General features: G+C 39.7%; 54 protein-coding genes and 5 pseudogenes (2 of these 59 only partly in view). 10 read left to right on the plus strand and 49 right to left on the minus strand.

Going from position 1 to position 57671, the window contains the following annotated elements; translation table 11 throughout:
* The 6 genes from H1230_RS16975 to H1230_RS16995 all read right to left on the minus strand — a co-directional run.
* Window positions 1–1080: the 5' portion of a hypothetical protein gene (locus H1230_RS16975; protein WP_239710928.1), read on the minus strand. The gene continues 2718 nt to the left of window position 1, outside the view; 1080 of the gene's 3798 nt are visible here — the first part of the coding sequence; the start codon lies at window positions 1078–1080; its stop codon lies beyond the left edge, outside the window.
* Window positions 1081–1303: 223 nt separating this feature from the next.
* Window positions 1304–1717: a hypothetical protein gene (locus tag H1230_RS16980; RefSeq protein WP_239710929.1), complete on the minus strand. Its 414-nt coding sequence runs from the start codon at window positions 1715–1717 to the stop codon at window positions 1304–1306.
* The gene (locus tag H1230_RS16985) at window positions 1707–1868 is read right to left on the minus strand and encodes a hypothetical protein (protein ID WP_239710931.1); all 162 of its coding nucleotides are present in this window, start codon (window positions 1866–1868) and stop codon (window positions 1707–1709) included. Before H1230_RS16985 ends, H1230_RS16980 begins: the two co-directional genes overlap by 11 nt.
* 215 nt (window positions 1869–2083) lie before the next feature.
* A complete protein-coding gene (locus H1230_RS16990; RefSeq protein ID WP_239710932.1) occupies window positions 2084–2821 on the minus strand; it encodes a hypothetical protein in 738 nt (245 codons plus the stop codon).
* Window positions 2818–3114, minus strand: a complete 297-nt coding sequence (locus H1230_RS31710) for a tyrosine-type recombinase/integrase (protein ID WP_481857078.1) — start codon at window positions 3112–3114, stop codon at window positions 2818–2820. Before H1230_RS31710 ends, H1230_RS16990 begins: the two co-directional genes overlap by 4 nt.
* A gap of 338 nt (window positions 3115–3452) precedes the next feature.
* Complete coding sequence (locus H1230_RS16995; RefSeq protein ID WP_239710934.1) at window positions 3453–4181, minus strand: hypothetical protein; 729 nt, start codon at window positions 4179–4181, stop codon at window positions 3453–3455.
* 276 nt (window positions 4182–4457) lie between these two features.
* Here H1230_RS16995 and H1230_RS17000 point away from each other — a divergent pair, with 276 nt between their 5' ends.
* Complete coding sequence (locus H1230_RS17000) at window positions 4458–4910, plus strand: HNH endonuclease (protein WP_239710936.1); 453 nt, start codon at window positions 4458–4460, stop codon at window positions 4908–4910.
* Between the two features lie 280 nt (window positions 4911–5190).
* Here the strand turns inward: H1230_RS17000 and H1230_RS31715 are convergent.
* From H1230_RS31715 to H1230_RS17010, 3 genes and pseudogenes are all read right to left on the minus strand, one after another.
* Window positions 5191–5469: pseudogene (locus tag H1230_RS31715) on the minus strand (tyrosine-type recombinase/integrase); the annotation flags it as partial.
* Window positions 5470–5487: 18 nt separating this feature from the next.
* The gene (locus H1230_RS17005) at window positions 5488–5664 is read right to left on the minus strand and encodes a hypothetical protein (RefSeq protein WP_239710938.1); all 177 of its coding nucleotides are present in this window, start codon (window positions 5662–5664) and stop codon (window positions 5488–5490) included.
* Window positions 5665–5849: 185 nt separating this feature from the next.
* Window positions 5850–5987 (minus strand): hypothetical protein, encoded by a 138-nt coding sequence (locus H1230_RS17010; RefSeq protein WP_239710939.1) that lies wholly within the window; start codon window positions 5985–5987, stop codon window positions 5850–5852.
* A 548-nt stretch (window positions 5988–6535) separates the two neighbouring features.
* On the opposite strand from H1230_RS17010, the gene H1230_RS17015 reads away from it, so the two are divergent.
* Window positions 6536–6808, plus strand: coding sequence for a hypothetical protein (locus H1230_RS17015; protein WP_239710941.1), 273 nt, complete (start codon window positions 6536–6538; stop codon window positions 6806–6808).
* A 288-nt stretch (window positions 6809–7096) separates the two neighbouring features.
* Here H1230_RS17015 and H1230_RS17020 read toward each other — a convergent pair whose 3' ends face one another.
* Genes H1230_RS17020 through H1230_RS17030 form a run of 3 tightly spaced genes read right to left on the minus strand, consistent with a single transcriptional unit; the run spans window position 7097 to window position 9019 of the window.
* Window positions 7097–7570 carry a YhjD family protein gene (locus H1230_RS17020; RefSeq protein WP_239710943.1) on the minus strand — a complete coding sequence of 158 codons (474 nt, stop codon included), beginning with the start codon at window positions 7568–7570 and terminating at the stop codon, window positions 7097–7099.
* Complete coding sequence (locus H1230_RS17025) at window positions 7567–8829, minus strand: DNA polymerase IV (RefSeq protein ID WP_239710945.1); 1263 nt, start codon at window positions 8827–8829, stop codon at window positions 7567–7569. The genes H1230_RS17020 and H1230_RS17025 overlap by 4 nt, the downstream gene beginning before the upstream one ends.
* Window positions 8822–9019 (minus strand): hypothetical protein, encoded by a 198-nt coding sequence (locus H1230_RS17030; RefSeq protein WP_239710947.1) that lies wholly within the window; start codon window positions 9017–9019, stop codon window positions 8822–8824. Before H1230_RS17030 ends, H1230_RS17025 begins: the two co-directional genes overlap by 8 nt.
* 155 nt (window positions 9020–9174) lie before the next feature.
* On the opposite strand from H1230_RS17030, the pseudogene H1230_RS17035 reads away from it, so the two are divergent.
* Both H1230_RS17035 and H1230_RS17040 read left to right on the plus strand, forming a co-directional pair.
* Window positions 9175–10034 (plus strand): annotated as a pseudogene (locus H1230_RS17035) (ATP-dependent DNA ligase).
* A 36-nt stretch (window positions 10035–10070) separates the two neighbouring features.
* Window positions 10071–10742: an SOS response-associated peptidase gene (locus tag H1230_RS17040; RefSeq protein WP_239710948.1), complete on the plus strand. Its 672-nt coding sequence runs from the start codon at window positions 10071–10073 to the stop codon at window positions 10740–10742.
* Window positions 10743–10912: 170 nt separating this feature from the next.
* Here the strand turns inward: H1230_RS17040 and H1230_RS17045 are convergent, their stop codons facing one another.
* From H1230_RS17045 to H1230_RS17085, 10 genes and pseudogenes are all read right to left on the minus strand, one after another.
* The gene (locus tag H1230_RS17045) at window positions 10913–11245 is read right to left on the minus strand and encodes a hypothetical protein (RefSeq protein WP_239710949.1); all 333 of its coding nucleotides are present in this window, start codon (window positions 11243–11245) and stop codon (window positions 10913–10915) included.
* 92 nt (window positions 11246–11337) lie between these two features.
* Window positions 11338–11904, minus strand: a complete 567-nt coding sequence (locus H1230_RS17050; RefSeq protein WP_239710950.1) for a hypothetical protein — start codon at window positions 11902–11904, stop codon at window positions 11338–11340.
* Window positions 11905–12758: 854 nt separating this feature from the next.
* Window positions 12759–13010 (minus strand): annotated as a pseudogene (locus H1230_RS31720) (tyrosine-type recombinase/integrase); the annotation flags it as partial.
* Window positions 13011–13438: 428 nt separating this feature from the next.
* Window positions 13439–13657 carry a DUF4062 domain-containing protein gene (locus H1230_RS17055; protein ID WP_345773439.1) on the minus strand — a complete coding sequence of 73 codons (219 nt, stop codon included), beginning with the start codon at window positions 13655–13657 and terminating at the stop codon, window positions 13439–13441.
* Between the two features lie 64 nt (window positions 13658–13721).
* Complete coding sequence (locus H1230_RS17060; RefSeq protein WP_239710952.1) at window positions 13722–16706, minus strand: UvrD-helicase domain-containing protein; 2985 nt, start codon at window positions 16704–16706, stop codon at window positions 13722–13724.
* A 384-nt stretch (window positions 16707–17090) separates the two neighbouring features.
* On the minus strand, window positions 17091–17309 hold the full coding sequence (locus tag H1230_RS17065) for a hypothetical protein (protein WP_239710954.1): 219 nt from the start codon (window positions 17307–17309) through the stop codon (window positions 17091–17093).
* 4 nt (window positions 17310–17313) lie between these two features.
* Window positions 17314–17805 (minus strand): hypothetical protein, encoded by a 492-nt coding sequence (locus H1230_RS17070; RefSeq protein WP_239710956.1) that lies wholly within the window; start codon window positions 17803–17805, stop codon window positions 17314–17316.
* Between the two features lie 182 nt (window positions 17806–17987).
* Window positions 17988–18305, minus strand: a complete 318-nt coding sequence (locus tag H1230_RS17075) for a hypothetical protein (RefSeq protein WP_239710957.1) — start codon at window positions 18303–18305, stop codon at window positions 17988–17990.
* A gap of 50 nt (window positions 18306–18355) precedes the next feature.
* Window positions 18356–20215 (minus strand): ATP-dependent helicase, encoded by a 1860-nt coding sequence (locus tag H1230_RS17080; protein ID WP_239710959.1) that lies wholly within the window; start codon window positions 20213–20215, stop codon window positions 18356–18358.
* 2 nt (window positions 20216–20217) lie between these two features.
* Window positions 20218–22143, minus strand: a complete 1926-nt coding sequence (locus H1230_RS17085; RefSeq protein WP_239710962.1) for an ATP-dependent nuclease — start codon at window positions 22141–22143, stop codon at window positions 20218–20220.
* A 205-nt stretch (window positions 22144–22348) separates the two neighbouring features.
* On the opposite strand from H1230_RS17085, the gene H1230_RS17090 reads away from it, so the two are divergent.
* The gene (locus H1230_RS17090; RefSeq protein ID WP_239710964.1) at window positions 22349–22699 is read left to right on the plus strand and encodes a restriction endonuclease; all 351 of its coding nucleotides are present in this window, start codon (window positions 22349–22351) and stop codon (window positions 22697–22699) included.
* A gap of 368 nt (window positions 22700–23067) precedes the next feature.
* On the opposite strand, the gene H1230_RS17095 is transcribed toward H1230_RS17090, so the two are convergent.
* From H1230_RS17095 to H1230_RS17140, 10 genes are all read right to left on the minus strand, one after another.
* Window positions 23068–23778: an SMEK domain-containing protein gene (locus tag H1230_RS17095; protein WP_239710967.1), complete on the minus strand. Its 711-nt coding sequence runs from the start codon at window positions 23776–23778 to the stop codon at window positions 23068–23070.
* Window positions 23779–24569: 791 nt separating this feature from the next.
* Window positions 24570–25553: a restriction endonuclease gene (locus H1230_RS17100; RefSeq protein WP_239710969.1), complete on the minus strand. Its 984-nt coding sequence runs from the start codon at window positions 25551–25553 to the stop codon at window positions 24570–24572.
* 1022 nt (window positions 25554–26575) lie between these two features.
* Window positions 26576–27370: a hypothetical protein gene (locus H1230_RS17105; RefSeq protein WP_239710971.1), complete on the minus strand. Its 795-nt coding sequence runs from the start codon at window positions 27368–27370 to the stop codon at window positions 26576–26578.
* Between the two features lie 669 nt (window positions 27371–28039).
* Entirely contained in the window at window positions 28040–29710 is a 1671-nt protein-coding gene (locus tag H1230_RS17110; RefSeq protein WP_239710974.1) for a hypothetical protein, read from the minus strand.
* A complete protein-coding gene (locus tag H1230_RS17115) occupies window positions 29707–30012 on the minus strand; it encodes a hypothetical protein (RefSeq protein WP_239710977.1) in 306 nt (101 codons plus the stop codon). Before H1230_RS17115 ends, H1230_RS17110 begins: the two co-directional genes overlap by 4 nt.
* Before the next feature lie 1115 nt (window positions 30013–31127).
* On the minus strand, window positions 31128–31370 hold the full coding sequence (locus H1230_RS17120) for a hypothetical protein (RefSeq protein ID WP_239710980.1): 243 nt from the start codon (window positions 31368–31370) through the stop codon (window positions 31128–31130).
* Between the two features lie 57 nt (window positions 31371–31427).
* On the minus strand, window positions 31428–32003 hold the full coding sequence (locus H1230_RS17125; protein WP_239710982.1) for a hypothetical protein: 576 nt from the start codon (window positions 32001–32003) through the stop codon (window positions 31428–31430).
* Between the two features lie 782 nt (window positions 32004–32785).
* Window positions 32786–32923 (minus strand): hypothetical protein, encoded by a 138-nt coding sequence (locus tag H1230_RS17130; RefSeq protein WP_239710984.1) that lies wholly within the window; start codon window positions 32921–32923, stop codon window positions 32786–32788.
* Complete coding sequence (locus H1230_RS17135) at window positions 32920–33414, minus strand: Mov34/MPN/PAD-1 family protein (RefSeq protein ID WP_239710987.1); 495 nt, start codon at window positions 33412–33414, stop codon at window positions 32920–32922. The genes H1230_RS17130 and H1230_RS17135 overlap by 4 nt, the downstream gene beginning before the upstream one ends.
* Window positions 33415–34960: 1546 nt before the next feature.
* The gene (locus tag H1230_RS17140; RefSeq protein WP_239710988.1) at window positions 34961–35956 is read right to left on the minus strand and encodes a DGQHR domain-containing protein; all 996 of its coding nucleotides are present in this window, start codon (window positions 35954–35956) and stop codon (window positions 34961–34963) included.
* A gap of 132 nt (window positions 35957–36088) precedes the next feature.
* On the opposite strand from H1230_RS17140, the gene H1230_RS17145 reads away from it, so the two are divergent.
* Window positions 36089–36430 carry a helix-turn-helix domain-containing protein gene (locus H1230_RS17145; RefSeq protein WP_239710991.1) on the plus strand — a complete coding sequence of 114 codons (342 nt, stop codon included), beginning with the start codon at window positions 36089–36091 and terminating at the stop codon, window positions 36428–36430.
* A 168-nt stretch (window positions 36431–36598) separates the two neighbouring features.
* Here the strand turns inward: H1230_RS17145 and H1230_RS17150 are convergent, their stop codons facing one another.
* The 6 genes from H1230_RS17150 to H1230_RS17175 form a co-directional block, all read right to left on the minus strand.
* A complete protein-coding gene (locus H1230_RS17150; protein ID WP_239710994.1) occupies window positions 36599–37075 on the minus strand; it encodes a hypothetical protein in 477 nt (158 codons plus the stop codon).
* Entirely contained in the window at window positions 37041–39104 is a 2064-nt protein-coding gene (locus H1230_RS17155) for a site-specific integrase (protein ID WP_239710996.1), read from the minus strand. The genes H1230_RS17150 and H1230_RS17155 overlap by 35 nt, the downstream gene beginning before the upstream one ends.
* A gap of 3 nt (window positions 39105–39107) precedes the next feature.
* Window positions 39108–40253, minus strand: a complete 1146-nt coding sequence (locus H1230_RS17160; protein WP_239711000.1) for a tyrosine-type recombinase/integrase — start codon at window positions 40251–40253, stop codon at window positions 39108–39110.
* A 719-nt stretch (window positions 40254–40972) separates the two neighbouring features.
* Window positions 40973–42013, minus strand: coding sequence for an NADH:flavin oxidoreductase (locus tag H1230_RS17165; RefSeq protein ID WP_239711008.1), 1041 nt, complete (start codon window positions 42011–42013; stop codon window positions 40973–40975).
* Window positions 42014–42218: 205 nt separating this feature from the next.
* Window positions 42219–42794: a TetR/AcrR family transcriptional regulator gene (locus H1230_RS17170; protein ID WP_239711011.1), complete on the minus strand. Its 576-nt coding sequence runs from the start codon at window positions 42792–42794 to the stop codon at window positions 42219–42221.
* 668 nt (window positions 42795–43462) lie between these two features.
* Entirely contained in the window at window positions 43463–43753 is a 291-nt protein-coding gene (locus H1230_RS17175; protein ID WP_239711012.1) for a hypothetical protein, read from the minus strand.
* 229 nt (window positions 43754–43982) lie between these two features.
* On the opposite strand from H1230_RS17175, the pseudogene H1230_RS17180 reads away from it, so the two are divergent.
* Window positions 43983–45248 (plus strand): annotated as a pseudogene (locus H1230_RS17180) (IS110 family RNA-guided transposase).
* Window positions 45249–45665: 417 nt separating this feature from the next.
* Window positions 45666–45794 (plus strand): hypothetical protein, encoded by a 129-nt coding sequence (locus H1230_RS31415; RefSeq protein WP_275590891.1) that lies wholly within the window; start codon window positions 45666–45668, stop codon window positions 45792–45794.
* A 660-nt stretch (window positions 45795–46454) separates the two neighbouring features.
* On the opposite strand, the gene H1230_RS17185 is transcribed toward H1230_RS31415, so the two are convergent.
* The 4 genes from H1230_RS17185 to H1230_RS17200 form a co-directional block, all read right to left on the minus strand.
* Entirely contained in the window at window positions 46455–46631 is a 177-nt protein-coding gene (locus tag H1230_RS17185; protein WP_239711014.1) for a hypothetical protein, read from the minus strand.
* A 144-nt stretch (window positions 46632–46775) separates the two neighbouring features.
* Complete coding sequence (locus tag H1230_RS17190; protein ID WP_239711016.1) at window positions 46776–47423, minus strand: ATP-binding cassette domain-containing protein; 648 nt, start codon at window positions 47421–47423, stop codon at window positions 46776–46778.
* Between the two features lie 34 nt (window positions 47424–47457).
* Window positions 47458–48192 (minus strand): RHS repeat-associated core domain-containing protein, encoded by a 735-nt coding sequence (locus tag H1230_RS17195; protein WP_239711018.1) that lies wholly within the window; start codon window positions 48190–48192, stop codon window positions 47458–47460.
* Window positions 48193–48534: 342 nt separating this feature from the next.
* Window positions 48535–49476 carry a metallophosphoesterase family protein gene (locus H1230_RS17200; protein ID WP_239711020.1) on the minus strand — a complete coding sequence of 314 codons (942 nt, stop codon included), beginning with the start codon at window positions 49474–49476 and terminating at the stop codon, window positions 48535–48537.
* A 174-nt stretch (window positions 49477–49650) separates the two neighbouring features.
* On the opposite strand from H1230_RS17200, the gene H1230_RS17205 reads away from it, so the two are divergent.
* Entirely contained in the window at window positions 49651–50214 is a 564-nt protein-coding gene (locus H1230_RS17205) for a hypothetical protein (RefSeq protein ID WP_239711022.1), read from the plus strand.
* Window positions 50215–50364: 150 nt separating this feature from the next.
* Here the strand turns inward: H1230_RS17205 and H1230_RS31725 are convergent.
* The 4 genes and pseudogenes from H1230_RS31725 to H1230_RS17225 all read right to left on the minus strand — a co-directional run.
* Window positions 50365–50820: pseudogene (locus H1230_RS31725) on the minus strand (transposase); the annotation flags it as partial.
* Between the two features lie 300 nt (window positions 50821–51120).
* Window positions 51121–51747 carry a hypothetical protein gene (locus H1230_RS17215; RefSeq protein ID WP_239711025.1) on the minus strand — a complete coding sequence of 209 codons (627 nt, stop codon included), beginning with the start codon at window positions 51745–51747 and terminating at the stop codon, window positions 51121–51123.
* A gap of 79 nt (window positions 51748–51826) precedes the next feature.
* On the minus strand, window positions 51827–52099 hold the full coding sequence (locus tag H1230_RS17220) for a hypothetical protein (RefSeq protein WP_239711028.1): 273 nt from the start codon (window positions 52097–52099) through the stop codon (window positions 51827–51829).
* Between the two features lie 370 nt (window positions 52100–52469).
* Window positions 52470–52862: a winged helix-turn-helix transcriptional regulator gene (locus tag H1230_RS17225; RefSeq protein WP_239711029.1), complete on the minus strand. Its 393-nt coding sequence runs from the start codon at window positions 52860–52862 to the stop codon at window positions 52470–52472.
* A gap of 143 nt (window positions 52863–53005) precedes the next feature.
* Here H1230_RS17225 and H1230_RS17230 point away from each other — a divergent pair, with 143 nt between their 5' ends.
* The gene (locus H1230_RS17230; RefSeq protein ID WP_239711031.1) at window positions 53006–53794 is read left to right on the plus strand and encodes an NAD(P)H-dependent oxidoreductase; all 789 of its coding nucleotides are present in this window, start codon (window positions 53006–53008) and stop codon (window positions 53792–53794) included.
* Window positions 53795–53863: 69 nt separating this feature from the next.
* Here H1230_RS17230 and H1230_RS17235 read toward each other — a convergent pair whose 3' ends face one another.
* The 3 genes from H1230_RS17235 to H1230_RS17245 all read right to left on the minus strand — a co-directional run.
* Complete coding sequence (locus H1230_RS17235) at window positions 53864–54136, minus strand: hypothetical protein (protein ID WP_239711033.1); 273 nt, start codon at window positions 54134–54136, stop codon at window positions 53864–53866.
* Between the two features lie 787 nt (window positions 54137–54923).
* On the minus strand, window positions 54924–56948 hold the full coding sequence (locus H1230_RS17240) for a right-handed parallel beta-helix repeat-containing protein (RefSeq protein ID WP_239711035.1): 2025 nt from the start codon (window positions 56946–56948) through the stop codon (window positions 54924–54926).
* A 674-nt stretch (window positions 56949–57622) separates the two neighbouring features.
* On the minus strand, window positions 57623–57671 hold the 3' portion of the coding sequence (locus H1230_RS17245; RefSeq protein ID WP_239711037.1) for an NAD(P)-dependent oxidoreductase. The gene runs 659 nt beyond the window's last position; the window shows 49 of its 708 coding nt (coding positions 660–708); the start codon falls outside the window, past its right edge; its stop codon occupies window positions 57623–57625.

Here is a 57671-nt window from a genome sequence, read left to right on the forward strand (position 1 = left end):
TCTAAGTAAAGAGCTTATATTACCGTCACTTTTCTGAGCTAGAGTACGTGCTCGTTCCTCGTTATATCCGGCCATAACTAAGGCTTCTTTCAATTGATAACTTTTTGGGTTTGGTATAGTAACTCTGTTCGGATGCGGTATCCCGCCTGGTCTTCCGCTAAAGATGACCAAATGCCTACCCCTACGTGCTCTTTCTAGGAGTTTTGTGCCTGTTTCTGTCTCATCAAGGTCAAAATTTGCAACTAGAAAATGAGGTGAGTTCAGAGTAACCATTGCATTCCATGCTTCCACATTCGAAATGATAAGACAGCGCCCGGTGATATCCACTTTCAATTCTTCGTCTAAAGATGCAACGTGAGCAGCAACAAAATCTGCTACCTGTTCAGGAAAGAGGGTGTCAACTTTAAGTTGAACCAATGTGCCCGAAAATAGTTCATTCAATTTCTCACTAGCCGCATTGCGGTTAGTAAGAAAGACTTCTGGTGTAAGAGGTGGAGGGTCTCCTATGGTTATTAAATCTCCCCAATGTTGCTCTGCAGTTTGAATGTGCTGGATAGGTAAATTCATAATCTCTGCAAGCCATGTTTCTACAGCGGGAAAATGGTGCAACCAATCTATAAGTACCGATCCATCTATTACACGAACATCGGCCCACTCGTTATTCTGCCGTCTACTATGTAACCATTCAGCTTGCGCGTTCTCTTTCCATGTATGCTGCCAATCCCTTCTACCAGAAAGCGGTGTAACGAAGACAAATGTTGATTTTTTCCTTACCTCTTCTGGAGTTGCGTCAGTCAATCCACGATAATCCGATGTTGCTTTGTCTCTGGCGATATTTCCAGTACCAATTTCCCAGAATGATCTCCCTTCAGGTACAAAAGGATCGAAACTATATTCAGTATTTAATAATCCGTCAGGACCTGGCTGTCCAATACTATCTCCTAGTGGAAATCTGCGCTCTTTCGGATTGGGAGAAGACACAGCAACCAATCGCCATACAAGTTCAACTATTTTCCCTTGAGCTTCTCGTGTATTTCCACGTACCCACTCATCTAGTTGATTCTCACTTATTAGACTCATACTTGAACGCATCCCTTCTATTTTATTGAAATTGCTAAATCACAAGTTCGACAAAGATAACTGATGTACCTTCATATAAATGTTAACCTACGATTCCAGAACGCTCCACTGGATTGGGTGGACTTCCTTCAGCTGATGCCAGCTGTGCCTTGGAAACGCTCCTTCAATTTTTAATATTGGTAAAGCATCGATCAATACTCCCTGAAAGTAGAAATTTCGTATTCTAGTAATTTTTGAACATCTTCTGGTAAGCGTCATCATCCACAAAAAAACTAATTAACGGGCTGGCGCTCTCCCTAGTCAAGTCATCGTAGCTAATTTTCAAAATGTATCCCGCTTGGGAAAGTAAAGCTTTAAGATATCGGACTTGCTCTTTACTTGCGGAAGCATTTGAGTTCCATGCCTTTGATTTTTCTCTTGTTTCTGTTTCCAGCAGTTCATTTTCTCGGAACTGATAGGTTAAACCATATTTCCCCGCTGACCATTCCTCATCTTCATCATTGCCGTAATTGAACCAATTCACATATGCCTTTGGGATTCGTTGATCGATATACCTCGCAATATCATCCAATAGCTTTTCTGGTTCTGGAGTTGTAAATAAATCACGATCGAAGTATTTACGTTCTTTAGAGGACAAAAAATTCCTTGGCCAGTTCAAACCTATCCATTTTGTTAAGCTGATCCGGCGAACGAACAGTTTTGCTTGTAAAACCATCTTTTATAATATGGTGTGCGACATATTGGCCAAGTCGCATTTTCACTTTTCCCGTATCTGCGTAATTAAACATATGGAACCTCCTTCATTTAGTTAAGTCCAGCTGATCTGCTCCACAGCAGCCCCATGTTACTCCAGCCCTTTATATACGATCATGGATTTGTAGTGATTCTTGGAAGTGGTTGGATTGTGATCGTTCTCTTTGATCGACTCAAACGGTACCCTCAACTCCCTCAAAACTCGGCGTGGTTCAACTCTGTTGTTCAAAATAAGTCAATAAACCTTTTGTTAAACTGTGAAATTAAATGATGCTAGCTTTTCATCGTGTTTTCCGTCTAATAACGAAGCATTCACCAAAAAAAATTTATTCATTAATGTTGCAAATGAATTTAGAAACTCTTTACTGAAACTGGATAGTAGAAAAAAACTATTCTCAAAGTTCAATTGAGACACACCATGTGCTTCTCCCATATAGTCAAAATCCAACACTTCGTTAGTTATATCTTTAATTTCAGTTGTTATTCCGCTCATTGGGAGCAATAATTTTACTCTATCATTATTTTTTGCGAAATTATGGACAATAGAATTCCTCAAAACTGCACAATTTTTCATATGTGTCCATTCAGGGAGCTGATCCGGAAAATAAGTAGTTGCAACGTTCAAGATATAATTACTAGCTTTCACTATAGTTGAACCAGTATTTTGTTTATTATTAAAAAAAGATTCAACACTCATCGAAATACCTCTCATTGTATATAAAGTGTTGCAAATTTTAATAAGAATATGTTCAAAAAAACCATAAAGTGTAACAAATACTGAATTTCTTAATGTTATAGGGAACCAGTACGATTCTTTTTCCATACCATAAAAATCATAAGAATCGCCTTCATGGTTCACGGTATAATGTGATTGATTAACCATATCTTTTATTTGTTGTTCATTAATTTCTATATAATTAGATGTCTGATTTAGGAAATCCCTTATCTCAAGCTTCAGCTTACAAAATTCACTTATAGTGCTATTCAAATTGTTTCGCTCCTTTCATCTAAACATGTCCAGCTGATCGACTCCAGATTTTCAGCTCCAGGAGTCGTATAAATCATCGTCATTTCGATATTAGGTGTGCCGTCCTCTTTGTAATGCCCTATCAACATAGCCACTTTTTGCAGATCGTTACTAGCAGCCAGTAAATCGTGGCCAAAAGTATGACGTAAGCTGCGACAGGTCAGGTGTTGAGTCGTATCCGCTCGCGATATTTTTCTACTATGTGTTGAATCCCTCGATCGGAACATTTTGACGATCACTTTGAACAAATACATATGGACTGGATGAGTCTCTCTCTACCAGGTATCCCTGCAACGCAGCTCGTAGCTCTAATTTAATTAATCTTTGTCGCCTTTATCGCGGATATAGGCAGTCCCTTCCGATCGCTCAATTCCAGATCCGTAAGCTGCAGATCACAAAGCCCATGTACGCGAAGACCCAATCGAAGAAAAGTTAACATTATGGCATTGTCTCTGGTGCTCTTCTTTTGATGTCGACCCATCTTAGAGGCTGGTATTAACTCTTGTACAATTATTACAGCGTAGCTGTGCCTATACTCCTCTCTATTACCAGCGGACCAACGGATCTGCAATTCATGTAGCTGTTGGTAATTTTATTGTGATTGAATTGGGTGTTCATCTGGACGCTTTGAATTCGAAGACGGCAAGGCCAGCAGTTGAATAATGCGGTCTTTTCTTTTTTTTCGGAGAAGGAACCAGTCTGCATAAATCCGAAAAATTGAAGTCAAAATGATAAAGGGAAGAGTTAGCGTCTGCACCAGAATTTGAAGGAGCTGCTTCAGTTCATCATTGGTCATTTTTGAATACTCTACAATAACATTCTGGAAATAAGTATAGTTTTTATTCATGAGATAATAGATGGCCATTACTCCAAGGGCTGATGCGAAAAACGTTCTTACAATATCCAGTGATATTTTAATATTTTCTAAAAAAATATCTGATCTTTTTGTTTTACGTGCTTGCAGGATAAACATGAGCACATAAACGCTAGTAATAGCGAAGAACGGTAGAATCATATTCAAACGTCCAGTGACTACACCAGATACAAGGACACAAAATATTGTGAATAAAAGGGGCAGTATTAAGTATGTAATTATGGCCATCATCAATATGTTTGCGCTTAGATACAACTTGTAATTTACGTATGTAGCAATAGCCATTATACTAACCCACAATACGAGTCCCTGGCTAATACTTGAATTCCCCCTTATTATATCAGCTATGATAAATACGCTAATTGCCACAGCGTATATATACATTTTTAAATGTTTGCTTTTTAATACAGTATTTTGAATTTGTTTCATAATGGATCTTATATTCAAAAAAACTCCTCCTTTATATGATAATTTAAAACCCAATATCAGATCGAACCTTCTGCTTCCACATCCACAATAAACGTAGTTTCCCTCCTGCCGGGAAGTCTTCTCAACCCGCATCGGCACTGGCGGTGGTAAGAACCTCATTCCCTCGATCCAGTTTTGAAAATCATATAATCCGTGCTCACCTAGAAGAGCTATATCTTCGTACTGTGAGATCCATCCCTTGAGGTAAATCCAATTACGAGGTATATTCTGGATAAGAAGGGAAGTGAAAACGCTATGGGACAAACAATACACACCGCAAAAAACATAGCAGGTCGTAATCTAAAAAACGCACTTACTCGCTTGTTAGCAGACCGCGAGTATCTTACAGCTAAATATTTTTTAGTCTTAATCAATGATTATAAAAACTGCTGTGCGTATTGTAATACCCCGCAGGAAAAATTGACCAAAGAACATGTGGTAAGTAATTCAAATGGTGGTACGATGGAATTTAAAAATATATTACCTGTTTGTACACATTGTAATGATGAGAAAATAGATAAAAATTGGTATGATTTTGCAGTTAAAAAACGAAGTATGTTTATTGATAAAATCCAGAATCAAATTGCTGGTTATTTGCCACTTCAACCAATAAATGATTACCAAAATCATCCTGATATAGCCATACAAGAAGTGTACAAAAAGTACTTAGAAAAGTTAAAAACAATCGATGAAAAATTTTCCTTGTAGTTTTTAAGATAAAGTTACTCACTTATGAGTAGCTTTATTTTTTGTATTATTCACTTCATGTTCGAAGCAAACGGACATCTAAGTGCTTCGCAAGCATGATCACATTCTTTGCAACAGGCAAACTTACCATCAACAACAGATCTGAAAATATCTAACGTGCTTCCGTTACTATTCGCACATCATTTAATCTATTTTTATCCTGATTAAGGACTGATATCGGCCACACATTCCTCCTTCATCTCCTTCACAATATGCGTCTACTATACTAATTCTCTCGATCTTATTCTAATCCTAATGTTAATAGCTGGTCTACTCCAGGAGTCGTATAAATCATGGTCATTTCAATATTAGGTGAACCGTCCTCTTTAAAGTGGCCCATAAACGTGGCCACCCGATCTATTGGCACCGGCGGGTTTGCTGTAAGAAGGTCGTGTCCAAAGGCATGTCGTAGACTGTGGCAGTTCAGATGCACGATTCGTGTCCGCTTACGGTATTTTTCAATAATGTGCTGAATGCCGCGCTCGGAACATTTTGCTGATCGTTTTGAAACGAATAGATAAGGACTAGGGGAATCCCTTTACTCCAGGTAACCCTGCAGGTCAGTGCGTAGCTCGGCGTTAACTGGCAGATCCCGATACTTGTCACCTTTCCCACGTACATACACAGATCCCTTTCTAGCGCTCAACGTAAAATCTGTGAGTTCTAAATCACAAAGCTCATGCACCCGAAGTTCTAAACGAAGAAAGGTGAGCACAATTGCATTCTCCCTCTTACTTTCCTGGAACCGGACTTCCCGAAGCAAGGTGTTTTGTTCGTTTCGAGAGAGCCATTTCAGAACACGACGAGCTCTCGGGGGCTTCTTGATTGGCCTAACAGGATTATCAGGTATGTATCCCTTCTCAGCGAAAAATCTAAAAATTGCATTGAGGTGAATAAACATTAACTGATTAGTTGCAGGCGATGCAGGCTTACCACCCCTTCACCGGCAATCATTAGATGCCGCTTAAAATCGGCAATATCTTTTTGTGTAGCATAAGTAGCATCATCTAGATTATCCGAGAAGTGAACTGCAGCCAAGCACCAAACCTCATCCAACTCCCCTTATAGCTACTTACCGTTTTTTTGGAGACGCCTCGGTTCTCTAGCTGTCGTAAAAATTCTTCAAAGATGGTTTACTCCTTTTGGCCGAATTAGATAACACGACGAAACAAAAAGAGGCATTTCCCCTTCTGACTTGGACTTAACCCTCCCAACAAAAATAATTTAGATCCTACAGCAACTATTAGTCATGATGGAACGATGGTTAACTCAAGAAGGTGCAGTCCCTGCTTATGCAGCAGTTCTCCTCTTGTTAACCCCCACGGCTTATGGTACTCGGTATTCAAATTTTTTTAGATTTTTGGAGTGAACTTTGAACTTTTCGCTTTATTTAGGTAACAGGAAAACAGGGGGCCTGTTGGGTCAAACATTATAGCAATGAATTTAAGGCATAACTTGGCGAAGAGCTGCTTATAAGGAAGGACACAATATGATTTGAATTTTTAATTACTTCTTGTCGCTGTTAAGAAGTTCATGAAAATTTTCACAAAAGAATATTGTAAATAAATCAAATAGGGGGAATTCAAATGCAACAACAAATGATGGAAATGGTAAACCAGGTAATCGATTGGGGGCAGCAAATCCCGTGGTCAAAGATTTATCAGGGAACGAAAGATGTTTTGGAAATTAGCAGTAATATTCTACCGTTTATTACTATTGCAAAAAGGAAGAACGATAATGATGACCAGCAGCATCCGCAGCTGTCCCGAAGAAAGAATTGCCCCAAACCACAGTCAAGAAGACGTCGTTTGAAACCAAAAACGAAGTATCGTAAACGCAGCCGTCAATCCCATAAATAAAGAGCTAAACCAGTTGCATAGAATTGGGCATCTCTCCTATAAAGAGAGGTGCTCATATGCACAAGTGCGAGGAGTTGCAGCGACTGTGCTGCCCATACCTCTCCTTCCGCTCGGTTTTGTCCCAGGGTACGAAAGAGATACGGTAATATGATGTGACATATCAGTTGGATTTTGGTTCCAAACGATCAATTACATTGTCTACATTAAAATGAAGCTAACAATCTGGCAGATTCTTATTTATCGTATGATCAGGGATTAGGAATGTAATATTCAGTTGGCGGGGTTTGCTTATTTAAGGTGATCTTCTAATAGGATGCCAATCTCTGTCGTGTACCTGGTCAACCGAAGACTGATCTCGGTACGCATTACATCACGTGTTAGTCCAAAACGTTCCTGATAGCCGCGGCAAAAGATTTTGTAATATACCAAAAATTCCTCCTGTTCATCCGCCAGCACCCTTATATTTCGCTGCTTCAGCTCTTTTTGCAACTGATAGGTATCTTGCATGATCCTGCGCTGAATCGTTTGACCAGCCATCATATAGGCGCGTTTAAGGATGTTACTGGAGTGCTCGATCTCCTTCAGACTCTTGCTAACCATGGTATCTATGTAAGGCAGCAAAATAATATCCCGAATCATTGTGCGCTCGTCAATAGTCATCAATTTTCTTACCTCATCAGCTTGCTTCTGCTCATATTGCTCAACGTGCTCTGTCATGATCATTTTTGTTTTCCATCTTTCGTTTCCATCTAATTTACTCATTTATAGTGTCCTCCGATCTGTTCGGCCCGTTCCAGGGCAACTCCAGATTCGAGCAACGAGGATGCACGAATGAGCGCTCGGCTGCCGTACCGGATTTTGATCTGATCAATGGCCTGCTCTCGGTTGTAAGTTCGGATACGGTCATCGAATAAGGTGAGTTGCATGACATTGTCATCGATCAACTGTGATATAGATATAGCTAAACGACTTAAAGGCATACCGGTCCAATGATCCACAAATAAGCGATATGCCGCTGCTGCCACCTCATGAGTTAAAGACGAAGGCTCTGGCATTGTCATTTGTCTACTATATGAGTTTGATTTGTTGCCGTCCGTCTCTGACACCGCGATAGACACCACCGCTCCCATATACCGGTATTTCCGTGCCCGCTGGCAAACCTCGATCACCAGTTCAAGCAAGACGACCTCAATTTCAGGTAGTCGGGTATACAAATTCCAGCGCAAAGCCTTGCCGTGCCCGACTGATTTGATCTGATGACGTATTCCGGTTACTACAGGACTTGGATCAATACCACGGGCAGTCTGCCAATAATATTCCGCTTGGATATCGCTCTGCTTGCCCATGGTTGTGCGCATTCTCCGCTTAAACTCGCCCAGCTCCATGCGGGCAATATCACCAACTGTAGTAATACCCATGCGCCAAAAATTCTTGGTCATTCTGCCTGCAACCATAAACATATCCTGTACCGGCAACGTCCAAAGCGTCGACTCCAGCCGGTCATAAGTAAGTTCATAAATACCGTCCGTTGCTTTTTTAGCGTAATTATCAGTTGCTGTCTTAGCGAGTGTCTTTGTTGGTCCTATGCCTACCCGAGTCCAGACGCCTGTTGAAAGCAAAACATGATGTTGAATTTTTTTTATCATATCTTGTAGCGATCCTCCAAAATAAGCAAGAGAGCCTGTAACATCCAGAAACTGCTCATCGATGCTGTAGGGCTCTACCAAGTCGGTATAGGTCCGATATATCTCCGATATCAAGAGCGATACTTTAATGTAAGTCCCCATTCGGGCCCGGATAACGATCAACCCCGGGCATTTTGTCATGGCTTCCCCTACTCTTGATGCCGTTGTTACTCCCTGTGCTTTGGCGATGGGGCAGGCAGCCAACACAATGCCATTCATGCGGGTTGGGTCTCCTACAGCAACAGGCTGATCTAGGTACTCCGGATGGGCGGCTTTTTCGACGCTCGCATAAAATGATTGGCAATCAGACAGCAGGATGACACGATCTCTAAGCATGCCGTTTCTGTGGCTCCTGTTGCCAAGCAAGGATGTTCGTGACCAAAAATACTCGGGGCGCTCCAGTGGTCAAACAGGTAGCCCGTATACGGCCGTCACGGATGCCCACGACCTCAATCTTACGCTGCGTGATCTTTCCAGTTTTGTCTTGGTATATAATTTCAATGGTTTGACCGACATTCATTTTCATAATGAGTCGCCTCCGAATATAGGAACGTTTGTTTGTATTATAACCGTACTAGAGATTTTTTAGCAATGGTAAAATAGAACAAACGTTCCTTGTTCCCATTACTTACCTGACCAAATTACCCATCCTGAACCTTATAATTGGCTAGAGGTGAAATTATGTTTATATCCCCGATGCTGCTGCAGACGGCCCCTGGACCGTTTAGCCACAGCGATTATATATTTGAACCAAAGATAGACGGCCATCGGCTGATCTACTCCCAACAAGTCGGCAAAGTCCGACTTTACACCCGCCATGATAACGACTGCACCCAGCAGTACCCAGAACTACATCTGCCATTTGAAAATGATGTGATCCTAGACGGCGAAGTCGCCTGCGTAGATCCGGCAACCGGAGTATCTGATTTCGAGTCCGTAATGAGCCGCTTCCAATCTCGACGGGCGGACAAGATCCTCAAACTCACTGCCACTCTGCCAGCCTATTACGCTATCTTTGATGTCTTGCATTATAAGGGCCAGGACCTTCGTGCTCTGCCCCTCTTGCGCCGCAAAGAGATATTGGCAGGATTATCTCTTCCCTCCAGCAGTTACGGCGTAGTACCGCATATAGACGGCACAGGCGAGGCGCTGTTTGAACAGATTAAGTTGCGTGGTATGGAGGGTGTTGTCGCTAAACGCAAGAACAGCATTTATGAGACCGGCCGCAGATCCCATGCTTGGCAAAAGGTGATTAACTGGACCTACGCCGAAGTATATATCACCGGTTACCGTAAACAAGGATTTGGCTTGCTGCGGTACCGTCCGGCACGTCCGGTAAACTGCGCCCGGCGGGGATTATTGAGTTCGGAGCATCCCCGCTCCACAAGCAAGCATTTCGTGGCGTATCTGGCCAGCTCGTTACTGGGGAAGATAAGGAATTTGTACTTCTGGAGCCGAGGCTGCGGGCGAAGGTGAGAATAAGAAACTGGACAAAATCAGGCATGCTACGTACGCCGGTGTTTGAACAGTTCATAATTTGATTATTATAGTGACATCCTTATATGGAGGTTGATTATATGTGTGGACGCTTTACCATTACTGTCACCCTGGAAGAATTGATTACGCATTATTTAATTGATGACAGCAAAATTGCTCAGTTGAAGCCAAATTATAATGTAGCACCTATGCATAATATCCCAGCAGTAATTTCCAGTGACAAGGGAAAACGGTTGGGTGAACTGCGTTGGGGGCTGGTGCCTGTATGGGCCAAAGAAGACAAGATCGGCAGTAAGATGATAAATGCACGCGCGGAGACGGTGGCTGAGAAACCGGCCTTTAAACGCCTGCTAAAATCCAAGCGCTGTATCATTCCGGCTGATGGTTTCTATGAGTGGAAAAAAGACGGCGCCAGCAAACAACCGTATCGGATCCTCATGAGGGATGGCGGCATTTTCTCCTTTGCTGGGCTCTATGACACCTGGGAAGATCCTGAAGGTAAGAAACTCAGTACCTGCACCATTATCACCACTACCCCCAATAGTTTAATGGCGGACATACATGACCGCATGCCTGTGATCCTACGACCTGAAGATGAAGCTGATTGGCTGGGAAGAAACAATGAAGATGTACAGTCCTTGCTGGAGTTGTTGAAGCCTTACGATGCATCAAAAATGAGAGCTTATAAAGTCCCTTCTGCAGTAGGCAATGTACGGAATAATTCTAAGGAATTACTTGAAGATATCGGATAAAAACAAACCCGCCAGGCGAGTACCTGACGGGTTTATTTGCCATGAAACATATATTATGGCGCTCACTACTTACTGCTGATTGAAAACATTAGGGAAGCAAAAGCAAAGGCAGCAAACAACGATTTTAGTAACCCTGCATACTTTCGTCGTTGGGTCCTATAAATATTACCCTAGCCTTCTTCCATTATCTCCTCAATCCATTCCAAATCCTTCAATACCTCATTCTTATCAATATTGATCGATACTGTTAATCTATCGTCCTCAATTTTCTTTTCATAAGTGTAGTCAAACTCAGAGAGTACAATGTACATCAATCCACCAAGTTCCTTTAAAATGCCTCGCTGGTGTTTGAAGGTAAATGACTTTGATCCAATTTGAGGGGGAACTACAGCGTGGCCCTTTATGGCTAAATGATCTAATACTTCAAAGAGTTTATCTTCTTTAGTTAAAATCGCGCTTGGAGCATATTCCGTTTTAACAAAATATAGTTTCCCTTCATACATCACATGCACTCTCCATCTTTGTAGCATCATTATGTCCAACTGATCGAATCCACCGCCGCTTCCAGATCCTCAACACCAGGAGTCATGTATAATTAGATGGACTCTTCTTCGATCTTCAACACAAAGATGGTTTCTTCCCGGCCGGGAACCGGTTCAACTCGCATTATGGCAGACACGGGAAATCGCCCCATAACCCAGTTCGGCACTTTAGCATCTGGATCAGATGACGAAATATTCAGAAGGCGCTTTTCTGGATCATATTTAAACCCCATGTATTCTGAATTGAATCTGACCCTTCCTTTTTCTATGTAATATTCTGGAGCAAAATTGCAGGTCAACACCAATGCCCGGGGAACGACCATCTTGGCAAAACGATAGGTAGGCTGAGTCATTATAGATAACAACGCCTGGTACTGATCTTCGTCCGAATTTCCTCTTGGATAAACAATTCCTGCAGCCCTCAGCGTATCCACTTCCTCGATGCCTGGCAAAAGCTCTCCTTTCGAATGAGCCTCTTCTTCGCCGGTACTCCAGGTGATGAAACAAATTTCTTCATCATCAGGATCTAAACCATCAAAAGTAAAGGACCATATTTGTCCATTCACTACGATGTCATAATTCTTTCCGATTTCTGGTTCCCAAGGTGTTTTGAATTTCATGCTTTATCCCTCCATATTTATGTTAAGTCCAGCTGATCGAATCCACCGCGGCCTATCTTGGCTCACTTTCTACCGCTGGGTTACACCTTTTTTCACCCCACCAGCCTTTACTTCAGCTGTATCAGCTGTTCTATGGACCAATCCTTATCACTGTACGAACAACATTATAAAACCACATTCAAAACAAGCGTGACATTTTACAGTTCGAGATTTCATAGTAGTATTATCTTTGAATCGGACAGGAATATCTTGGATAGAAATATCTTCATCTCGATAGCTGCCAGATAAGAGTCCATCCATTACATGATAGCTATTACAGGAGGAGCATTTTACATTTACATTTTCAATTAGGACACTAGCGTAGTTACGAATTGATACATTTTAGATCTCACCATCAAAACTCATTTCAAAGGTATCACCACTGAAAAAATTTCCGGAAAAACCTTGGAAGTAGCCCGTACGACCATCTTTCAATAAAACGCGTTTTCCGGTTTTCATTTTAGAGAACATATTTCTTAGTTCGTTATCAATTATTTCCAACATTTTTTTTTTGATTTTCCGCATCCATTTTTTGTTTTGCAAGTTCTTTTTGGTCTGTCATTCAAATACATCTCCATTTCGTTTTATCGTGAATATTCGTGGTTCAACCCCGTTGTTCAAAATAAACCAATAAAATTCACTTATGGTGCTACTCAAATGGTTCAACTCCTTCATCTAGTCATGTCCAGCTGATCGACTCCACCGCAGCCTCCAGATCCTCCACTCCCGGCGTGGTGTAGACCATCGTCATTTGAATATTCGGCTCTCTGTTATTTTTAAAATGCCGCCATCAACACAGCTACCTTATGCAAATCTCAAATTTGATTCAATACATCATGGCCAAACGAATGCTGGAGGCTGTGACAGGATAGATGGTCTATCTTTGTTGGCTCTTGATATTTTTCGACCATATGCTGAACAGCGCGGACAGACAATTTGCTTGAACGTTGAGAAGTAAAAACATAAGGGCTGTCTGGAAGCTCGTCCTTCAGAAAATTCTCTAGAGCCGAGCGAACGTCTGAGTTGAGCGGTACTTCTCGATCCTTGAAACCCTTACCCCTGACATGAGCACTTCCCCTGCGTGAGCTGCACCCACCCTAAAAATGCCCAATCAATCCCTTCGACTTTATTGCAGATCGCACAGCTCTTCCCTTCAAGAATCAATTCCATGCGTACTTTCTCTTGCTGACAGAATGCTTCATGAACGGACGTATAATATCCGACCGCCGTCATACATGACTGCAGTTATAGCAGGTCAAGTCCCGAATCGGCTCAGTGGGAGCATCGAACATATAAGCACCACCACCATGTTTAAAATCAGCGACCCAACGAGAAGACCTCATAACGCTGACTCGATTCAAGAATCCACAACTCGGACAAATATGCGTATTAATCTGCTCTCGACAATCCGAACAATCACAAGGGCGCCCCAATCATAGTTAGGCATGATCAAGACTCCATTCTATTAAGAATATGTTCTCTATTTATCTTTTTTTCATGCATAATCGTATTCCCAGTGGGTATAACTCATATTTGAAACAGGCTCAATACTTCCATAGCGACTACCTAAAATAAGTAAATATACATCTGATTCATCAATCCAACGTTCAATGGTTAATTTCTGAGATTGCGATCCTGCTTGAAAGAGTTCCATACCAGCAGGAATATGTCCCACATTGAGAATTGCTTCTACCGCAGCTTGCCGTTCTGTAATTTAATCAATATATGTAGATGAAATAAAAACTTGTAATTTCTTCTTCATTACTTTAAGCCTCCAACTATATTGTAATTTTATAGTCCTGTGTATATCGACAATTGTGTTTGAAATTCGTGCATCCATAAAACGGCCCTCGGGACCCTTTTTTATAGACTAGGAAACCACCACACCTTGGGCATTGTTTTGGTTTTTTCAAAATCTCTATATGCCCGTTGGTGTAATCACATCCTGGATAATGAGTACATCCCAAAAAGACGGTATTTCCTACTCTGCGCGTCAAATACCCCGTTTTGCATTTCGGACACTTAGGATTCTCCGCGATGCTCTCTTCAAGCGTCACTAATTGATACGGAATTTGATCTTTCTCGATCAGCTCTTTAACAAAAATAGACATACGCTGCTCTGAGGTTAGAATGTAGACGGAGTTTCGAGTACGCGTTAGCGCCACATAAAACAGGCGTCGTTCTTCCGCAAACTCAAAGGCTTCCTGATTGGTCAGTACCCAGGAAAGCACAGGATCATCCGCAATTTTATTGGGGAACCCCACCAGACTGTTCTCCCCATTTAGCAAAATGACATGGTCCTTTTCTAGGCCCTTAGATTTATGGGTCGTTAAAAAGGAGAGCTGAAGCTCACGGTATTTCGTATAGATAATTTGGTCTTTGTCTTTATTCAGGAGAAATTCGGACTCGGCTTCTAAGAAGTTGATATCAAAATTATTACGACCAAGTAGGAGGACCTCAGCCCGCTTGCCATGATTTTTGACGATCCGCTCTATGGCCTCACGAATCGCAGCGGTTTTATCTTTTTGATACCCTAGAATTTGAATCGGCTCTGTATTTTGTTGATGTGCTTTCAGTTCCTTTTGGAGCTGTTTTTTATTTCGCATCACAAAACTTCCTGCCACATCGACAAGCTGCTGTGAGTTCCGATACGTTTGCTCAATTTTCATCATTTCAAACTCACCAAAATAGTGGCCAAAATGGGTGAAGAGCTGGAGATCGCTGCCTGCAAACCTAAAAATGGATTGCCAGTCATCCCCTACACACATGACCTTCGCCTGGGTCTGCTGACGAATGGCTTGAATGAGTCCAAAACGACTTTTGGAAATATCCTGATACTCATCGATAATGATATACTTGTAAGGAAAATGCAGTTGCTTTTGCAGGACTACTTCGGTCGCTTGATTAATCATATCGTTGAAATCGATACTGTGTATCCGTTTTAGGTGGTCAGCATAATAAGAGTGAATCGGCCGTACCAAAGTCAAAAACAGTTCCGTCCGCCGCTTTAAAAAAGGAATGTCTGGCTTCAATTTATTTTGATGAATAAACGCATCAAACTGATGTTCCTCAAACCCACTGGACTTAAACAAGCTGATGAACGTCCCGATCAGTTTTACAAATTCTTTAAAATATTTGTCCTGATCTTGTTTGTAGACGCTATTAAAAATCGACAAGTAATCGGCTTCTTGGAACTTCACACCTTTACTCAGTAACTGCTCTCGCAGCTTGTCTAGAAGTATCCCCTGCTTGTTATAGTAAGAGTATGTTTCAATCAATTTGGTTCCCTGAGCAGCATGCTGCTCCCTTTTCCATTTCATGCCCTCCAGGTACTTTTCTTCCTCGATGGGGCTTAGCCATGGAGTATGTCCTTCTTCATTCACTCCAAAATGTTCAAGATAAATATCATACTGGGGCAAGTGAAAATCGGGTTTGTACTGGCGGTAATTCTCCGTTCGCGTGTCCAGCGGATAGTCCCGTTCATATTCATACTCCACGGAATTCAAAAATAAAAAGTTCGCAATCAAGGTCTCTTCGAAGCTCTTTACTGATTCCCCTGCAAGAGTTTTCAATCGACTTTGTTGCGCTTTCGCCGCTTGGTCCACATAATCTGATTTTGACATTTTTCCTTTCAAGGTTTCAAAATCCATGTTGCGGTGAAAGTCATGATACTCCCCTAAATTATCAAATGCAGAATAATCTTTCGGAATGCTGAGGTAATAACCGAAGAATTCAATAAGATGCTTAATCTGTTGACCTTCTTCAAAAATCCGATCCTTCATATACGCTTGAATAATTTCAGTGAGGCCGCTGAAGATGTCTGGCTTCGCTTGACGATCCTTGGCAAGGATCTCAAGGCCCAAGGCGTGAAAGGTCTTTACAGACACACGGAGATGAAGACGGTGTTCTATCCGCTCTGTCATTTCCAGCGCAGATTTCTTAGTAAAGGAAATGAGTAGGATCTCTTCGGGCTTCACACCTTTGTGTTCCACCAAATACTTCACTTTGCCTGCAATCGTTAATGTTTTTCCGCTTCCCGCTCCAGCTAGCACCAAATTGCTATCCTCATCGGTGACGACAGCGATCCTCTGCTGAGCATCCAAGGACTTACCATCAATATCAGTAAGCAGTTTCTCAGCTTGCAGTAGTTCTATCTGAATGTATTCCTTGTTCCAATCTGATCGATATTTGTTCAGGTCTTTATACGTGTCAATGCTTTCAGTCGTTGATTCGGAAATCCCGCTGACATCCCCCGAGCTAAAATAATCAAACGTGTCTTTATACTGAGAAACCAGTTTCACAGCTATAGAGTGTCTGAAATAATCCTTACGGGCATCCTTTACGTCCAGAAGAAAAATCGCAGCACGTTCCGTTTGTGCTATAATCTCATCATTTAATTGTTTAATAGTATCACGGAGCTCCGAATAAAAAATCCAATACTTTTCTTTTTGAATCTGAAATAGATTTTCGATCTTTACATATCGGGGTTGGAACTTACGTTCAGTGATTACAGTCTCAAAATAATGTTCAAGTATAGGGTTAATGGCGTAAGGGAATTCTTTGGCGTAGAATAGAAGCTGCTGTTTTGACGTCAAATTGGTGATTTGCTCTTCTGAAATATAGAATCTCTGCGAGGAAATTCCTGTAAACCGTTTTTGTAATTTTATATCCAAACCTGCATTAAGCTTCAGTTGGTATTCAAACTGCTCCAACATTTTATTCCATTTTCGATTTTTAAAATATGTTGTTATCCATGATATCAAGCTGCATCACATTACCCTTCATGCTCATCTAGACTAATCGTAATATTTTCCCATTAATAATGCTACCAAATTAACTTGCACAACACACTTAAAAATAACATTGCAAATACTCAACTTTGAAAATACATCCTGCTAGATATAGAAATCCAGCGCATGTGGGCGCTGGATTTTCTAATTAATGATGCTATTAATCTGATATTTTATATGTTAATTCCCCTTTAGAAACTTCAGATAAATTGACTGAGGTTATTTCATAAAGTATCTCTAAATCCTCATCAGCTTTTACCATAAGGAAGCAAGGAAATGCTTTATTTTCCTTAGGGCTTAACTGTTCAAATTCGAATACTAAAACACTCCCTTCTTTCTCTTCATAGTGCTTATAATCTAATAAGCTTTCATATAATTTTCAAAGTCTTTTTTCAACGTTTTTGAATTTGGCTCTTGGTAAAGAGCTAAAGTATGTTCTTCTACTAAGTGTGCATAATCATATGGGTTAATTTCACTATCGGATTCGTGGCTTAATAACAAATGAAGATATCCTTCATATCCCGTGAATTCCTCGATGATTCTCGCATCAGGTTTTATAAAATCATTAATTTTCAAAACATTACTGGCTTCTAACTTTAGCTTCTTTCAAGTTACCTAATTGTAAGAACTCGGCTTCAAGCTTAACATCGAGTAACTTCAAAGCCAGATTCTCCAAGTCCTCTCGTCGAGTTCCTGAAAATTCACAATATTCTTCTTCATGATACTGTGCTGATACAAAGTCATTAAATATCCAACTTAAAGACTCTGATTGAGTTTCTGTTATACCCAACAGCTCAATTGAATTAATATTTCTCAACATTGCAAACAAAGGTTCTTGTTTTTCCTGATAAAATGTTGATTTAAATAAATTAGTACTTTTCGAGTTCATAACATTAGAAAACTCAAGAAGATCTTTCAAATAAAATTGAACAACCAAATTACTCATTTTATCAGTTTTGAAGCCTGGAAAATGATTAACCCAATTAACCAGGCGAATTTCGAAGTCTTTCCTAGCTTCTTTTGTTCCTTGAGTTGAAAACAGCATATACGTATAACTTAATGCCTTAGACATTAATTCAAGATCCGTATCGGTTGCATGCTTCCCCTTTTGTGATAAAAATTCACTTAAGTTTCTGTAAACCAGAGCGTCCAGAGCTTCTTGATCATTTTGTCATTGTATTATGCAAATTTTTTCTTTATTTGAAAATAAGGCTGTATTATTCCCATAATCCTTTTCAGACGCTGATTTCTCATTTATGCGGTTCGAAATATGTTTTGTTTCCTCATTACATGTCCCAATTTTAAAATCAACTCATAACAATTGGCTTCAGAATAATCATCAATAAGAGATTCTAACCATTTACGGATACTTGGCATGGTAAAGTTATTTTTCGATGTTTTAACTTGTACTACTTTGGGTTCTTGCTTTATGTAATACCATGCAATATCCACTTTGTCATTCTCAGTATCAGGTTCAATTTGGACATATTCCCATTCTTCAGAAACAAAGGAGTTGACAACACAAATGACGGCTTGAGCCAGATATCCCCAAGCCCCTTCCTTACCGCCCATATGTCTAACCTCCAAAACTAATCGATATCTTAATATTTCACATTCTTCAACTAACTAAGCAAATCATCAATAAATCGTGAAGGCTTAGCTTTTCCTCCAACTCCATTCCAATCAGTTCTGTGTTTAGCATAAGATAAAAACAACTTGTTCTGCGAACGCGTCATTGCAACATAGAGCCCTCTTCTCTCTTCCTGTACCTTAACCTCATCATAACCGTTTCTTCCAGGAAGAAATGACTCTTCAATGGCAACAATAAATACAACCTTATATTCTAATCCTTTGGCAGTATGAAAGGTAGATATACCCACCTTATTTATTAAGGGGTCTATGTGATTGGAGTCATCCTGCAATTCAATTTCAGAGATCAATTCTAGAAAATCAGGAGCTGTTGATTTTGAAATCCTGTCTTTTAAATGTTCAATATGTCTTAATTCCTCATCGGCATTCTCAACTTCTAACTCATCTATAATAGTTTCTAAATCCAATAAGTTACATACTCTATTGAAGATATTTAAATATGGCTTCTTTGTAATACCATTAAGGCAAAATTTAGATATATCTTTAATCATCTCATCAAATGAGTCTTCAATATGAAGTTTAGATAAAGACTTAATATTAACTTCTCCAACTTTTTCAGAATAGTATTTATAAAGATCTGGATAATCAAACCTTTCTTCTAAATCAGTTAATAGACTTAAAACGAGCAGTTCGTTACTTGGATCAGCCTTGAGTTTCATAACAAGCATAATTGTTTCAGTCAACAATGTTTCCTTATAGTTAAAGTTTCTTCCAAAATGTTGGAATGGTATGTTTCTTTCTTTCAGTGCTTCATCAATTATTTTCAAAGAAGGATGACGACTACGGTATAGGATAATAATATCTTTATATAGAATTCCACTTTGATGTAACTCACTAATTTGCTCTGCGACCCGTTGTGCCTCTTCTTCCCAAGTGTCGAATTCCACGATTTCAAAAGAATCATCTTCACCTGTATCTCTACCTGAAAGTTCTTTGCTTATTCTATTATTGTTATTCAATATCAATTTATTCGCAGCATCCAGTATAATTTGAGGTGAACGATAGTTTGCATTCAATACAAATGTCTTTGCATTTAAAATACGTATATAATCTTGAATAACTGTTGGTATTGCACCTCTCCACCCATAAATGGATTGATCATCGTCTGCGACTGCCATAATATGTTTTGCTTTCGTCCCCAACAATTGAATTAACTCAAGTTGCATGCGATTAGTATCCTGCATCTCATCTATCAGCACATAAGGGAATGCATTATAGAAAAGATTTAACACGCTCGGTTGATTTTTCAACAGTGTCACCGTAAAAAGAATAGCATCATCATAATCTATAAACTTGTTAATCCTTAATTGTGAGCTGTACTCCTCAGCCGCTTCCGAAAAATTAAAAACCTTACTCTGATGACAACTTGTAATATAATCAGATAAGTCTGAAGATGAGTTTTTTAATGAACTAATACGGCTCCTAAAATCCGTAGCCTTCATGTTTAAAGATGTCTTCCTGATGATTTGATTCATTAATGCTAACTGCTGATTACCAGCCAAAAAGGTGAATGAACGATCGAAACCTATTTTGTCACCATAAGATTTGAGTACCCACAAACAAAAATTATGAAAGGTTCCGATACGAATTTGTTTATTATCGATACCACTCGCTTTCACGCGAGATTTCATTTCATTTGCTGCTTTGTTCGTAAACGTAATAGCAAGGATCTTTTTATGTGCTTTTAGCAGACCTGACTCAAACAGATACGAAATACGGCTTGTGATGACCCTAGTTTTCCCTGTACCTGGTCCCGCAAATACCATTGAATGCCTGTCAAAATATTGAACAGCACTACATTGTTCATTGTTTAAGTCATTAAGCGCCTTCATCTTTAAAAGTCATCCTCTTCTGGGTCATAATCTTCTTCTGGGCTTTCGTTGCCTTCATCTTCAGCTTCATCATATTCTTCATAGTCGCGGAATTTCTTTTCAGAATCCTTATCTTTATCATCTTTAGTGATGTTGTAACCTGCTAGTTCCATAACTGCACTAAGCGTATTATCAATAAAGTCTTGCGGGAAATGATCATAGAACACTTCACCAATGAGTCTTCCCGTTGTTCTTCCTTTGATTTTCCGAAACGAGTCTGCGATACACTTCCTAATTGATTCTTCAGCGTCTGGGACACTTTCTAGAATGGGGAAGCATTCACTAATATCCGCTTCTGCTTTACGTAGTGCTCTGATCTCCTGTCCCTTGTCCTTGTCAAATCTAGATATTGCTCCCTTTAAATCTGAAAATAAATCTAACATTCTCTCGGCTGGTAAAAGTCCTTTTAAGAAAAGAAGTAATTCTTCAATAGGAACATGAAGACAAACTAGGCCTTCAATATCTCCCATATCAGTATTTCTAGGTATTTCATAAAATGCTGAACACTCTTCTTTAATCTCCTTAATAACTTTTTCGTGATTTTCATCTACCGAATCATAATCAATCATTGCTACATTTGGAATATTAAAGTTGTTCAATAATTGAATAAATGCTTTTAGATTATTTTTACCACCTGTGTTAATGACAGATACTCCAACACGATCTAAATCATAGATATTATTTTCGTCAGAACAAGCAATTCCTAATGCAGGAAAAAGTCCTTGCTCTGTAGGGCCCTCCACCAAGAGCACAGCTTTTGCAAAGAAAGCATCCGCTTTACCAACGTCTAAATGTTTCTCGTATGATGCAATATGAGCATTCGGGAATTTAGCAGGTAATTGAATACAAGTGGACACATCTCCATTGGGTTGCTTCCGAACCAAACAAATTTGTTTTGGGTTAATCCATTCTATTAACGTAGGAGAGTGAGTAGCGACCCAAACTTGCCTCGATTTAGAGAGTTCCAAAACCTCTCTATACATTGCTCTTTGAGAATGCGGATATAGATGAGATTCTGGTTCATCAATGGCAAATATACCTTCACGCAACTTACCAATTCCCGCAAAAGCTCGAAATACGCTCACCGTCAAAACACTTTGCAATCCTAGCCCTAGTTGATCTATATTTAGGTATTTTTCTTCATTGCGATGTCTTAATTGAAGTTGAATATTCCTTTTTATATCTGTAGCTGAAGAAGCCGCTACAGTTAGTCGGACAGTTCCATCTTTATCAGACAAATCAATAACTTGCCGTGTTATACTGGCCACGCCTTTTATGAGCTCACTGATGTCGGTATTTTCATTTAATGTTTCGCCAGCTTCATCAAGCTTCCCTAATATTTCCTCCTCTTGATTAGATAAATCAATTTGATCAAGAATTCTTCCAAATAGACTGCCCTTATTAGATTTGATAGCCCTGTGATCACGAAGAGCATCTTGAAAATAAAATGAAATTAATCTTTTTTCAGAAAAACTAACCGAGCGTTCAGGCTGCCGTTCGTAAACAAGAGAAGGCTCCACTTCTTTGGTGTCTTTGTCATAGACACATTTAAACGTAAATGGCAAAAAATAATGATCATCTCCATCCACAATTTTAATATCAACCATCCCAATAAACACTGCTTTAACTTCTTCACTTAAATCCGAGAAAATAATATTAACTTCAATCGGAAATTCTGGATTGTAAAAATCAGTTTCTTGAAATTCCAAAGTACGTATTGAACGCTCAGGATTAAACAGGCTGTGTAATATAGTAAGAATGCTGGTTTTCCCAACATTATTTTCACCAATAAGAACAACAATGTCGTGTTCATTAATTTTCCGAGGAACAATTGTAACTTTTTCATCAAAATTTCTAAAGTTCTTGATATGCAATTCTTCAATTCTCACTAAGACTCCCCCGATAAGGTTTCTGTTATGGTAGATTTCAGATCTATGTACTTTTTACATATATAAACATATCATATTTTGTCTAAAAAAAATGTCGAATATTGGTCGAAAACGACACTTTCAATTCTTTCCGTTTATTCCTTGTTTTCTTTCTCCCAAATGCGTTATCCTAAAATATGAAATGATGAGAACCTGGGGGACTACTATGGACTGGAGACGGTACGAAGTTGAAATATACCAAAAGTTAAAATCAGAGTTCCCTGAAGTGAACATTACATTTGACGGTAAGATTTTGGGACATCAAAGTAAAGTCGAAAGACAAATAGATGTATTAGCTGTCGGAAAATTTATGGGACATGAAATAACACTCGCAGTAGAGTGCAAGTACTACTCTAAGAACATTGACGTGAAAATTGTTGATGGATTCATTGGATTTTTGGAAGATATCAAAGCTGATATTGGCATTATTATCACTAACAAGAATATACAAATAAAAACCTCCTTACATAAAACTTCGGCTATCCGAACAGCCTGCCGGGTCCCACCGGCAGGCTAGGTAATTTAACTATCGTGTCCCGTTACTTGAACGTCGAACCGAAAATTATTTCCTCAACTGAAACAAGTAAAGTTAAGATCAACGAATATTGTCTTTAAATCGAAACTCTTATCTTCGATATAATCCATCATATCTACCAAACAAGGTTCTTTCTTGAATGTTGCCTCCAACATTATCCAGTAGTCATCTTCATGTAATTCAATAAGATAAGCAAGATTGTATGCCTCAAGTAACTTTAATTCTTCCTTGAACCTCGTTTGAGAAATATTTAGTAACCGTCTGATTAAAGATTCTCTAACTCCATAAGTTTCTCTACCCGGAACAAATACAGAACGTGAAAGTAAAGCGTAATAGAACTCTCGCGTTATTTACGGCAACTCTGCAAGTTGATTATAAAACATCTGATATGATGGATTCATATCATCAATCCTGAGATTGACACGATGCTTTTCGTTAATATGTGTTACCAAATTACTGCAACCCATGTACTTGTTAACAGGTCGTGGTTCCAGCTGGTCTAACATGGATGTCGCCTCGCCTGAAGGTGTGGTTCCAACATCTAAATCGCTAAATACTCTAATCAGATTGCTTTGTAGAAAATCATATGTAGATTTAATCTTGTCGAGAGGAAGAGAAACTATAGCTCTTTCTAAATCACCAAAATCCCAAATATCATTTTCAATTTCAAAATGAAGATTTGAAGCCAACTCAGGGTTAATCCCATCATAGCTGCTTTGCTTAGCCCCAAGTATGAGAATAACAAATCGTTCATATCTTGCTTTTTGTTCATCCGTTATTTTTTCAAAGGTATGATTTATCTTGGTCGATTTCTTATCTGTTGTTACTTGAATGCCAAGTTTCTGGACCTCATCACCTAAATCTAACCCAGGTTCGTTAGATCTCGTTTCATTCAAGTTAACAAGGTTATATCCATAAATTAGGTTCAAAAAATCCTTGATGAAATCCTCACAATATTTATTCAAATCGTACAGCCCTAATTTACTTCTGGTTTGAAGGACAAAATTAAGTTGTCCCAGCCCATCCATTATATCTCCTAGCAATTTCCCACGAGTTAACATCGCTCATATCCCCCAAAATAAAGTTTAATTGCTCCTCTAGCAGACAGATTCCCACAGTTGCTAATTTTAAAGATTCCTTGCCTCCAATCTTGGTTCTCGTGGTACCATCCAGGTTTGCGCATAGGTTACTCTAGAAGTCTTTTCGAGTATGTCATTCAGATAGAATGGTTATACTCTAGCTCTGTAACAGAAGATCCTGTCATAGCAAGGCATGCTTTTTTCTTGCCACGCCGAGAGGCGATTTTCCAAAACTTCGTCGAGAGTTCAGTATTTCGGGAGCGAGCGATTACCCAAGCCGCTTCGCATAAGGCAACTTTTGCGTGCGAATTGCCGTTTACGCTCTTTGTACTTTTTTTTACCGGCACTTTCATGGTTTCCCGGAACCACGCCTGCCCAGCTGCAACTGCAGAATTTTACAATTTCATCAACACCGTATACTTTGGCCAGATTAATTATAAGGTCTTGTTATATTTAGGCCGGTAATACAGTATAGCGGCACTTTCGTATTTTCTTAATGCTTTGGTTACTTGAGAACGATAAAAATTTAGATCATCATCTGATATGTCCAGTTCCCACCAGGGAAACTCTATAATATGAACCCTTGATTCAGGATGGTTTTCAAGAATATTAGGAAGTTGATGGTGGTTACTTTCAATTTTAGAGATGCGTCTGTCTATCTTCAGTGACATACCTACATATAGAACATTTGCTTTCTAAAAAATGAGATATAAACCAGTAACATCGTATTCAATACGTTTAAGACAATCCCTTAGAAGAAAGCTATCTTTTATTTAATGAAATTTTTCGATTAATATTGAAGAAGTACTAAAAGCATATTCCTCACTACCTTCATTAATATGCCTAATAATTGTTTTGTTTTCATGGTTACGATATAGTACTACTTCAACACCTTCTCCTAAGTCATTGTAAATTACTAATAGGTTAGCTGGAATCAATTTTCCATCACAATCTATTGTTAAAGTTGCTTTCATATAATAAGTGTATACTTCGTTTTCCATTAAGGATCCAAAACCTACTTGTGAACCGTGAACAACATTAAGAGTTGGAAAAACATCAGTTTCATGATTTTTCTGAATTATCAGATATTCTATAACGCTATCGAAACGCTCTTCCAGCCCTTCATGTACACTGGCATAATCAAGACCGCCAGTGGAAATTGCGCTTGCAATACTAAGAAAGCTAAGCTCATAAGGAGTCAATTTAGTGTAATCAAGATCCTTGATGAGTATAGATAATGCTCTTCTATTAGGAAGAACATTATGATATGTCCAGCTTCTAATTAAATCAATAAGTAGTTTCTCTGATTCGGATTTAAAATATTTAATAACTATATCTGGGAATTGTAATATCAAACTCTTTAATTGTTTCCCTTCGATAAGATGAAAAAGAAATCGCTCATGTTGCATTCTTAAATCTACCCAACTGCGAGTAGCAGTTGTTAGATAGGAACTAGTAATAACTACAAGATGTCTTGCCCATTCTACACTAGCCCAATCAAATTTTGTGCTGATCTCATTAAGCGGCACTCCGTTTGTATAGTATTTACATTCGATAAACCACTTTTCCGTTATAGGTCCAGTTAAGGGGTTACCTGTTGTATAGAGAGCCTCAATATCTCTTCCATTATCAGCGCCACCTTGTCGCCATTTTAATGTATGAAATCCTTGTCTTGATAAAAGGTCATAGCTTAACTCTTCAAATTGAATGGAACTGGTCAATAAGTCAAAATTGATATCATCCTCAGAAAAATACAATATTATCACCTTTTCTTAAAATGTCTTCCAAACATCTCATACAACTTCCCAACAGCAACCGTTAATCTGAAACGAAGAGGTAAAGTATTAATGGTGCGTAGTCAGATTCAATCTCACTAGTTTGTATTACTTTGACCCTCCATTGTTCATATAAGTGGACGATCGTAGGTGACTGATCAAGATGATTAGCGCATGTAGAGGTTACCGGATCATTCGCCTGTCCTACACTTTGAAACCGGCGCTCCCGGAAGAATACCCGGAGCACGAACCTCAGCCTCGCTACGCAGCTTGACGCTGGCGTGACAGTCTATAACTTTTTTTCCAAGTCTAACACTTTATTTTTCAGTCTAATACTTTATTTTCTTTGGATAATTGATACGTAAGCTAACCAGTACGCACAGTTATACGTTTTATGTCAGAACATGAATATGTATTTTGATGATTATCAATCTGATATGTAAGATATCCTTGTCCATATTCGGCAAAGGTACCAGATTCTTGTCCTGAGCAAAGGACTAGTACTTGGTACCTTAAAATACAAAACCCGTGATGTGCGCAGATTCTTACGAGATTATGTTCTTGTACACCGACAGGAGATAAAGCACCTTGCTTTTATATTCTAGGTAACACCCTCTTGCTATTACCGCCCTTCCAGGTTTCCCCGCGCCCATTGCGCCCAGTTATTTCCCGTTGATACCGGTCCACCTGATCGGGCTACTATAGCCCTGGCGATCCGGCGGGCGGCTGGCCGTTGAAAGTTCTCTTTTTGAGTTCTTAACAAGTTGAGGAGGAAAACAAGTATCACAAATCATCTTCTTTATTTTCCCGTTCAACCAGAGAGGTCAATGATTACATCAAATAAGGCTTATCGAAAGGGTAGTGTTTTCAAATGCCGGGGATCATGAATAGATAATTAATTGTTAACTAACACAGCATGCGCCTCAAAAAAAAGATCCCGAAGATAGTTTGCCTTTAGGAGTTTTCATCGAATTTTAAAAAGCTCAAACCATTCATAGCCATGTTTAATGGTAATGTTTTTCATACCTCTTCAATATTTCTAATGTGGAAATTAGAACCAAATTTAAACGGAAAATAGAATCCTCTTCGTCTGAAAGCCCCGGATGAGAACCTTCGGGATGCAGTCTTTTCCAAAAGGTTTCATAATAACCTGTTCCATTACCTATCCATTCATTAAGTTCCTTATAAAATAGAGGAGGATTTGCATGGGCTAAACTAATTCGAGCAAGCTTGCTGTCTGCGGGCACACTGCCCGTTATTCTTTTTGATAACTGATTTATCAGATCCTCTACATAGCTTCTTAATTGACTATTACAAGCTGCCCAATCCCCCCTATTAAATGCGTTTATCGCTTGTTTGTAGTGGCCATGGGCTACCACTAAATTGTACTTTTTCAGCAATATCTCAAGTAAAGATTCACTTTCCGGGAAGTCGATCACCGTTTCGAAAGTTCTTGTTAACTTTCCTGCTTCAATGATAAAACCATCTCTTAACAAGAGTCGCCTTAAGTCGGGAAAGTTTATAAACTCATTCGTTAACGGATCAAAGTGGTATGGATTAGATGCAGCTTGACTAATAACTTTTTCTATAACTTCAAAAACAAGATTGTCGCTTAATAATCCAGGCAATGAAGGGTTCTTAATAAAGTGGTTTGCCAAGCTTGCTACTCTATCACTTTTACTACTTCCCCCAGAATAATTTCCCAGTTCATAACGGATAAAAAATTTGTTCATATCCGCATGAGAATTAATATTACTAAATAGGTCCATTACGTCAACAATTGTAGCACTTGAAAACATATTGATACCTCCTACGTTCATCATTTGTGATTCCGGAGATGCGATTACATCACAATTAAATATATCGGCTAATCTAGCCAAAAGCATCGATAGCATCGATGAAAATCACAAACTATTACACTGTTAACATATGATTCGTTTAATGGTTACTTTACGAACCCCTACTCAGTAGTAGCCGTTGATGACGCCCCGTAGCATCGTGAATTTTAATGCTAGTGATCCGGATAGAGGATACACCGGTTACAACCTTCCTGCTCGTTTAGGTCGTGCCAACGCTGTTTGTTAGAATAATAAATTAGATGGAAAAATGATTAGATTATCATCAAATCGGCAATAGTACCATGTTCTTGTCCACCGACACACAAAGTTACCTACATTCGGTCAAGGTTGGGAGTCCCTTCAAAATCTTTAAGCTTCTACGGTAGGATCGGCCATAGCATGGGCCTCCTGTATGCCCAAATGACCAATTTCCCTTCACCAAAATGCATATCCAGGCAATAACTGACTGGAAAACAAACGGCATAGGGCTTTTCCACATGCCGTTTTGGATTCTATTTTTATTCCCATTCTTATCTTGAACTAAACTAATGACATTGACCGTTAGTTCTCCTCTTTCTGATGCCCTACCTATTCGAATGTTCACAAAACTACGGATACACCGCTGCTACATTAAATTCTTAATACCCGGTTACCTGGAAATGTTAGACTTGGATATAAGAGTTCCTTTACTTTATACATCGATGCCGATCCACTTGCGTTCTCCAAAAACACACCCGGAATCCCATCCCCGCAAAACCGTGCATTTTCTTTTCCGAATATTTCAAGAACGGAAGTAATTGTGCGTATAAACGAGTCCTGCGGCGCTTCTTTTCTTAATTTCTCTAAGAAGCTATCTATTTGATCTTTGCCAATCCATCCGTTGGTCGGAATAGCACTCTTTCCAACCACAGAGCAGAATATTCCTTTCCCCCTATTCTTTCTGGCTGATAGCAGGCTTCGATAGATAACATCATCGCTCGGCAATGAATACCCCATTAGAACCACATGTTGTGTTCTTTCCAGAGAAACTCTCATGTCCCGCTGAATTTCTTCAACGAAAGAGGGATGCTCGCCTTTGAAATTACTTTGCATAACAAGCGGAACATGCTGAGCCTCGGTTATGGTGCCGCAGAAGGTGCACTGAATTGCATCACTTCTTCCCTTATCCTGCGCGTTCTTCTCTTGAAGTGATTTTACTTCATACCCGAAGCTGAGTGAAGGCAACGGCAATGGCGGAAACAGGGTTGCCGTATCCAGTCCCCATTCACCGCCCATATACATTGTCAGCTTCCCACAGTTGGGACACTCCCTCCAACCGGAGCAGCCATGAGGAAAATAATATTTTCCGACACGTACTCTTCTGGAGGTTATGTGTTCCGGATCGTTCATTCTTTGCACAACAGTTTCATTAAATGGATACCAGACCTGCGGGGTATTGCCATCAATTTTGCGAACGCCCATAAAATGGCCCATATCATGGAATAGCTTAAGCGGCATAGGTGGCTCCCCGATAACCGGAGTTGAAGCTCCATTGTTATGATTATTGTGTACATTGAATAACAACCATAGCAGAATTGGATCCCAGTTCATCGATATAATCGAATGGCTGAATAAATAGAAGGAACGCTCTTGCAGCTTATCCTGTTGGTTCTTGTAGAGATCAAATCCTTCTTCTATCATTAACTGATAAAGCACTTCGGCAAACGATTCGTACTGCTTAATCAGGTCCTTTTTTTCGGCAATAGCAAATTGAAAGTCCAAGGTATGCATTAGAATCGTCAGCATTTTCAAGGTATTGCGGGCACCAATCATTCGGTTGAACGGAATAAACGAAGCATCAACTTCATCGGGAACATAGAACCCCTGTCGATTCGAAATATGCATGTCAAGAATATTGAACAGATCCTGCAGTTGAAACTCTTCTTTCGTATTGCCTGGGCAGATCTGAATAATGCGGTAAAGTGTATTCCAGTCGTATGTACTCCTTAATTCCTCCAGCCGGGTCCGCTGCTGATCCTCGTTCAATAACGGAAATTGCCGGCGGACGGACTCCATTGCCTCTGTACTTTTATCCGGATCACCCAGTATATTTAACAGATCGACTACAGCCTCCAGCCATACTGGTTTATCATATTCGATAGATCTCTTCACCCGGTCAGTTAGAGCAGCATCTTTTTGTGCAAGCACGTAAAAAGATTCACTAAGTTTCTGCGTGGTTCGCATCCCTATAGCAGCAGTAGCCCCTGCACCCCAGAATATAGCGGTTTCCGGCCATACCGGTGTATACTCTAGTATTGTCACTTGGAGTCCCTGACGCAGATTCTCGTAATTATTTCCGAGCAGTCCACCGTAAACTCTGCTGCAATACGCTTGAAATACAGCTCTGTTGCAAGAGCTTCTAGGTCTGGTGAAACGGTAAAATTAGCGGTTTTGTGGCGCAATTCAATTGATATATTACTCGCTGTATCCGCTGTATAAAACAAATTGAATTTCGCCTTCGCATCATCCGGAAGCTTAAACGAGTATTGAGGTATGCCAGATAAGGTGATCTTCATTTGAATACCTTCTTTTTCCAGTATGCTTATTGCGGCTATTATGTTCACATTCATCTTCCTTTCATTTGGAAAATTATTCATCATTACTGCTAAATGAAACATTCCACACGCTGAATCAAAATCCTTTTTTCCAATTCACTTTATGAAAGAACAACAAGAAATCGATCCGAAAAGGCTGCTTTACTATTTGTCGCTTCTCTTGATGATGGCATATCGCTTTCGCAGACTGTCAGCTAAGCTCAATCACTAGGTCTGTGACAGTCGGATGCTAAGCACAGCCCGCTCTGAATCCCATGCAGCCACGGCGTGTTCCTCCCGGGCAGGGCAAGATGCATCGGGTTAAGCATATGCTGCTGAAGCATTGACAGAACTCGCTCGCTTACAGTCTCATGCGATACCTGGTTTGTTGGCAATATTGGAAGGTTATACAAGCGATCCAGTGCCAGCTGTGCGTTTTCAAGTGACAATTCGGCTATTATCTGGAAAAATGTCGTATTATCTTCCGTGACAATCCCGATTGTCTTCAATCACTAATAAAAGTACTCGACATATTTGTTAAAGCTGGTTGGCCAAGTGCACATAGATTAACTTACCGTATGGAAAAGATTTATAGATAAGATTAAACCTTGTAGATAATCAATGGAATGATAACTGAAAAATTAGAACTCGCCTCCCTAACCAACCTAGAATAGGAAAGGTTTTTCAACAGCAATACAAACTAAAATCGCTGGACAGCAAAATGTTTCTGAACCGGTCCGCGAAGTAGAAGTTGTTATCGATTTACTGGAGGCATTTCGAATATGAAAATAAGATTGAATACATCAGTACGCTGTTGGAACCGAAAAAAAGGTCAATTATGGTTTGCAAATCATAATCTTCTCAAGACTTAATGTTCGGTGAAAATAAAGTATTAGACTAGAGTCATCGATTTAACGTGGTTTTTGAATTGAAGAATTGTCAGCTTTTGAAAAATAAGTTTTAAACTGATCTATAAATAAAAGCAGCGGCAGTCTAAGACTTGATAAATTAAGTCTTAGACTGCCGCTGTTGTCGTTCAACTAACGTTTCCCGGTAGCTTTGAGGATCGCCGACGATCTATGCACCCCAAATCTCCGATATACGTGTCTACTTTACTTTATTTAATAAGTTTGTCACCATTCTGCTCAATGTCCCTTGATCGACGAAAGGGGAAAATCTTGCCAGTAGATCTGGGCTAAGATGTTCAGTTGGTCCGGCCAGTTCTCTGCGATCTCCTCAACGATCGTTCCTAGGTACTGGTGCTCCCGATTTTCTGTGTCTCCTTCATTTAAAATGTCGTCTACCGTTTTGCCGAATAATCTCACAAACGGGAAAGGGACCAAGTTCTTGTTCACTGACAACAATGTTATCCGTTTATTTAATTCCATAGAAAACCTCCTAATAATTGACATTTTTTAACGGTGGCTTACAGTGATAAACTATCTTTATTGTATATTGTTTTTTTCTATTTTCTTATAGATAATTGCATCATTTTTGAAATCGTAAGCACTGCAGATTTTTGTTTCCCCTGCATCAATACCTGAAACAACTGTATATTCTCCTTGTTCAGTTCCCCTAGTAGTTAAAATCTTTCTAACGTTGTTTTCGTTCTCAAAGAAGAAAGGAGAAACATATCTCTGTAATCTCTCTCTTGCTTTATTAAATTTTAAAATTTCAAGATCAACTATCTCATGAATAGTTAACTCTTTATCAATCTTCTTATGCTTGGTTGGCTTTACAATCTTGTTATTCTTACCCGCTTTGAATTCGTCTTGCTTTATAATTTCACTATGAGTTTTCAATTTATAACCGTCATTTTTGTTAATATAATGAACACACTTCTTCGCAGCAGTTTTATCAGAAATATACAATTGTCTGCCTTTTGATGCTTTAGCAACTTGCTTGCATATTCCTTTATAAAAAAACTTGCAATTAGAAGAATGTTTAGAGTGAGGCTTAATTTTAGACTTCTTTTTAATAATCGTTCCCATGGATACCCCAAAGTGTCCTTTGTGCTTCATTTCATACAAAACCTCCTGATCCATCACCAATGTACATGTCTTTATAGTTTCGTTATATTAATGTCGAAAAAATAAAATATTATATAAGATGTTCACAAGATTTGAATTTCAAGCTTAGACGTCATTGTGGTGAATATTTAGACTTCTGGTCGCTGTTGTCACCAGATTTCTTAACTATTCCACTGTTCGCGGTTGAAATCCGTTGACAAAGCGGTCACTATTACTCTTACAGTTCTACAGATTGTGCCACAGCCAAATGTTGACTGCATCCTGAGTCACGGTGTATTTTCTTTTTTTAACGTCTGTTGTTTGTACCAAGCCAGAAATACATCAAATGGAATTGAGTCCGAAAAGCTTTTAAATTTACTATAGCTTTAACGAAAAAGAAAAATAAGATAAAAAACAGAATAAATGCTGCATGCGGTGTGATCCAGAAGCTTTTCAGGATTAGCATTTTTAGTACGTAGTAAAATAAGAAGCCATAAGCAAGCATTAAAGTTGTACGCATCATATTAGCTAACGCTAAGAACATATCCCGCTTTGCCATACGATCATGAACAACGCTATAAACCATAGCGAAATTCTCGCTGCTCGTTATGTCCAAGCTTCTGTAACAGCCTGTGCTTTTTTTGATTCATGATGACTGTGGTTGTACGACTTTTAAAAGCTATTTGACCCGATCCTGCCTTCTTCTCAATTGTGAATAATCTGTCTATCCACTTTACTCTTTCAAGCATTCCCGATATAGTTAGCAGCTGTCCACCAATGTAGGCAACCACTATTTAAACAGCAATAGTTCCCACTTGATCTGCATCTTGCCAAACAGCAACCTCCGGATGTTGCCGTTGAATGAAAGAAATTAACAAGATCGACGGAAACAATACAGCGATAAAATCATAGATCTGAAAAGGGATATTCATAATGTTCGCTCCTCTTTCTTTTCAGGTGGAGATAAGGCGTCAAGCATCTGATTCGTTTCTGCGTATGATCTGGGAACGATTACAGTCGCTAATAGTTTAAAGCTACCGTCCTTTTGATGAATAGTCACACCCAATTCTTTGTCTTTAGAGAGAATAATCGATACGGCTTCATCAACGGCATAATGGTCCTGACGTGCTATGCTTTCCAGACTTTTAATATCTGTTTGACTAGGGTTGAATGCGGAGCTTGGATGGGAATGCCATTCGCCCACGTATCTAATCTTTCGACAACTCTCTGTTTCAATTTGTTCTAAATAATCTTGGCAGTACTCACTATCCCGAACGAAGAGTGTTGGGCTCTCTGTCGAGTGTGGTCCCGAATCCGAGGCGCCTGTAATAAAGAGGATGCCGTATTCCAAATAGCCGACCAAAATACCACCAGTTTCGTTTGGAGCAACTGGATCCGATTGCGATATCATCTTTTCGCTCACATCTCTAAAGATACGAACACTGCGTATTTTTGTTCCGGAGCATAGACGACAATGGGAATGAGGTTTCAGCGATCTTTGATGTAGCCGGAAAGGTGAAGAAGGTTCGTAATCTAATCCCTCAATTTCTCCCGTCGTCCAAACCCAGTGGTTCGCTTCTCATGGTATTTCTTTTTGCAGCTCATGCAGTATCAGGCGACTAGTCAGAGAGGAGATCAGCTCAAGATCTTCAGCGCTAGCCGGTCTTATCGGATTATTACACTCGTTCGTGATAACAGGAAGCGATGGATCCTCCGGAATATCGATGAATATTGAATGCCGCTCGGCGAAGTAATATGCCAAGCACTCCTTACAGGCATCAGTACCAGGAATGACCCGGAAAATCCTAGCAGCCTTCCCCCCCTAAGGGCACGAACATAATATTTCCTGCATCTACATCTTTTGAAATTTGTATGCCAGTAGAAGAATATTCTCATACTCATAAATATCAAAAATGTAATCAGTTATGTAACCTCAAGGTAGTTATGAAAGTGTAGCGTTACAAAGCAGAATGCTGTCCTAAGTACCACCCTTCAGAGTTTCTCCAGCGGTAAATCGGTTCCTTCTATGAGATTGACGTTATAAAAAGACTGAGCGGTTATTAAAATAATAAAACACAGGAAGTCCCTAGGCGACTTCCTGTGTTTTATTATTTTACACGTTACTTCTTTAAATGATAAATTTGTTCACTTGTTTTTAGACAATGTCGAATAAATTTTTTTTTTCAGATAGGGATTTTTGAGGAACGAGTAAATCCCTCACGATGATTCTCGACAATTCTTTTCTAATGCCTTCACTATAGATTTCCAAGCTTTCAGCCTCCATAGTTATTAGATGATTTCTTTATTAAGTTATTGTGGAGGTTTATTGATTTGTACTTCGAGGTTTATCCTTCTTAAGCTTATATTATATTCGCTATATTACAATTATCACCATAATGAACGTAGTACCTCCTTTTGCAGATCTCTTAGACTTCATAGAAAACTTGTCTTAGGTCGACAGAAACTTCATTATCAAATTTATTGGTTCTTCTTTATTTTGTTTTTAAGGTGGCCAATATAGATTGAATTATCTTCAGTGAAATTGTGTTTTCGCCTCATTATTAATTCAAACTCATTGATTAACTTTGCAAATTCGTAAACGTTTGGCTCAAGTCCAAATATACGCTTCATGCCTCTATAATGGCGAAAAACAACAACCTATGCTTCTTCATAAGAATAACCTATTTGCTGGAGTTCTATAATAACCCTTTGTGCGTAATGCCTAACCATCGTTCGTCTGTTTGTCATTTGTTTCTTCACTTTCTGGTTTAGGCATTCCCGACAATGTATTTCGAGAAGAAGGACAATCAGATTTTCTTATTATTTTGCACTAAATAACATCAACAATGAATCGTTTAAACTCGACCTCATTACTTGGTTTTGAAGATCTATTTAAAATTAATACTTCATGCAGGCGATTGTCAAGAAAATTGTATTTATTGAAAATTCCAAATAACCTCAAACAATCCTTAAGATATTTTCATTAATGACTTTAGATCAATTGCTAATGTTTTTGAACCATTTAGCCCTTTTAGATATTTAAACGGACCCTCGGAAGACCACTCAAGTGATTTAATTCTTTGAAGATGCTTTATTATTTGTGCATAATCGATATGTTTTTTTTCTATATTTATAACTTTTCCGAAAAGTTCTGCCCCTGCAAAGGCGAGAGCATTAAGACATACAATATGAGTTATACGATATTCTTTATAATCTAACCATTCTCTGTTAAATATTTCCTTAATACCGTTAAAGTAAATAAGAGCCAGCATTAATTTCTCTTCCCTAGTTAATTGAGACGTAGGAATAGATTTAAACAATATTTCAAGAACTTTATATAAATTTTGAAGGGTAACATGTCTACCTGCATTTCGTTTCCCTGTTAAACTACCAATAAAATGAAATGGACTATCTCCTCTAGTTATTAATTCAGTAGCAATCCAACTATAATCATCGGAATCTCTTTTAAGGTATCTACTTAGTGAAGCACCTATACCTTTTGCTTTTGTATTAATAATATCAAACAGTTGTATTTCCTCATCTTCATCTAAGTAATGGAATGCCAAAAAAGGGATTTGCATATCAGAGTTTGTATCTTGTGTGTAACGCTTAATTCCCCCTAATCTATGTTGTCCATCCATCAAAGATGCTCTATTTTTACATATTAACCTACCAAAAGCTGGGCGATTCTTATCATATGCACTAAACTCCCAGTGAGCTTCTGCATTTATGAGAATTGGAGTGTAAAGAGAATTCTCTCCTTTGGATAAATACATAGCAAAATCGTTACATCTTTTAATATCTACGGGTCTTTGATAACCTTTCCCTGATGGATGATCGAAAGGTTTTACATAAGTCAAATTAAGCGCTGAGGAGGCCGAAAGATTTCCTGCATACGTTACTTTCCCTCGCATTTTAGCCTGTAGAATATTTTCAATAACATGTTGTTGTGGCAATAAAGTCATATGAGTTCTCCTTAATAAGTTATTATAATCTACATAATAGGCTTTAAAACACCTTATATCAAATGGTAAATGGTAGTAAAGTGCTCTTCAAACTATTTGTCTTCTTACCTACTCTTAAAGAGAGGTGAGAAGATGTCTGGTTTTTCAACTGAAGTAGGGAACAAAATAAGACAACATCGAAAAGCAGCTAATTTAACTCAAGAAAAACTGGGCGAGATATTGTCTATAGATCCTTCTTATATTGGTAGAATTGAACGGGGAGAAGCCAATATTACACTTGAAACGGTTATAAAGGTCTCTGAAGCTCTTCGAATATCTCCCTATGATCTATTTAAGCAATCAAAAATTAATAAAAACACTGAGAAAAATGACATAATAGAAAAATTGAATATAATGATTATGAGCTTACATATTGATGATTTAAAAATTGTTTTCCGAATAATTAAAGAGGCAATTGCCTTAATAAAAAAATGATTTCATCTTTTGATGAAATCATTTTTTTGATCTAATCTATAGTTTTCACTTTCTTTCTTTTATAGCTTCCTCAAATCTCTAATCGAAAAGAATTAGTTCTCTATGTAATTATTTTGTAACTCAGATACTTTAGCTTTGATCAAAAAAATAAAGAGCAGCATGTTATGGCTACTCTTTGAATTTCTCAAATTGTGAAACGATCCATCTTTGATTATTTTTTGCGATATATTGCTCGGCATTAATTAGTAATTCAACAAGCTCATTTTTTTTAAATTTCATGTACCTGTTTCTAAGAGCCTGCACATCTCTATCAGGCTTGATTAAATTGTACTTTTTAGAAGACAAATCTGATTTAAAAGAAGTACTCAATGATTTTTTAAGTATTGTTTTTATTTGAACATTTTCCTTGTAATAATTATAAAGTTCAGCGTTTGTTTTAATAGAATTAGGGTGTATACCTTTTTTCTCTTCATCAATTAGTTTTGATATTTCAGCAATCTTCCTGTACGAAATTTTAATACCCTGTTTTCGTAATTCGTCGATAGATCTTTTGCCTAGTTCAAACGTTCTATTTTTACGTTGAAGGTATATTCTATCTAGCCACGGTTTTTTAGTTTTCTTTCTGGAATTGAATGTTTGGCTCATACGATTCGTCCTTTATATACATCTCAATACCTTCAATTTCTTTTAATTCTATTTTAGCTCTCCTCGTAGCTATTTTCATCTTTTTAGCCTCCACTTCTAATCCTAATTTCATAAATCGCTGTTCACTTTCTTGTGCCCAAGTGAGATATTGTTCAATTTCGTGCCTGAATTCAGGTTGCGGGACCTTCGCTGCACAACCCATACATGCCATCTTTGTCGGACACACTGAATCAATTGTACATATGCCACCAACTACTTTGGAGACCGTACCTACCTTCTCTTTGTATTCTTCATAAATATCTTTGAGTTCCTCAGGGCTTCTCTGAATCCCTTGTTGAATATCAATATAGGACATCCAATTATCATGTAGAGATTCAATTGTTCCTGAAATTTGAACATTTGTTGGAGCAGCATAATAATTAGTTACACTTTCATCTTTTTGATGTAATAATTTACGTACAATATCTATTGGTAGTTTTTCAGTTTGTGCCGCATGAGTAGCGAAAGCGTGTCTTAAAAGATGGGTTTTGAGAATTACCTGTTTTCCTTCCTCCGTTTGTATAATCAAGCCATGTGTTATAAATCGAATTACAGAATTCAAAGTAAACTGATTTATATGTTGTTTATTATACTGAAATACATATTTCCTTTTTTTATCCAGCAAGTGTTTTCGTGAAATTATACTATACTCTACTTCGGGTAGGGAATCTGAATTATAGTGAATCTTTAATTCGTTAACTATCATTAATAATGTTTTAAATACACTTTCAGGCATATAGTAATTCTCTTCAGTATCTCTGCCTTTTGGGATTAATCTAAAGATATAATTTCTTTTAGTTGGTGTTACCTTCCTATCTTCGGTGATAACACAACAATCCGGATCATAGCTTACCTGCAAAATCTCATTTATACGAGCACCGGAGTAAGATTGGATATCTAATGAAAAAATCGCAAACATACAAGCAATGTACAAAGACTCTACATTAATAATAAGACGTGAACTCTTCTGAAAATGCTGACTTTTTGTTAAATTAAATCCTTGAGTTAACACTCCAAGATTCCTTGATAGAAATGGGTGTATATTTTCCTTAGTATCATGCCCCCACTTTTCTAAGAATGAGATACCTTCTGCTTTTCTTTGACTAGATGCAAACTTTGACCATGCGCCTAAAAGACGATTCCTAATAATTTCAAAAAACCATAATCCTTCTCCTTGAGACCCGTCTGAAAGATTAATTGATTCTACAAATTCCAAATAATACTCATTATCTGCTGATTTATTCAATGTAAAATAAAGTCTCTCATTTAAATATTCAGACTCTTCATAATCAAAAGGAAATGGTAAAGGAAGTTTCTCATTCTCAGTTTTCTCAATCATTTTATTTGTAATCTCACGCAAACGTTTAACTTGATTCCATCTAAAATGACACTGTGCTCTAATACTAGGAAGCATAGGAGTAACTGCTGAGCTCATTTCTTTTCGTTTTTTTTGTGAAGAACTCACTGCTAAGTCTCTAGCTTTGTAATCTCTATTATCAAAAGGGAATTCTGGAAAAAGAAATTTTGAGAAATAGTCTTGGCGATTTATATCAATTCTGTTCTTAAGCCATTTGGATACGTTATATAAGAAAGATTTATAATAAGAGATCAATGCTTGTCTTTGTCTGTCTGTATGATCTTCGTAGATCTCACCAGATAAGTATTGATGAAAGTGTGTGTAGTTTAGATCTTCAATTTTAACCAGTTTAAATGCTTCAAAAATATCTATAAGTCGTTTATTTAAAGTAGACATCATTGTATTAATAGAGCCTGGAGATAACTTATGATCAGTAGCACACAGAACCGCTAAAGAAAGTTGATTTAACCATGGGCTTTGTAAACAGTTTTTGTAGATATAATTTAAACTTTGTTTATTTAAGGTATCCCACAAATACTCATTTTTTACATTTTTTAAATGAAGTATTTCATCATCAACAATTCCCAATAAATTCTTATACCAGTCTTTCTGATCTAAAATCTCAGATGTCATTTTCTATTCCATCCCCTTATAAAAATCGTTAATCCAATCAATCTCTTCTGTTGGTAATACCTCTTTAGTTGGTAATCCCGAATTAGATAAATGGTTACCCTCAAGGGCACTACGAGAATCTTTTAAATACTCTTGTTCATATTCCTGCATTTTTTTAGCCATATTTTCATGTATCTCTCTGAATGAGGCCTCATTAAAGTAATGTTCGTATACTTTTATAGTCTCAGGATCTTTCCACTTCATATAATTTATTAATTCATGCTTCTTCATTTCAATTTCCCCACTATCACTAGCTGTATCATAAATATTTCTAATCATATTAGTAACAAACCAGTGTCGTGTTTTGTGGATGTTCATTTTTATTTGGGCTCGAGTAATGATTTTAGACCATTGTGAGTAGAAAGCCATATAGTTATATGGATCACCTCTCCTTGTTAGAAAAATCACCTCGCTATCGGAAAGCTTTGTGAAAGTCTGTTTTTCATGAGCGTGTGTCCTTCTCTCACCATTAACATACCTAATCAATAGTTTCAAAGTATCTTGAGAAAATCGCAGGAACTTAATTCTCCTTTTCTCACTTCCTTTATTAAGGGTAGCTATCTCATATTGATTTATCCGTTGCCGATAATCTCCAATTGTTAACTCTAGTATTTCATTTATTCGAGCACCAGTTTCGAAAAGCATTCTTATTATTACTTCATCTCTTAGAGACCAGCCAATATCGGAACCGGCTCTATAAAGGATATAAGGTAGATCTTGGTCAGCAATTATATTGGGCTTCCATTCATTTGCTACCAGCTTAAAATAAGAGTCTGATTGTTTTCGATACGAAGATTCATATGGTATTTCTGTTCCAGCTATTTTAGGAAGACGAGGCTTATTCTCACGCATGCTAGAAGGATTAACATTCCCAATAGTAATACTATAATCAGCATCAACTAAAGGATTTTGAAACTCGTATAATTTTAACTGTAATACAGTTTTATAGAATGATTTGATAGCAGCTAAAAAGTGATTAATAGTCTGTGTACTCTTCTTTGTCATTATTACGTATTGAAAATTTTCTTTTGATCTTAATTTACAACCCATCTGATAAACTAAGTAATCCTCTATCGCTGTTCGTATAGCCAAGTGACTATCAGACCACATGACTCGGGCACCTTGGTAGTTACTACTTTTTCTAAGCCATGAAAAGAATCTTTCCAAAGTCATTAAATACGATAACGCTGAGTTCTCACTTATTTTTTTCTGTTGGGAATAATAAAACTCTGTCAAGGGTATACACAGTTCGTTTTCACTATTAAATACTAAGATAGAATACTTACTCTGAACGTTTATTGGACACTTGATATGATAATAATCGCTCGCAATATATACCTCCTCCTTTGTGACACAATATATAAGATGTCTAAAATTATATATTAAATTAAAGATATTTTCTATTAAATATTACATTGTATTTTGTACATATGTTTTAAATGAAGCAACTCTGATACCGATCAACATCAAATCAAAATCAGTTTGCTTTCTTTTAATATGATTAGTATGCTCTGTTTTTCCCAACATAATCCTTTACTCCGCTAAAAATTGAAATCACATCCATCGTTTCTTTTATTTATAACGCTGGCTTCTGAAAGACCTTCAGAGTCCGTTTTGTCCATCCTGCAGCCATAATAAATCGTCAGCATTGCAATCAAAAATGGGCACCGGCAATCTCGAAGTGTTCATTCTTTAAGACTGCTGTGCCCTCCGTCTATACAGTACAACACAGTACAACACTTACTGGAAACAAAAAAAGCAGCGGTGGACCGCTATTTATGGTCTACCACTGCTTTTTATAGATGAATCACCAACAACTATAAATTCAATTAAGTCAGCTCCATCATCGCTTCTCTTGTAAATGGAACCAGATCATCGGTACGTCCTTCTTGAACTTTTTTAGCCCATGCAGGGTCGACCAGAAGTGCACGTCCTACAGCAACCAGATCAAACTCATTATTCTCAAGTCGTTGCACCAAACTCTCGATGCCGACGTTGGTTGCCCCTTTACCTTCCGTGAACAGACTTGTAAAGTCACCATCAAGACCAATCGATCCAACGGTGATTGTCGGTTTGCCAGTCAGTTTTTTGGTCCATCCAGCAAAATTCAGATCAGACCCTTCGAATTCCGGCTCCCAGAAACGGCGTGTGGAACAGTGGAAGATATCTACTCCAGCTTGAACCAACGGTGCGAGAAGTTGCTCCAGCAATTCCGGTGTTTCAGCCAGTTTAGCCTGATAATCATCTGTCTTCCACTGAGATAAACGCAGTACAATAGGGAATTCTGGTCCGACTACTTCACGGCAAGCCTCAATCACTTCAACTGCAAAACGTGTGCGAGCCATCATATCTCCACCGTAACGATCCGTACGTGAATTGGTTTTCTCATATAGGAATTGGTCAATCAGATAGCCGTGCGCTCCATGGATTTCAACACCATCGAACCCAATGCGTTTCGCTTCAGAGGCTGCTTTTGCGAATTCCTGAACGATTGTAGCAATTTCAGCTTCCGAATAATCATTAACATGACCTTTGGCTCCCATATGCCAGATCTGTGGAATAATTCGACCGCCAGCTTCATGTACTTCAGATACAACATGTGCCCAGCCATTCATTGCAGCTTCCCCATAAAATTGCGGCACATTCGCTTGATTGGATGCATCCGGGTGATTAATTATCGTCCCTTCCGTCACAATAAGCCCCACTGCGTTCTCTGCTCTTCGGCGGTAATAGCTAGCAACATTCAAACCCGGGATACCGTCTGGAGAAAATTGACGCGTCATCGGCGCCATCACGATCCGATTGGATAACTTCAAGTGACCTAACTCTATGGGTTGGAACAATGCTTCTACGGATTGAGAATAATTCATAATAACCTCCACATATTTCGTTTTATATAAGTTGACCTAGGAGATGTTAAACAGCAACCAGCCTGGTTAACAGCTAAACGTTACTTCCAAATGAATCAATACACGATTTTTATCGAAAATCCCCACCTCCTTCAAGGTTTCGTGGTGTATTAATCCGCCTTAAATTATTTTTGACTTCGTAGTCAAGAATTTCACAAAAAAAAGATCAAGACATGATCATGCCAAATGAAGTACGCAGAACCGTCTCGATCTGTTCACGGGATGAACCTGATTTCTCCATAACTCTCACACCAAGAATGGTGTTATTTAGATAAGATGCAAGCTCTATACTCGTATACCGGTTGGAAATTAACTGTTGCTTCTGGCCACTACTTATGATCTTCTCTAATACCAGTTGAACCTCCTCTACCATGAGCTCAGCTTCGCGTGTGACCTGCTCGTCATCTGTTCCGAATTCGAGTGATGCATTCACAATTAGACACCCTTGGCAGCCAGTTTCATCGTCTAAAAGGGAATGTCGTAAGGCATCTAGTTTATCACCGGGAGACGAATCCAGGGCTTCAATCTCTTTCAGTTTCGCTATAACCTGTTCACGGTAAAGTGCCAGCGCCTTCAGGAACAACGATCGCTTGTCTTTAAAAACACAGTACAAACTTTGCTTTTTGACTCCTGTAGTAAGCGTAAGGTCCTCATAAGAAGTTGCTTTGAAGCCTTGATTCCAGAACACTTCCATAGTCTGGTGTAATACACGATCGACATCAAATTCTCTTGGTCTGCTCATGGGATTAATATATCAGTTATTGACCACACAGTCAATAACTGATCATTTCACCTCCTATTTGAAAGAGGATGGTTACAATGGATAAACATAAATTTTTTTATAAATGAACAAAAGCACCGATCCCCCAAAGTGTGATGACAGGTGCTTCATATGTCCTTTTTTAAACGGTCCTTCCATTAAACTAAGCAAAAAAGAGAATGGTGCTATTTAACTTAACTTTACAGAGTTAGCTCCTTCTCTCCCTCACTAACTTAACTGTTATAGCACCCCAGCTTATTTGAATCATTTGATTGAAATTATCCTCATTCATTTCCACACTCCCATTGAAATATTGTTTTCCCCATTTAACTGCCTGTTAGCTCAATGAAAAAACAGGTTTCCGTAGCGCCTACTCATCAATGTATATCATTCAACTATAGTGTCCCGTTAGTGAGGATATTAGATTATTATCTTTATGACAAAAGCTAGGCAAATCTTCTAGTTCAATTAACTTCGAAGGTAAATGTTTGATTGTACTTTCTTCCGTCTATAGCGTGCCCTTTACTTATTATGGGGTTATCCTGCCATGAGATAACAATCTCTACATGATTAGATTTAGCAGATACCGGAAAATTCGTATGCGAAAATGCTTCAATTCCAGAGGAAACAGTTCCAACAAGAGTTGAAAATTATCCAAATTTTGTAGGAGACTCTGGATCGTTTCTATACCCTTCAATGGTTATATTATGAAGTGTTTCTCCAGTATTTTTTATTACTAAGCTATACATATTAGCAATACCAGGCTTAGGTTTTGCCATACCTTGTTCGTTAAACATGGGATGGTCAATCTGAACCGACCATTGTTCTGTATTTTTTATATATAGATCTTCCATTTTGAGAGATCGAGCTTCTACATTGTTTACTGAACTAAACAATAAGCAAAATATCAAGAGAAAAAAACAAGTAACTTTCTGATTCATATATATCCTCCATTTATTTTTCAAATATAACCTTAGTATGGAGAATAGATCGATAATTATTACAAAAAAAGAAAACGCAGAAACATGATTCATCTATTACACATAACTGCCCGTTAGAATTCCTGTAAACTGAATAATTTGGAGTTTGAACAAAAAAGAACGCCTCGGTAAGATAGGGTTGCACACGAGGTCATTGCCTCAAAAAGCCCATCTAGGAGGTCGCTCTACTATGAAGTTTAAAACGCAGGACAAACAAAATCAACTCATTGAAAACATTTCCTCATCCCATCTTGTCGTCGGCGTAGATATAGCACAGGAAGCACACGTCGCTCGCGCAGTCAGCTTTCGTGGTATTGTACTGGGTACACCGCTAGACTTCAGTAGCCACCGTAAAGGTTTTGAGCTATTTGGCCGTTGGATTCAGGATCTGTTGAAGAGCTACAAGCTTAACAAAGTCATTGTAGGCATGGAACCCACCGGGCATTACTGGCTGAGCCTAGCTCGCTGGCTTACTTCTCAAGGGATTGAAGCTGTTCTCGTAAACCCTCACCTCGTTAAAAAGAATAAGGAGAACCGCGACAATACCCCATCTAAAAGCGATCGTAAAGACGCGCTTGTTATTGCAGATATGATTAAAAACGGATACTACTCTCCTGTGCGTTTTAATCCAGAAGCCTACGAGGAAATGCGGATTCTCATGGCCAATTGGGACACGGTTACTAAACGGCTTAACAGCGCTGTTAACCAGACCCATCGCTGGGTAGATATTGTGTTCCCTGAACTTCGGCATGTCTTCAAAATTCTCACCTGCACCAGTGCCATCGCCACCTTAAGGCTGTTTCCTCTCCCGAAGGAAATTAGCCGATTAACGACCGAACAAGTCATTGGTGGTTGGAAACAATATGTGAAGCGTCATGCGGGTTTGCGGCGGGCCGAGCAGCTTATTACGCTGGCTAAACGCAGCGTTGGGGCTACAAAGGCGCTACACGCCTACAAGTTGCACTTGGGTCAACTGCTCGAAGAATACGATTTGGCTCAGCGCCAGCTTGAACAGATTGAACACGAAGTACATCTCGTATTGGAACGCATTCCCTGTGCCCAAAAGCTACTTACCATTCGAGGTGTAAATGTAACCAGTCTAGCCGGTGTGTTAGGAGAAGCTGATGATCTTAGTGGTTACTCACACGGTAATGCCTTGCTTTGTCATGCGGGACTGAACCTGGCTGAGGCCAGTTCCGGGAAATAGCGTGGGAAAATGGTGCTTAGCAAGCGCGGCCGCCCGCGTCTAAGGCGTTTTCTCTTTCTCATGACGATGTGTATGGTCATGATCAATCCGGATGTTAGAGCCCTGCACCACTACAATGTAGACGTGAAAAAGCTCAAGAAAATGAAATCCATTATGAAATGATGTGGTAAAGTGGCTCGAATGCTTGTTGGCCTAGCCAAGAGCAGCGAAGCATATCGTTCAGTTAAAGTATTTCCGCAAGCAGCTTAAGCGCGTAATTTCGCCAGTTGATGCATTCGCAGGATGGACAAGAAGCACGGAGTATCGGGAGACATTAAACAAAAGGGCTCGGACCCGTTTCGTTAGAAAAACCGACCTCCACCCCTTAGTTAGATGTGACGAAGGAATGAAAGGGCATAGACCCGTTGAGACATGGGAGTGAAAATCGCTAGGGGCGACATGGAGACGTGCAGGATATGGAACAAACTGGGTGATAGACTCTCACCTTTGTTCCTGCATACCCTTTCAGTTTTTCCAAGCCACCGCCTCCTCTGCTTCCTTCTTATCTCACACTTAGCTAAAGGTGAAATCCTGCGAATGCATGAGCCTGAGTGAGAAAACTAAATTATATTGAGGGAGCTTAAAGAAGAACTGACTTCAATCCTCGAAATGCTATGGGAGAATCCAATGAACCGAAACATCCTTGAAATAGGCCGGCTGGAATCATTGATCATGGACCAGGGCCTAAAGAAAAGAGAGCTTTTTTATGGGGTGAGCAAGGGGATTGTCTCCGGAGAGGATAAAACTTTTGAGTAGTTAAATACAATATCTTCCTACCTCAAGGTTATTAACTATCTACCTAACTACTTAAGTGAGAGGATTGAATGGTATTAGTTATATAGTAAGTTAAAAGTTTCTTTATTCCCTCCCCATTCAATTGTAACTTTTATCGGATCATTTCTGTTTGTTAATGAACAGCTGGAGCAAGAAACAGGTACTTTCATCTTACCATTCTGTTGCCCAAACTCATTTATTTTCGTAGTTTTACTTCCATTTTCTATAACTATACGCTCAACAGAATTACTTTTAAGTTCTGGGCCTTTATAAAAGAATTAGTAAAGTGAAAAATAATTTCTTAACCACAAAAATTCTCCTTTATATCAATGTAAATTTATTCTATTAAAGCCAATATTTACGTTAGTTGATAGGTCAGTCTTGTAAGAACATAGTGTGATCCATCCTTTTGTTGAATTGTGAGAGAATTCTGCTTTAAGGAAATTATTCGATAGGGATATCAACATATCCTGCCCATACAAAAGTAAACAGGTTAATCCCGACTACCTTGTGGAAAGTATGCTTGTTTTAAGTTAAGAATCCATGATGTCTGGGGTAAACCAACTGATTTTCTCCTTACAAATGTGACTACCTTCCTGTTAGTGCCACAATCGAAGGTGAATGCGAAAATAGAGGATTCATTTAGATGTTTATCAAATCGGTAATAGTACCATGTTCTTGTCCATTATCGGCAATGGGATCAAGTTCTTGTCCTGAGCAAAGGACAAGAACTTGATCCCATAAAACAGAAAACCCGCGCTGGGCGCGGGCTCTTATGGGACTAAGTTCTTCTCCACCGACAAAAAAACGCAAAAACAAAGGTTATCTCCCTATCTTACGATAGGTTTCTATTCTCCTTGAAGGTGTTTTAATTTGTCTCACGTTACGGGGTCAGTTCCTAAAGGCAAGAAGATGTTTTCTTTTTTCATTTCTTTGGCCTTACTAAGTTTCAGAATACTATCATTACCCTTTTAGATACACAATATCATCAATGAAATTCTCAATATTACAAATATTATGCACTGGAATTAGCAGTATACAATCATTCTGTTTTAGAATGGTTGAACAAAGAGTTAATCTTGCTATTATTGCGTTCTTCCACATATCATCAAGCCAAGGAAAGCAAAACACTTGTTTCTCATGAGCTAGTCCAATTGCCACCGACGCATTCCAGCGTTCGTTGCTGATATGTTTCATAGATCTATCTAGGCGCGAGGGAGCAAGTTCAAAGGTCTCTATCAGCTTATCAACCGTGTGCAACTCAGATGTTCCCATTTCCAGTTGTTCCCGAACCGTCATACTTTTCTTGAATAATGAAGCATTAGAATGGACTTCGTCTCCAATATACCACCCGTATGATCCCATTTGAATGTTGTCTATTTTATTTCCATCAATCGAAATTTTCCCATAATACCTATTGGCCCTTCCAGACATTAGATAGGAAAGTGCACTTCCTCCCTTCCCCGGATCGCTTACTATAGCATAGGTTTTACCGGGCATAAATTGGTAGGAGAAATGTTCCAACTTATCTTTTCTTGATTCAAAATTAAACATCAATGGTTTGCAAGTAACTGATACATCCTCAAGATCGATCGCAGATATTATCTTCATTATTTAAAAGGGACCTCCTTTACATTTATGATTTTTAGCGGTCCTCTTGCCGATCTGGCAAATTGTTTGTCCTATCGACGGCAAGTGAACTACTGGGAATTTCGAATTCAATTACTGTTTCTAAATACCGTGCACCGGAATTTTTTGCTTGTTGCAATGTTGGCTTGGTAGTCCAAACAAAAACTTGACCCGCTTCTTGCTTTGATCCTGTTAACACTCCATCTGATATAATTTGTTTTGCCTTTGCCTTTGAGGTGACCTGATAATACGTATCCTCATTCAAAAAGCGCCCGACAGTTGCATCATAATACCGTGCACGCAGGTAGTACAGCCCAGTTTCTTCATCGTAAATTTCTCCAGCATACTTGAAGGAGTTTTGGATCCCATCAGTCTGGTTAGTTAAGTTCCCCCACGTATCATAAGCGTAAGAGTTTACGATATTTCTACTGGTATCCACGATTTGTATGACATCACCATGACCATTGTAGAGATAATAATAGTCTTTACTGGTTACTCTATCTTTCTTGACCAACAGACGGTCTCCACGAACGTAATCCGCCGTAACCGTGTTACTTCCGTTCAACTCCGAAACGACTTCCTGTTTCTCATTATAACGGTACTGCTTCACACTCGTTCCGGTTGATTTCTTACAGCGCATGCCATCCGCGCTAATGTCAAACGAGGTCGTAGTATTCCCTTTAGTTGCTGCAACCAGAGTATTAAATAAATCGTATTGAAAACCCATTTCATTCATTCGAGAAGAAATCAAACAAAAAAGCCCTAAGCTGACATATTTCTTGTCAACTTAGGGCGAACTATTATGCCCGTATTACCACCTAATTTCAGATTTCTCTGCACTCTATCAATACTGGATATCTCCTATATTGTTTCCTGAATTTTGCTCCGTTAATTAAATTCCACTATTTTTTATAAGGTAAAAGTCTGTCGATTCTACCATCAGATTTGGTAATTCGGTTGCTTCGCATCCTCTGACTTTAGCCAAATTATAATTCTCCCCAACCTCAATTCCACATTCCTGTTTACCTGTGAAATAATCAGGAGGTACAACAAACTTGGGCTTTATCATATTCAGAGCTGAATAGGTAAGTAATTAAGCTGTAAAACCTATAGGAATGACGCGGCGTTTAACAATGACCCCATTTCGCACAGTGAACTCCACGATGTGGAAAATCGGAGTGCGTGTCCCTTTCAGGAACCCTTGTTTCACTAGAGGAGCTCCGGCTCCTCCAGATAGAACATAACGAGTCCCTTGGAATGTTAAAGTATCGAAGGCGTGTACATGACCGACCAGAACGTGGCGTACCCTCCCACGAATCGTATTAAGAAATCGAGTTAATTGCTCGTTTTGATTGCCAAAGGTCGATTCAGGATCCTTAAAATAGTTCGGGTTTCCCCACTTTCCTATCCTAGGCGGAGCGTGCATTAGGACAAGCGTGTTTTTCATAGATTTAGTTAGTTTCTTTTTCAAGAAGTTCAATTCTGTTGGCGGAAATCCATATATCGGCTGATTATTTTTATCCAGTCCCAATTGCTGTACATTGTTGAGACCGATGATCGTCGTTTTAATTCGAGGAAGGTTGAAACCGAATCGCGTGGGACCAATAAAAGTTCTAAAATTGATTAGAGGTCCGTTAATGCCAGTCCGATCATGATTGCCAGGCACGATGAAAAACGGGATGTCGGATACACCTTTCTTTGGGTCACGAATTAATTGAAGTAGACTTTTCACAGGAACTTTGTCGGTGTAGGTTCCTCCCGTTTTAAATTCTTTGGCCGTCCCCGTAAAAACCGAATCCCCGCTATGCAAAATGAATAACGGTTTTCTTTTCAAGGAGCGAACTGCCGAAAGAGCTAGCCCAAAAATGGTATTACTCGTTTGCCCGTCACCCGCCCAACCGTCACCCATAAAAACAAACGTGAATTCATTCGTATTTTTCAAATTCTGTACGTTGTTTTGTAAGATCTTCCTGGAAGTTCGGAATAACGATGCTGCGGCCGTCTTCTTTCTGGATTCAAGCATCAAATCAATCACTTTCCTTTCATCCGTTTGTGCCCATCATATGAACTGGGGTAAGAAGCGTAACGGCCTCTGCCCATCCCAATAGAGAAACGTCTGAATTTAATTCATAGTCGTAGGGCATGCATACAAGACTTCTTGTGATTGGCCACATACTTATACATTATCAACGATTAAGGAGTGGTGTATTTGGCTACTATCAAAGCGGGAGATTGCGTCGGCATTCTATATTTTACCATGATGGGAGCACCTGCTACTGTCCATGACGGTGTTCTGGTTTCTCCTAAAAGTCTGAATTCGAAAACGTATAATGGACCGGTTACAATACTGCATTACAACATTAACAGAAACACCGGACATCTCTTTCGCCAACTCATTTCGGTTACTCCTATTGAGATTCGTAAAACTCCATTTATAAATAAAGATCAAAAAGGGCGGTGCAGCAATATGCCTTCTTCGCCCGCGATACCAGCCGCTTCATGCGTTGCTATTAAATTCAGAGTTCCGCAGTCACCCGCATTCCCTGCAGGGCGTGAAGTGAAAAACGGCAGGTTGCTTTGTCCGATCAAGAATGGAGACAACCCTCCGAACGAAGTTTGGATCTATCATTGGTTAGTAAAAAATCCAAATAGCGATTCTCCAAGTTTGAAGCTAGAGCTTAAAAAATATACCGGTGTAACCTACGTAGAAAAAGTGAGAGTATTTCCTCTCCCGAACTCCAGAAAACGGGTTGCTCGATTACTAAAGAAATGAATCGGTTGATTTCTGCAATCAGACATGGGTTTGCATTAATGATAATCAAACGCATTCAATGAGTACTATGATCCGGAGGTGGATATCCCATCCTCCGGGTAATTTGCACTTTACTGGACTTGACTCCTTTCAAACTTTCAAGAACTTATGAGAGTTACATTGTTCCACACTTGTCCGTTTGTTGTAGAGTTCCTTCCAGCCTCGGCTTTCCCGGTGTGGTAACGCATAACAGCGTAGGTCTTCTCTGCTGCTGACCTTAACGACCATCCCGTAATTGGAGGACGAACAAGCCGTAATGCCTTTACGTTCCGAGCCGTCTCGTAGTTTTTCAGTTGGTCATAACCCGCATCCAGCATGAAAAACCGGGGGTTGAATCGGTCTACGGTTGGCTTCATGAGTGCAGGCCCCTCCTTGCCATCGTTCACATGAGCGGGTGTAACTTTTAGGCGTAGGTTCTTTTTTCTCGTAGGCGTAAAAGGCTGCGCTGTGGATAGCGACATGCGTTCCGTCGATGATTCCAGCTTCCTGGCACTGAGCCACAAGATCCTCAAACAACTGCTGCGCAAGGCCTTTGTGAGTCAGCTCGGCAAACACACGGCTTAAGCTCCTTTAGATAAAGATAAATCAATTGATGCAGTGAAGAAGCAAGCTGCTAAGTTTGGGAAGACAAGGAATGTATATGCTCAATGGGACAATAGGGGCTTGTATAACGATAAGGAGAGTCCTACAGATCGGGGAGAGGGTACTTTTAGGCAGCTCTATACTGAATGTAGATTCAAGGTACATAATTGATGAAATATAGTTTTTATTGGATTTGATAATAGGGGGAGATTATAAAAATCAAGCAATAGCTAATTATGCTACCGCTTGATTTTTATCATTCGAATATACCATCACGACAGCACCTCATGTTTCAAGTGAGGGACACCCGCCTAACAACGATATAATCCAAGGTCCATTTTCTTTCATTTGCACGACATGTACAGCATAAATGTTGACTCCGTTCTTTATAGATGATGGATGATCTGGCCCACCAAGCTTTCCCCTGGTTACAAACTCCATTTCCAGGTAGATAACCTTGTAATCATAAGCACCTACGTCCTCAGATTCTTTAGCAACGACCTGGGTAATGTCTGTCCATCTCAGTAGTTTTGCGCCAATAACTTCTTTTAAATAGATGTTTCCTTCACTCGCATAATCCGCATATAGTGAATACGTTGAAGTATCGGTTTCAGATCCTTTTAGGTATTTCAATGCTTCGTCATACTGTTGCTGCCCTCTTAATTTGAAAAACTCCCAAGCTACCTCTGCAGCGCCTTCTGTGGGCTCCGTAGTGAAAATATCTAAACCATCTTTGAAAATCACGTATTTTCCGTTCGAGTTTAATCCCTCATGTGGTTGTATTCCGCTAGTTTCATTACTAGAAACTTGTCCCTCGGCGGCTATTTCGTTTGAAGCGCCTTGATTCAATTTTCCACAACCGCTTAAAAGCAGCAGAGATATCGATAGACATAAGAGCCAAATTGATTTCATTTAACTCACCTCACATTAACATTACAAAAAAGGTTGAAGAACAGGCTTCAACCTTTTTAGCTATGCCTGCAATTTGTTGCTACATGATTTTCGTGTAAGAATTCATAGACACTCCTAGGTTTACGTACCACTTGGCGATGATTTGACTCGCCGTCATGCCATTCAGTGCATCTGTACGGGAGGCATTTTGGCCCATTATGCTGCCCGGAGTGGTTTGATTCGCGAGATATCCACTCTCCACCAAGGAGCCAGAAGGTACTCCGTTCGTAACAGTCACTTTGCCAATGGCATAATTGAGCGTGCTCCCAACGGCCAAGTCGCAATTAGGTTGATGAGATCCCGCAGTATACATTTGCGAACTCGTTCTGTTTTTTACAACGGCACCATGTTCAGCATCTTTTTGATGTATAGTATGATACCATCCATAGATTTTAACAGCTAAGGCCCCTGCTTCCAAGGATGCTTGAGCACCCGTGTTGGGAAGTTCTGCTCCTGTTGATGAACGACTCCAAATTGACACCTTGATATTGGTAGGAGGAACGAATACCGTATAATAAACTGAGAGCGGTGAGATCAAACTGTTCGATTGTACTGGTCCCATGTTTGTTGTTAGTGGACTAATACCCGTGGAGGTCCTCTCGTCCGCACCACTTATACAACCCCGAGAAGCCTTGGTATTCAAGGGTTCTTTTTTGTTTTGTCCGGATTTCTCCGGGTTTCGTTTATTGGTCTTCTTTCTCCCCTTTCTCCTGCACTGCCTTTTGCAGCCGTATATCGTCAATTCTGCTCTTGTAGGATATTCCCCACTTCTTCATATCAAGGATGATCTGCTTCAACGTCACTCCGAATTCAGTCAGCGAGTATTCCACTTTAGGGGGCACCTGTTTATAAACTTCGCGGTGAATAATGCCATCCCGTTCAAGCTGGCGGAGCTGCAAAGTAAGCATAAATTGCGTTATTCCCGGATAGAGCCGCCGGAATTCATTGAATCTCTTCGGGCCATCGATAAGATGAAACAGAATGATCGCTTTCCATTTGCCCCCGAGGACATCCAAAGTTGTTTCGACAGGACACACTTCCACTTTCGCTTCGAGCTTGTTTTTGCGATCTCCCATAGCCATGACCCTCCATTAGTATGATTTTTAATACTATATTATAAAATTATGCGTACTTCTCTAAATTCAATATATAGCATAATATAACACTCATACGCCACTTAATAAAGCGTCGTAAGCCAATACAAAGGGAGAGTGGAATCATGTCAAAGAAGGTATTAATCGTTTATGCGCACCCCGAGCCCACTTCGTTAACTAGCCAGTTCGTTGAGACGACTGTGCAAACACTTCAGGAGCAAGGGCACGAAGTCATGTTGTCCGATCTGTACGGAATGGACTGGAAGGCCGTGTTCGATGAGCGCGACTTCCCGGATCGAGCCAATCTAGAACGATTATCCTTTATTAAAGAGTCAGCGCATGCCTATTCGACTGGCCGTCAAACGGCAGACGTCGCATTGGAGCAACAGAAGCTTCTTGCTGCCGACGCAGTGATCTTGCAGTTTCCTCTGTGGTGGTTCAGCATGCCGGCTATTCTCAAGGGTTGGGTAGAACGGGTATTCGCTTTTGGTTTCGCATATGGCTTTAAGGGCGAAGGGAATCGCTATCGCTACGGCGATGGCATTCTAAAGGGGAAGCGGGCTATGCTGTCCGTTGCTGCCGGAGGGCCCGAGAAGGATTATTCTCCGCGAGGAATCAATGGACCGCTGGAACAATTGTTGTTCCCCATTACTCACGGCGTCCTTTACTACCCCGGAATGGATGTGTTGCCTACCCATGCCGTCTACGGAACAGATCGCATGACGGCAGCCGACATAGACGCGGCGATGGCAGCCTGGCGCTTGCGTCTCGAGCGCCTATTCGAGGAGGAGCCCATTCCGTTCCGACATCAGAACGGCGGGGATTATCCGGACAGCCATGTGCTTGCAAGCGACATCGCAATCGGACGGACCGGCTTGACGGCTCACATTGCCGAAGACGCGGCGCCTCTATGACTGGAAGTTGATGGGGAGAGAGTAATGGAACTCGCAGCCGGAAGGCAATGCCCAGAAGGGAGAGGATTATTACTCAGTTGATTCCCCCGTATACTCACTTATAACGTTCCAGTCTGTATAGTAACCGTCCGGATAAGGAAAGGCCATATTCTCGAAGACATAATCTTTAAAAGTTTCATCGCCTGTAGAGTAGTCCATTTCATAAATCGTAAGAGAAGGAACCAGTTGTTCCTTCTCTTTATTGTCTTCGTAATAGAAATTAAGTCCGATAACCTTCTTCTGCTCAACCGCCGAGTATACTTTAGCATTTGTCCTTATTCCCAGTTTGTACAAAAGTCGCATTAAATAATTGAGGAACCGTTACACTCCCATAGTATTACAGTAAGGATCTAGCAATAAAAGATGTTAGATGGTAGAGGCTGGGCACGGTTCTAATGTCATAATCCCATATGTTTCCATTTAACTACAACTATGGGCTGAATTATATGTATTGATTGCAGGTGTATTTGGCTATGCTGGCGGCACTGCCAAGGCGGACAGCAGCGCTGGCTACTTTCATACCTCGGGGAACCGGATCGTAGATTCGGAGGGCAACATCAGCAAGTAAAGTTTCGATATATGTGTTTTTTGATTTTTTATTACTTCGATACACTTATTTTGCTCATTTAGTACGAGATCTTTACTAGTTCATCATCATAGATACTCAAAATAATTAACCTCTTAATTAAAACGCTTTTGTATTTTTTTACAGTTTTCTCAGATGCATCAAATTCAAAATGCGTATCTTTTCTTTCCCAGCCCAAACTTCCCAAAGGTTTGTTTTTCAGATTTGTAACCTCTATGCTTCAACCAAGGTTGTGCTTCATATCGAGCTTGCTCGTATGTCTTGACTTTACCGGTCCCACCAACAGCACAATTATGTACCCAAGCCCAAATTTGTGTCAAATGACCATAATGTAAGGATTTTATGGATTTTTCATTGATACAAATGTTCCTACATAAAAAAGAAAAGCTTGATATAACAAGCTTTTCTCAAATAAGTTATGCAGGTAACCTCCCTTTCCATGCAGCAGATACAAGAAATTGTATTTCTCTTTGGGGTAGTATAACAATCATCTATTAATTCTATTTACAGAATAATCTCTATTGGACGGTTGTCAAATATTTCAAACGGTCCAGGTGTAACATTTTTTTCTGGGCGTAGCTTATGAAAGAAGTCGTGGTCGAAACGGTAAGAAGATCCATCTGGTTCCTCATAGTACATCTCGGCGTGATGGCTTCTGCCGAGAAGATCAGTGGTGACTACCGTAGGAGCTGTAGCACGTATTATTTCAGGGTTATGAACATGCACTTGTACCTTGCAAGTAGCCGGATCGATTTCGATCTCGATCCCGTTGTTGACATAAACCTTTGCATTTGACTCATGGCTACTCGGCACTGCGCCTTTCAAATACAGATTGCCCTGTATCGTAACGGGGAGTGCCATCTTATCGGGTTGAAATGGCTTTCCGGATTCCCTTATAGCCGCAATTTCTTCCTTGGTATAGTCCCACCACCGCTTTTGAAGAGTATTCGGATAATCGTTGTAGCCGCCCAGTCCGACAGGATGAAGGTAACAGCAGGAGTTGTCTGGTACACCGTCCATCACTGCGGCATCGCCGTAATCCATATCTTCCCTTGGGGTTAGCGGGAGGTGTTCGAAAAAGGTCATAGGCAGTGGCTCTTTGCCCGGATCGTTATCACCTATAAATAGGTTATTGTAATACCTGTCGTCGCCGCCCGTGATGTTGCTGTACCCGGCAACCGCTGTCTCATGAGGCATATGGTAGGGAGTATAGCGGGTATGCTCGGGGCGCACTACAAATCTGCCGGCAAACAGATTGTGAACAAACGCACCGCCTTGGGCCATATTGCGGAAATTCATAGGCGATAGGAACAGGTTATGATCCACCATATATGGGCCGTGGCAGACTTCCACAAAGAGATCCTCGGATAGATTGTCATAAAATATATTTCGGCTGATGCGGGTGCCTTGTGCCTGCCAATCCAGCCAAAGTGCCCGGTAGCAGCTGTAGATGACATTCTCGCAAATCTGGGTATCCAGTGAGGCATGGAGTTTGATTCCCCCCACTTCTGCGCCGTGGAAGATCCGCTTGTGGTGAATATTATAAATGCGGTTCTGGTAGATCCGGCTAAAAGCAGCACCTAAATGTCCCACAATTCCAGCCTGTTCACAATCATGAATTACGTTGTTGCGGACAATATGGCTTCCGATATGATCCTTGTGCCAATCCTGGCGCAATGCACGGAAAATAACCTCCTGCTCCCGTTGCGTTCCGCCTTTGCTGCGATTGTCCGAGTATTCGTTCAGTCCAGTAGTTGTTTCTTTGCCTAGGCTGATACCTGTACATTTAGACTCGCTTATCAGGTTATTCTCAATAATCCAGCCTTTACTCCAATGGGGACCTATAAGCCCTTCTTGCAAAGCTGTTGGCGGGGCCCACTGGGGGGATGCCTGCCGGAGAGTAAAGCCCCTGACGGTAATATAGTTGCGTCCGGTCTTCTCAGGCCAGAAGCAATAAGGGCGCACATTGATTTCCACATTCTCTTGGCGGGGGTCCTTGCCACCGAAGTTCGCCCATATGGTGGTGGTAGTTGAGCTTACTTCTGCGTACCATTGCATCAAAGAGTCCTCCGCATATTTGGCCTGCGGCCAAACCTGTGGATTGTGCAGTTTGTTAACGCTATCACATTCATATAGGGATTTTTCGTCAAGATATACATCCCCCAGATGCGGCTCGAACGCACCTTCAAACAACCAATCACCGTGCAATTTAGTCTGATAGGGGTTGCGGATGACAAACAGACTGTTTGGCACCTCCGCTCTCCAGACACCGTCCTGTTCGTCATTCCAGTCAGCCACAGGCTCAGCACCCGTGATAACTACTTCTCCATCCCCGGCAGACTGGTATACAATCCTTAGTTCCTTTGTTCCTCCATTGGCCGGGTTGATCCATTCCCTGTAAACACCGGCATGCACGGTTATGATATCTCCCGGCTCCGCTATAGCCGCAGCGCGGGAAATAGCACGGAAAGGCTGGGCCTCCGTACCCGGCGCTTGATCGCTTCCTTGAATTGCAACATGATATTCCACTAGATAACCACCTTTTCCTTTTATGTCCACAATAATCATTTTAAGTTAACCTTAAATATGTATCTTATTTTCAGATACGGCTACTGCGTGCGGATTAACTCCAGAGCGTCTTCCACGTTATCAACCGCAACGATCGATCTTTCAATCAATCATTTCAATCCCTTGCGGACAAATCATTCATCGTCGACAATACGGATTCCATATATACCAACTCACTCTCCTTCCTGAAAATGATGGACAATCCCAATCATTTTAGATATAAGTTTGGTATATCAAGCACACCACTATAGTTTATTATGCATCACTGAAGTAGCGCCATTGATATATACAGCACTTTTATTGATATATCCAAAGGGGAAGGAGACTATGATGACATACCAACGGGAAGAAGATCGAATCAAGATAATCGTACTGCTATCAGCGCGACCATCAATATCAACTGCATTATTTGCTTGTTCTGGAGAGCAGAAGAATCTGAGTTCTTAACTACATGCTGCTATCTAGGCACACAAAAAAATCAACCCATTAAATGAGTTGATCAATAACCATTCATAATCCCTTGGAAAATCGATGGCTATACATGTTGGCGTGAATATCTTCGTCGTAGAAATTGCTCTTTTCTTTCTAATGCTGTTGTTCGTAATATTTGATGTTAGCAGCTCACAACCATACTGTCACCAGCTTTTTGATACATCATTGCCTTTATTCTCAGTGTTGCTAAAC

This window comes from Paenibacillus sp. 19GGS1-52 (genome assembly GCF_022369515.1).
Lineage (GTDB): Bacteria > Bacillota > Bacilli > Paenibacillales > Paenibacillaceae > Paenibacillus_AQ.

Bases quoted from the DNA above. Each gene is read 5' to 3' on its own strand.
- H1230_RS16985 (WP_239710931.1), bottom strand. From the start codon at position 1,868: ATGTTTAATTACGCAGATACGGGAAAAGTGAAAATGCGACTTGGCCAA.
- H1230_RS31710 (WP_481857078.1), bottom strand. From the start codon at position 3,114: ATGTATTTGTTCAAAGTGATCGTCAAAATGTTCCGATCGAGGGATTCA.
- H1230_RS17000 (WP_239710936.1), top strand. From the start codon at position 4,458: ATGGGACAAACAATACACACCGCAAAAAACATAGCAGGTCGTAATCTA.
- H1230_RS17015 (WP_239710941.1), top strand. From the start codon at position 6,536: ATGCAACAACAAATGATGGAAATGGTAAACCAGGTAATCGATTGGGGG.
- H1230_RS17020 (WP_239710943.1), bottom strand. From the start codon at position 7,570: ATGAGTAAATTAGATGGAAACGAAAGATGGAAAACAAAAATGATCATG.
- H1230_RS17025 (WP_239710945.1), bottom strand. From the start codon at position 8,829: ATGCTTAGAGATCGTGTCATCCTGCTGTCTGATTGCCAATCATTTTAT.
- H1230_RS17030 (WP_239710947.1), bottom strand. From the start codon at position 9,019: ATGAAAATGAATGTCGGTCAAACCATTGAAATTATATACCAAGACAAA.
- H1230_RS17040 (WP_239710948.1), top strand. From the start codon at position 10,071: ATGTGTGGACGCTTTACCATTACTGTCACCCTGGAAGAATTGATTACG.
- H1230_RS17045 (WP_239710949.1), bottom strand. From the start codon at position 11,245: ATGTATGAAGGGAAACTATATTTTGTTAAAACGGAATATGCTCCAAGC.
- H1230_RS17050 (WP_239710950.1), bottom strand. From the start codon at position 11,904: ATGAAATTCAAAACACCTTGGGAACCAGAAATCGGAAAGAATTATGAC.
- H1230_RS17070 (WP_239710956.1), bottom strand. From the start codon at position 17,805: ATGTCTAAGGCATTAAGTTATACGTATATGCTGTTTTCAACTCAAGGA.
- H1230_RS17075 (WP_239710957.1), bottom strand. From the start codon at position 18,305: ATGGGCGGTAAGGAAGGGGCTTGGGGATATCTGGCTCAAGCCGTCATT.
- H1230_RS17080 (WP_239710959.1), bottom strand. From the start codon at position 20,215: ATGAAGGCGCTTAATGACTTAAACAATGAACAATGTAGTGCTGTTCAA.
- H1230_RS17090 (WP_239710964.1), top strand. From the start codon at position 22,349: ATGGACTGGAGACGGTACGAAGTTGAAATATACCAAAAGTTAAAATCA.
- H1230_RS17095 (WP_239710967.1), bottom strand. From the start codon at position 23,778: ATGTTAACTCGTGGGAAATTGCTAGGAGATATAATGGATGGGCTGGGA.
- H1230_RS17105 (WP_239710971.1), bottom strand. From the start codon at position 27,370: ATGTTTTCAAGTGCTACAATTGTTGACGTAATGGACCTATTTAGTAAT.
- H1230_RS17120 (WP_239710980.1), bottom strand. From the start codon at position 31,370: ATGGAATTAAATAAACGGATAACATTGTTGTCAGTGAACAAGAACTTG.
- H1230_RS17125 (WP_239710982.1), bottom strand. From the start codon at position 32,003: ATGAAGCACAAAGGACACTTTGGGGTATCCATGGGAACGATTATTAAA.
- H1230_RS17130 (WP_239710984.1), bottom strand. From the start codon at position 32,923: ATGAATATCCCTTTTCAGATCTATGATTTTATCGCTGTATTGTTTCCG.
- H1230_RS17140 (WP_239710988.1), bottom strand. From the start codon at position 35,956: ATGACTTTATTGCCACAACAACATGTTATTGAAAATATTCTACAGGCT.
- H1230_RS17145 (WP_239710991.1), top strand. From the start codon at position 36,089: ATGTCTGGTTTTTCAACTGAAGTAGGGAACAAAATAAGACAACATCGA.
- H1230_RS17150 (WP_239710994.1), bottom strand. From the start codon at position 37,075: ATGAGCCAAACATTCAATTCCAGAAAGAAAACTAAAAAACCGTGGCTA.
- H1230_RS17155 (WP_239710996.1), bottom strand. From the start codon at position 39,104: ATGACATCTGAGATTTTAGATCAGAAAGACTGGTATAAGAATTTATTG.
- H1230_RS17160 (WP_239711000.1), bottom strand. From the start codon at position 40,253: ATGTGGTCTGATAGTCACTTGGCTATACGAACAGCGATAGAGGATTAC.
- H1230_RS17165 (WP_239711008.1), bottom strand. From the start codon at position 42,013: ATGAATTATTCTCAATCCGTAGAAGCATTGTTCCAACCCATAGAGTTA.
- H1230_RS17170 (WP_239711011.1), bottom strand. From the start codon at position 42,794: ATGAGCAGACCAAGAGAATTTGATGTCGATCGTGTATTACACCAGACT.
- H1230_RS17175 (WP_239711012.1), bottom strand. From the start codon at position 43,753: ATGAATCAGAAAGTTACTTGTTTTTTTCTCTTGATATTTTGCTTATTG.
- H1230_RS31415 (WP_275590891.1), top strand. From the start codon at position 45,666: ATGAACCGAAACATCCTTGAAATAGGCCGGCTGGAATCATTGATCATG.
- H1230_RS17190 (WP_239711016.1), bottom strand. From the start codon at position 47,423: ATGAAGATAATATCTGCGATCGATCTTGAGGATGTATCAGTTACTTGC.
- H1230_RS17215 (WP_239711025.1), bottom strand. From the start codon at position 51,747: ATGAAATCAATTTGGCTCTTATGTCTATCGATATCTCTGCTGCTTTTA.
- H1230_RS17220 (WP_239711028.1), bottom strand. From the start codon at position 52,099: ATGTATACTGCGGGATCTCATCAACCTAATTGCGACTTGGCCGTTGGG.
- H1230_RS17225 (WP_239711029.1), bottom strand. From the start codon at position 52,862: ATGGGAGATCGCAAAAACAAGCTCGAAGCGAAAGTGGAAGTGTGTCCT.
- H1230_RS17230 (WP_239711031.1), top strand. From the start codon at position 53,006: ATGTCAAAGAAGGTATTAATCGTTTATGCGCACCCCGAGCCCACTTCG.
- H1230_RS17235 (WP_239711033.1), bottom strand. From the start codon at position 54,136: ATGCGACTTTTGTACAAACTGGGAATAAGGACAAATGCTAAAGTATAC.